This window comes from Larkinella terrae (assembly GCF_009668025.1).
Classification (GTDB): domain Bacteria; phylum Bacteroidota; class Bacteroidia; order Cytophagales; family Spirosomataceae; genus Larkinella; species Larkinella terrae.
The window spans coordinates 1-43,893 of sequence record NZ_WJXZ01000020.1; the positions used below are offsets into that span (position 1 = coordinate 1).

Consider the following 43,893-nt stretch of genomic DNA (forward strand, 5'->3'; position numbering starts at 1 on the left):
GCTTTGAAATGCCGATTAAAGCCCGGCACCGGCCGCCCGGCCTTTAGGGGGTTGGGGGCAAACCGAAGAAAGAAAAAATTATAAAATTTAGACAGCCCCTAAGATATTGGTAGTCAGACCTTTTTCATTGTTCATTCTTAATTAATCTCATTCGCCCAGGTATTTGCCGATCAGCATCTGACTTTCGTGGTTTTCGTGCGAATGACCTTTGCCGAGTCGATCGTTCAGATCCTTCAGCGCTTTCTTCGAGTCATTGCTGCCAATGGCGCCCACCCGCTGAATGGTGTACGGCATGATCTTGGGCAATTTGGCTTTTTCGCCCAGCTGCAAAAACCGCTTCGCATCCAGCACCGACAGCGGTTCGATGGCGTACCACACCATCAGTGGCAGGTTGTGGTCGTCTTTGTCCACCGATTTCTGCACCAGCGCATCCATTACCTCCCAGCGTTGACCCGGTTCCAGCCGCATCATGGCTGAAGTCAGGTAGAGCCGGACGAGCGCCGAGTTGTCGTTTTGCGCCAGGGCCGCCAGCCGCTTCAGCGTTTCGGGCAGGACGGTTTTGTCCTCGGCCAGCAACTGAATCGCCCAGCTACGGACGTATTCGCTTTCATTGCCAAGCAGATCGGTTAACTCTTTCTCCGTCAACCCTTTGGTGACGTGCAAGGCCCAGAGCGCGCGGAGTTTCCGGGTTTCGTCGGGATTGGTGGCCAGCATTTCTTTCAGGGCTTTGTGCACTTTTTTGTTCGGGCCGCGTTCCTGCAAAATCGCCCGGGCCTGCCGCACGTACCATTCGTTAGGATTCAACTGGTATTTCACCAGATCCATGTCCGAAGCTTTCCAGAGATCGACCTGCACCCACTTGTCGTTTTCGTGGGTAATCTTGAAAATCCGGCCCATCGTTTTGTTATGAACGTCCGGGTTCGAGCTGTGGCATTGGTTTTTGTCGTACCAGTCAATCGCGAAAACCGATCCGCTGGGGTCGTATTTCATGTTCAGCCACTGCGACCAGGAGTCATTCATGGTCAGAAAATCCGGCCGGTGCGTCACCTTGTAGCCCGATCCTTCGCGAACCGGGTGGTCGTTGTTCAGCTTGGCACCGTTGATGTTGTTCATGAAAATATCGTTGCGGTATTCTTTCGGCCAGCTGTTGCCGAGGTAAATCATGGCTCCGGCGTGGGCATGTCCACCCCCGGCGGCTGCCGAGCGGAAGTTCCCGGCGTGGGGTCCGCGTTCGCCCAGCCAGTGCACGTGATCGGCGTGGGTTTTAATGTCGTCGTAGGTATACGGATTGAAGTGTTTGCCACCCTGACGCTGGTAGCGCCCGCCCTGAATCATGTGGTACATGTGCGGGATTACGCAGGCCGTAATGAACGCGTGCCCATAGTCGTTGAAATCCAATCCCCAGGGGTTGCTGGTGCCTTCGGCAAAAATCTCAAACTCCTGCGTGGTGGGGTGAAACCGCCAGACGCCCGCGTTGATTTTCTTCCGTTCCGAATCCGGCGCACCCGGTTTTCCGACGTTGGAATGCGTAAACACGCCGTGATTGCCATAGAGCCAGCCGTCGGGTCCCCAGCGGAGGCTGTTCAGCGTTTCGTGCGTATCCTGCGTGCCCCAGCCGTCGAGCAGCTTTTGCGGTGGGCCGGTCGGTTTATCGTTCTTGAAATCGGCGGGAATGAACAGCAGGTACGGGGCCGCGCCGACCCACACCCCACCCATGCCCAGCTCCATGCCACTAACCAGGTTCAGTCCTTCGATGAAGACTTTCTTTTTGTCCAGCGTACCGTCGCCGTTGGTATCTTCAAAAATCAGAATCCGGTCGCGGCCCTGGCCTTCGGGCGCCGGAACCGGGTAGGTGTGCGACTCAACCACCCAAAGCCGTCCCCGCGCATCGAGCGTAAAACAGATGGGCTTGACAATGTCCGGTTCGGCAGCGGCCAGTGTAATTTTAAATCCTTTCGGCAGGGTCATCACCTTCGCGGCTTCCGTACCCGAAAGACCGGCGTGAAGAACCGGGTCGAGTGGCGGCAGCACAATGATGTCCTTCGGTTTCAGCTCGTTCGGAAAATCCGGACGCGTGGGATAGAACAGAAATTCATCAAAATTGATGTGCGCCCACTTGTCGTTCGGAATGTACGGAATCTGCGAAATACCGGTTTCGTTATCGACAATCCGGATGAAGATTTCCTTGTTCAGGTACGGTTGCAGATCGACAACGACCGGTTGCAGCGTGGCACGTCCCTGTCCGGTAATCTGGTAAATCACCTTATTGGTTTCGGCCAGCACAATTTCGACGCGCGTATCGACCAGCGCCCCGCCCGAAACCCGGAAAGCCGCAAACGGCTGCGTGACGGTAAACGGAACGGAAGTCAAGGTGCCGGTTTGTTTGTAATTGACTGTTCCTCCGCTGCTTAAGAAGTATTTTCCGGCAAAACCGATGTTCATTTCCTTTTCGTGAACCGGCGACGGATCGGCGTTGACCAGCGGATTGGCAAACGCATCGCCTTTGGCCGTCCAGTCTTTCAGCGTACCGGTTTCAAAATTGAGGTTCAACGGCTGGCCGTTTTTCATCGGCTGCTGTCCGGCAATGGTCGCGTTCGAAATCGTGCCTTCCACAATTTCAATACTGCCGACCATGCCAGCCGCGCGGTGGCCGGGAACCGAGCAATAATACGTATCGTTCTGCTCCGCCTTGAACGTAATGCTCGTGCTGGAACCCTTTTCCAGAATGGTTTTGCTCTTCAGTTTTAGTTTTTCGAGGGTGATGTCATGCGTCATGACCTCCCCGTTGGTGATCGTAATGCGAACGCGGTCGCCTTTGTTGGCTTTCAGCGTTGGGTTACGCGTGCCATCTTTGGCGAAATAACCGAGCATGGTGGCTTCCAGCGCATAGTCCCGGTCATATTTTGCCGTGTCCGGAGCGACAGCGGTTTTCGCGACCTGACCCGTGTCGTGAATTCCGGGAACGGAAAAAAGGGTAATGAGGAGTGGAATGAGCAAACGGAGTTCGTACATGGTAACAGGTCGTAAGTTGCTTAGGAATATTTAGTTAAAATTAGGAGAAAATCCCTCGCAGTCAAACCGGAATGGTTCAAAATTCGACTCAAAAACCGCCAGAATACGGTTGCAAAGGTTTGCAGAAGTGATTGACGCTGTAATTTTTTGGGATTTAGCGGGAGCCGTTGGAACCCGGTAGACGGTTTTTGAACGGGATACTTTTTAATTTCGTTTCTTTGTATACTTCGTAAATGGCGTGACCAATGGCTTTACAATATTTATCAGATTCCAACGGCAAACCAACCGCCGTCGTGATTCCCATTCAGGATTGGGAAATGCTGAAGAAAAAGCATGAAGATCTTTCGGAATTAGAAGAAATTGTTCCGGCCAAAAAACAAAAACCGTCGGATTTTCGGGGTTCTATTTCCAAAAAAATGGCTCGTGAAATGAACCAATACGTTGAAAAATCCAAACAGGAATGGGATCGAGATATCTTTTAGATTCCAATACCGTCATTGATTATGTAGGAGAGCTGCTTCCAGAACCTGTGGCGATGACCCTTGATTCGATGTTCAATGAGGAACTCAATATCTCGATCGTTGTCTACATCGAAGTGCTGGGATTTAATGGCAGAATCGAATCGATGAAACGTCTTCAGGCTTTTCTGGATATGGGATCGATTTATTATGTCAACAGGATTGTCGCTCTTCAAACCATCGCGATTCGTAAAAAACACAAGATCAAACTTCCGGATGCTATCATTGCCGCTACCGCGATGGTGCATAATTTTACCCTTCTGACCCGGAATACCAGCGATTTTAAAAAGATTGAAGGGCTGCTGATCGCCAATCCGCACGAATTATAAGCCTTCTCGGCTACTTTCTTTCACCCAGCCGACCGGCCAGTTTCTTCTATATTTGTATTTTGTAAATAAAAAATAAAATTCGATTGGGGGATTTCCGGCGCCAACTTGTCTTCGAATTACTAGACCCTTCATTCGATGTCTGCCAACTCGTTTCCATTCCGACGCATTCCCGATCCGGTTTCCATCGGGTTAACGCCCTTGCAGCGGAACGATACCGAAATCCCCGCGACGGCCGATCAGGAATTGTTCATCCGCAATGCGTTTGTTGCGGACCCCAAAATGGGCTGCGAGCTGCTCTTCCGGCAATATTTTGCGCCCCTGTGCAGCCACGCGATCCGGTTTGTTTACGACCGACAGGTGGCCGAAGACGTGGTGGCGGATTTGTTCTATACGTTCTACCAGAAGGAATTATATAAGCAGGTGAAGGGTTCGTACCGCGCTTATCTCTACCAGGCCGTGCGCAACCGGGCCTACAACAGCCTGCGCTGGGAATTGAACCGGCAGGAAACCCTTCCCGACGACCTCGATCAGGCCGATCTGGAAGCTACCCAGCCCGACCGGCTTTTGCAGCAGGACGAACTGTATCGGGCGCTTGAACAGGCCGTGCAGCATCTGTCTCCCCAACGCCAGCGGGTTTTTCTGCTGAGCCGCTTCGAAGGAAAATCGTACAAGGAAATTGCTGCGGAACTGTCGCTTTCTCCCAAAACCGTCGAAAACCACCTGCTGCAGGCCATTTCGACCGTGCGGCAATTTCTCCGACAGCAAAAACTGATTGGCTGGGCCCTGCTGCTGCTGACGGTTTTTCCGTAATCATCAACGACATACTTCCACCTCATGGAACCTACTAAAGAATTGTTATTCACCTACTTTGCCGGTCAGGCCACGTCGGTGCAACAGAAAGTGATCGGTGAATGGCTCAACCGCCCGACCAGCCGGGAAACGTATTTTCAGTGGCTGGATGAATGGGAACGGAGCTTCCCGCAATACGCCCCCGATCTGACCCACCACGTCGATCTATTCCGTCAGCGAATGGAAAATCCGGCGGAAGAACAGCCCCGCGTGGTACGCCGGTTTCCGGAAGAATCCCGCTCGTTTCAAAAACCGTTTCGGTGGTTGGCAGCCGCTTCCGTATCCCTAGCCCTGCTCGCCGGGGGCTGGTTTTTTCAAAAATTGCTCCTGTACAAAACCATCTCAACCGGCTCGCGCCAGCTCCGCTCGCTGAGCCTGCCCGATGGCTCCACGATCGCGCTCAACAGCAATTCGTCCCTGACCATTCCCCGCATCGGCTACGGCTGGCTTTCCCGGCGGGTGGCGCTGACGGGCGATGCGGTTTTCGACGTCAAGCACCTTTCGACCCACCAGCCTTTTGTGGTGCAGGACATGAACGGACTGGATGTGGAAGTGCTGGGAACCGAATTTTCGGTGCGCAGCCGGACGGCCAAGGCAGAGGTGGTTCTGAAACGCGGCAAGGTGAATCTGCGCTATGCCTCCGAGAACCAGCCTCCGCAGAATCTGGTGATGAAACCCGGCGACCGGGTTCTGCTCGACGGTAAAGGCTCGCTTCAGTTACAGCCCAAGGCCGACACCATGCGGTTTGCCAGTTGGCGGTATCGCCTGTTTAGCTTTAACAATACGCCCCTGCGCGAAGTGGCCCGCCAGATTCAGGCGGTTTTTGGGGTCCACGTCCAGCTTTCCGACCCGTCGCTGGCCCGCCGGAAATTGACCGGAACGATCCGCGCCGGATCGTCCGACGAGCTGGCGGAGGCCCTGGCGGAATTGCTCAACCTGCGGCTCAGCCACCACGACCAGCATCTCATTTTTTCAACTGCTTCCGAAAACTCCATTACGCAATGAGAAAATCGTTACCCCTCGCCCTGGCAACCGGGTTATTAATCAGCGTCGGTTACGGCAATACCGTAGCCCAGACGCTCGCCCTGGTCCGGACAACCCAGCAGATCGACGCCCCGCAGTCGGGCAAAACCGCTGCAACGACGGGCGCCAATCTGACGCTCAAGCAAACCTTACTGGAACTGAAGGCGCATTACGGCGTCGATATTTTGTTTGAAGAATCGGTTGTTGGACGAAACCTGAGCCCCGTCGAACCGCTCGATCTGAGTGCCCGGCTGGAAACGAATCTGAATACGGTTTTGAAACGTTACGGCCTACGGTTTAAGAAGTTACGTTCGGGTGCGTACCTGATTTTGCCGCCCAAAAACAGCGACCGGTCCGCCATCAGTTTGCCCCAGCTGACCAACACCTCAACCGCCGGAAATGGCCCTATCCCACTGGCGGGCCTGACCAATATTTCACCGACCCAACTGATCGGCGTGGCCCCGGTGGATGTGCGGGTCAGCGGTCGGGTGACGAGCGAAACCGGCGAAGGACTTCCCGGGGTGAGTGTGGTGGTGAAGGGCTCTCCGCGCGGAACCTCCACCGACGCCGAGGGCCGCTACCAGCTCAGCGTTCCCAACGAGAACGTCACGCTGGTTTTCAGTTTCGTCGGTTACGCGAGTCAGGAACAGGTGGTTGGAAACCGGTCGGCAATTGATATTCAACTGGTTCCGGATACCAAAGCGTTGAACGAAGTGGTGGTGGTCGGCTACGGACAGGTCAAGAAAAGCGATCTGACCGGCGCGGTGGCCACGGTTCCTGTGGAAGAAATTAAGAAAGTAGCCGTTACTTCGCTTGACCAGGCGTTGCAGGGCCGCGCGGCCGGGGTGCAGATTACCCAGAATTCGGGCGCGCCGGGCGGTACGACCAGCATCCGGATTCGGGGCGGCAACTCGATTCAGGGCGATAACGAGCCGCTGTACGTCATCGACGGTATTCCGTTTAAAAACGATGGAGTAAGTAATGGATCGAGTTTCAACGTGTTGAGTACGCTCAACCCCAGCGATATTGAATCAATTTCGGTGCTGAAAGATGCCTCTTCGACCGCCATTTATGGATCGCGCGGAGCGAATGGCGTGGTGATTATCACAACCAAACGCGGCAAAGCCGGGAAGTCGACGATCACCTTCGATACGTATTACGGTGTTCAGAATGTCCGCCGGAAATACCCGGTTTTGAACGCCCGGGAATACGCGCAGTTTGTCAACGACGCCAATACCAACGAAGGCCGTCCGGCGGTTTACACCCAGGCTCAGGTCGACGCCTTTGGCGAGGGCACCGACTGGCAGGACGAGATTTTCCGTCAGGCGCCCATTTCCAATTACCAGCTTTCGTTCAGCGGAGGTGACGAAAAAACGCAGTACGCCATCTCGGGCGGTTATTTCAAACAAAACGGCATCATTGTTAATTCCGATTTCGACCGGTATTCGTTTCGGGTGAATCTGGATCGCAAGCTGACCAGTAAAATCAAGATCGGTAACAGCCTGACGGTCAACCGAACGGTTACCAATCAGGCGCGTTCGGACGGCGATTTGGGCAGTGCCGGACTGGTCACGATTGCCGCGCTCCAGTTTCCGCCCATTCTGCCGGTGGTGACGCCCAACGGTTCTTATTTGCTGACCGATCCCGCGCTGGCTTTTACCGCCGACAATCCGGTGGCGCTGGCCCGCGACAACAAAAACCGCAACACGGCCTACCGGGTTTTTGGTAGTGTTTTCGGTGATTATCAGATTATTGATGGGCTGAACCTACGCGTGTCGCTGGGAATGGATGCGGTTTTGCAAAAACAGGACTCGTATTTGCCGCGATCGGTGGGAAGCGGTTTGGCGCAGGGCGGGGCTGCGGCTATTTTCAATTCGCAGGCGATGACCTGGCTCAACGAAAACCTGTTGACGTACACCCGCACTATTAACACCGTCCACAATATAACGGCCTTAATTGGGTATACACAGCAAGCCAGCCGGACGGAATCCAATCGGGCGCAGGCGCGGAATTTTGTAAACGACAACCTCGGTTCGAGCAATCTGGCGTCGGGTTCGGTGCCACTGACACCTGAATCGGGCATCGGAACCTGGGGCTTGAGGTCGTACCTGGCGCGGATCAACTACGGCTACAAAGACAAATACCTGTTAACTGCCTCATTCCGGACCGACGGTTCTTCCCGGTTTGGGGCCAACAAACGCAACGGCTATTTCCCCTCGGCGGCTCTGGCCTGGCGGGTTTCGGAAGAAACATTCATGAAAAGCAGCCGGGTGGTGAACGATTTGAAAGTTCGGTTGACCTACGGCGCGACCGGTAATCAGGACGGCGTTGGAAACTATCCGGCCTATTCGCTGCTGGGAACCCAGAATTACGTGTTTGGGAACACGGTTTCGACCGGTTTGGGGCCGAATCAGATTGCCAACCCGGATTTATCGTGGGAAACCACCACGCAGGCCGATTTTGGTGTCGACGTCGGTTTCCTGAATAACCGGATCACCCTGACCGCCGATGCGTATCTGAAACGGACGAAAGATCTGTTGCTGAACGTCACCGTTCCGAGTACCTCGGGTTTTTCGAGCGCCATCAAAAATCTCGGAAAAGTGGAGAACAAGGGACTCGAATTCAGTATTTCGTCGCGCAACATCGACGGCGATTTCAAATGGAATACCGACCTGAATTTCGCGCTAAACCGCAACAAGGTACTCGACATCGGCGGAACACCCCAGATTTTTGCCGGAAGTGTCGCCAACATTGGTCAGGGGCTGAATTCCGGGATTATCCGGGTTGGCGAGCCGCTGGGGTCGTTCTTCGGCTACGTGACCAATGGCCTCTACCAGACCACCGACGAGCTGACGGCGCTGGCCGATCCGCAGGCCCGGAAACCGGGTGATCGCAAGTACGCCGATCTGAACGGCGATAAGAAAATCGACGACAACGACCGCACCATAATCGGCCGGGCGCAACCCAAATTCATCGGCGGCATCAGCAATACGTTCTCGTTCAAAGGCATCGAGCTGACGGCTTTCTTTCAGGGCGTTTACGGAAATAACATCCTGAATGCCAACCGGTATGAACTGGAATACCTGAATGCGACCACCAACCAGGACCGGGATATGCTGAACCGCTGGACACCAACCAATACCAACACCGACATTCCGCGGGCTTCGACGACCCGCCCAGCAAACCGCGTTTCGACCCGCCAGATTGAAGACGGTTCCTATCTGCGGCTGAAGAATCTTCAGGTGGCTTACAATCTGCCTTCTTCGGTTATTCAGGCCCTGAAAATTCAGTCGGTGCGCGTTTATGTAACCGCCCAGAACTTCCTGACCTGGACCAACTATTCGGGCTACGATCCGGAAGTAAACCGGTTTGGGCAGGACAGCCGCAGCCAGGGCTTCGACTACGCCAGCTACCCGGCCACGAAAACGCTTTTGTTTGGACTAAACGTAGGATTTTAATCTAATTAACCGCCGGGCGGCCCCGAATGAACAATGAACAGTCCGTATTCCCGAATAGACAACACTCGGTTTTCTATTCATTATTAATTGTTAATTATTCATTTCTAACGACTTAGATCATGAAAAGATACCTCTTCCTCCTCTGTCTCCTGTCGTCCTGCGAAGTGCTGGATCAGAAGCCTGAATCGAGTTTTACGCCGGGTAATTTTTACAAAAATGCCGACGATGCCAAAGCGGCCGTCAGTGCGGTTTATGATCCGCTGAACAGCCAGAATTTATACGGGCAGGTGATGTGGATTTTGCAGGACCAGGCCACCGACGACGCCGAATGGGGCAATGGCCGCTCGACCGCCAATCAACCCAAAAACGACCTCGACAAATATTCGTTTACCCCCGCGACCAACACTTTTCAGGCGATCTGGTCGACGGTGTACGCGGCCATTAACCGGGCGAATACCGTCATCAGCCGGGTTCCCGGAATTCCGATGGACAACGACCTGAAAGCCCGGTACGTGGCCGAAGCCAAGTTCATGCGCGGTTTTTACTATTTCACGCTGGTGCGGTATTTCGGCGGAGTCCCGCTTATTACGACGGAGACGACTTCGCTGAATGATTTAGCCATCGCCCGGGCTTCCGTCGACGATGTTTATAAACTGATTATTCAGGATTTTACCGACGCCGAAACTACGCTGCCGGTGACGTATTCGGCCGCCGACCGGGGCCGGGCAACGAAGGGCGCGGCCAAAGCGTATCTGGCGAAGGTGTATCTAACCCGGCAGGACTGGCCGAAAGCCGCAGCCAAGGCGAAGGAAGTAATCGATCTGGGGCAGTATGATTTGTGGGCCAATTTTGCCGACGCGTTTCTGATTGCCAATAAAAACGGCAAGGAAGCGGTTTTTGAAATGCAGGCGCTGAGCGGTGGTTTTGGCGAAGGAAGCCTGATGCAGGGTTACATGCGCCCCAATTTCGACCGCGTGAATGGCGTTTCCGGTTTCGGCGATGATCCCGCGACCGAAAACCTGTACAAAGCCTACCGCCCGGACGATAAACGCCGGAATGTGACGCTGAAACTCTATTCGACCACCACCATGCCCGCGGCACCGGCCAGCGTGTTGTTTCCCTGTTATGTTTATAAATACCTCGATCCAACGTCGACCGGAACGAGTGATGGTGGCAATAACTACCCGATTATCCGGTATCCCGACGTGCTGCTGATGTACGCGGAAGCGTTGAACGAACAGGCGGCCAACAACACCGACGCCTACGCGACAATCAACCGCATCCGAAACCGGGCGGGTTTGCCAAACCTGACGGCCAACCTGAGTCAGGCGCAGTTCCGCGACAGCCTGCTGCTGGAACGACGGCTGGAGCTGGCTTTCGAAGGGCATCGGTGGTACGATCTGGTGCGCACCAAACGCCTGATCAGCGCGATGAAGGCTCAGAACCCAACCATACCCGTCGCCGAACATCATTATTTGTTTCCCATTCCCCAAACGGAACGGGATGTGAATCCGAAACTGGACCAGAATCCGGGGTATTAATCTGTTGGGTTACGGATTTGAGTGGCAATTGACAATTTTACCGGAGTATAGTCCCGTAGGGACGTAATGTTTGTAGAAAAAAGTGGCTTATCGCGTGTACGAGCGTGCCTTTAGGTACGCAATCTGATAGGCTAATTGCGTACCTAAAGGCACGCCGGGAAACATTGGTGCCTTTTCTACTACAAACATTACATCCCTACGGGACTGAAAATTCTTATCATTTAAATTCCCGGTTAAGTTTGAGAATCATAAGTAGTAAACCGAAGTCTGATCTCAATTTGAAAAATGCAGCGTCGAACGTATTTGCAAAGCACTAATGCCGTTAACCATTTCTCAACTGGCAACTCGTAAGTAATAGTCAGCCGAAAACCGCTGCTCGCCCAAAAAAATGCGATGAATGACGTCATTCGGAAAGTAGCTGCGGATACGCATTCGCCTTTGCTGGATATGCACCCTGTTTTCGAAACCGTGGGTAACATCGGTCTGGACGCGGGCAGAAATTATCCATCCTATCTCCAAAAACTCGTTACGGCCTGATAGCTTTTCTGAACTCATCTATGACTTCTTCCAAACACCCTTTTTCGCTATTTCCGGGCAGATTGGCGACCCAATGGCTGGTTGTTGCCACCCTCATCAGCGTCCTGATTTTCCTGCCGGGCCACCGCACCTCCGTTCGTAAACCAGCGGCAACGCGCAAAGCTGACGTCATCATTTACGGCGGAACGGCGGCTGCGGTTACGGCGGCTGTTCAGGTTACCAAAATGGGCAAATCGGTGATTGTCGTGTCGCCCGATAAACACCTGGGCGGTTTGTCGGCGGGCGGGTTGGGATTTACCGATACGGGCAACAAAGAGGTCATCGGCGGGCTTTCGCGCGAGTTCTACCACCGGCTTTACGAACACTACCAGAAAGATGCTTCGTGGATGTGGCAGAAACGGAGTGAATACGGCAACAAAGGCCAGGGAACGCCCGCGCTCGACGGCAATAACCGGACGATGTGGATTTTTGAACCGCACGCGGCTGAGCAGGTGTTCGAGGATTTTGTGAAGGAAAACAAGCTGACGATTTACCGGAACGAATGGCTCGACCGGTCGGCGAAAGGCATTCAGAAGCAGAATGGCGTGATCAAATCCATTAAAACGCTGTGCGGCACCGTATACGAAGGCAGCATGTTCATCGACGCGACCTACGAAGGCGACCTGATGGCGGCTGCGGGCGTCAAATACCACGTCGGGCGGGAAGCCAACAGCGTTTATAACGAGACGCACAACGGCCTGCAGGTGGGCGTTTTTCAGCACCGGCATTATTTTAGTAAAGATGTCAGCCCGTATAAAATCGCGGGGGATCCGAAGAGTGGTTTGCTGCCCGAAGTGTCGGCCGAAGTACCGGGCGTCAATGGCACGGGCGACAATAAAATTCAGGCGTATTGTTTCCGGATGTGCCTGAGCAATCACCCCGAAAACCGGGTGCCGTTTCCGAAACCGGCGGGCTACAATCCGGCCCGTTACGAGCTGCTGGCGCGCGTGTTTGCCACCGGCTGGCGCGAAACCTTTGACAAATACGACCCGATTCCGAACCGGAAAACCGATACCAACAACCACGGCCCTTTCAGCACCGATTATCTGGGCAAAAACTACGACTACCCCGAAGCGACGTATGAACGCCGGAAAGCGATCATTCGCGACCACGAGCTGTATCAAAAGGGACTGATGTATTATTTGCAGAACGACCCGAAAATTCCGGCCGACGTTCACGAAGCGATGCAGCAGTGGGGTTTGCCGAAGGATGAGTTCAAAGACAACGGCGGCTGGCCGCACCAGTTGTATATCCGCGAAGCCCGGCGCATGATTGGTGAATTTGTGATGAAGGAAGCCGACGCGCTGGGCAAAACCGTTGTGCCGAATCCGGTCGGAATGGGGTCGTACGCGCTGGATGCCCACAATGCGCAGCGGTTTGTTAAAAAAGACGGTTTTGTGCAGAACGAAGGCGATATCGGCGTGCATCCCGACAAACCGTATTCGATTGCTTACGGCGCCATTATTCCCAAAGAAAACCAGTGTAAAAACCTGCTCGTACCGGTTTGCGTGTCGAGTTCGCACATTGCCTATGGATCGATTCGGATGGAACCGGTTTTCATGATTCTGGGGCAATCAGCCGCCACGGCTGCCGTGCTGGCAATTGAAAACAAGACTTCGGTGCAGCAGGTGCCCTACGCCAAACTTCAGGCGGTTTTACTCAAAGACGGGCAACGACTGACGTTGTAATGGTCAAAACAGACGGGCATTTCGGGCCGAAAAAAGACTCGAAAAAATCGAAAATTTTATTTTCCCGGGCCTGATCTACCAGCGCGAATTGGTAACGTAAGCCAACAATCTGTGTAGATTTTTCCACAAAAAAACCGCTCCGGTCAGTGCGACCGGAGCGGTTTTGATTTATGCAAAGAGAAGCTCTCTTAGTTGTCTTTATCCAGTTTGTCACCGGCTTTGTCAAAGGCATCGCCGATGTCATTTCCTGCTCTTTTAAAGCCTTTTTTCACATCCTGCCAGGCCGCTGCGGTAGCATTCTGGGCATTTTCCAGATCCTGCCCCAGCTCCTTGCGGTCTTCCTCCAGCTTGGCCAGTTTTTCTTCGGATTTTGCCTTGGCTTTCACGCTTTCCCGCTTCATATCGGCCTTTAGCTCATCGATTCGGGCGTCCAGCTTACGCTGTTGTTCCTTGATGTTGGCAACGGCTTTATCGCGTTCTTCCCGAAAATCGGCAGCCGCTTCATCGCCTTTTGCCTCCATTTTATCACCCGCTTCTTTGGCGTCGGCCTCCATGGCTTCACCGGTTTTTTCCATGGCGTCTTCGGTGCGGGATTCATTTTTACCGTCATTCTGACAAGACGCCAGCGACAGCGAGCCTACCACTAAAATAGCTCCGGCCAGCATACGAACCTGTTTGAACGTCATCATCACCTTTTTCATAGCAATACTGATTGATTGGTTTGTATCAGGCCATTGGCAAAAGCAATGCCAGAAAGAGAATGAACAATGAATAATGAACAATGAATAATGAACAGGCTGACGCATACACCAACGCATCAACCTCTTCATTATTCATTATTCATTGTTCATTCTTTCTTTTACATGCTTTTCCACTTGATGGCACAGCCGATGGCTTTGGTGTTGGTGGTGACGACGGGGCGGCCCGCCAGCAGGTTATTGACGGCTTCTTCCACGAATCTTCTTTTTACGACAGCCGCAACCTGGGGACTATCGTCGATCATGCCGGTATATTCCATCGTAAACCGGTCGCCGGTACGTTTCAGGACGAACACTTCCGGCGTGCGGGTTGCCCCGAAGGCGTGTGCCACACTCTGGGTTTCGTCCGATAAATACGGGAAGGAGTAATTTTTCTCCTGCGCCCGAATTTTCATGTTCTCAAACGAGTCTTCGCTGTAAGCACCCGGATCGTTGGGCTGAATGGCAATGAGCGGAAAGCTCAGGGGAGCGTATTTGTGGTCGAGGGCAATCATGCGCTCCTCGTAGGCTTTCGAAAACGGGCAGTGGTTGGTCGTAAAGACGATAATCACGCCTTTTCCATTTTTATAATCACTCAGGGAAACCGGACGACCGTCGACATTCTTCAGCTTAAAATCCATGATGACGTCGCCAATGGCGTACACTTTCTCATCCGCGAAAGGGGGCGCCGGAACGAACCTGGCCGCTGTCGCAATCATCAGCACAGCAAGCAGACTTATCCACGCTTTCATATGAATCAGGGTTATAGTCGGAAAAAATCTCTCCGTAGGATCATACACAATCGGAATCCGTCAACCGATTCCGGTAAGGTAACATACGGCTGACCGTTCCTACGTTCTGAGAGCCGTTTTACCCGGTAACTCAACAATGCAAAATCCGTGCTAACTAACAAATAAACAGCGCGTTTCCATCTCTTTTAACATTTCTGACGAATAGAAGGTTCTGGTTTCTTTTTTCAAACAAAAACTCCTATATTTGCACCTCATTTCTGAGAAACAACATTTTCTGTATCAATCATGTATGCAATCGTAGAGATCGCAGGGCAGCAATTTAAAGTTGAGAAGGGCCGTTACGTCTACACCCACCGGTTGGAAGGCGACACGGACGCTGCACTTGTGTTCGACAAGGTTCTTCTTGTCGATAATGGCGGTTCTGTATCGGTAGGCGCCCCGACCGTCGCTGGCGCTCAGGTTTCCGGTAAAATTCTGGAACACCTGAAAGGCGAAAAAGTACTCGTCTTCAAAAAGAAACGCCGGAAAGGCTACCGGAAGAAAAACGGCCACCGTCAGTACCTGACCAAAGTATTAATCGAAGACATAACCGTATAATCGTTTTCGGTTTTCGGTTTTCGGCGAACAGACGCCAGCGCGTGTCGACCAACCGTAAACCATAAACCGTAAACCGTAAACTTTCTAAAAAAATGGCACACAAGAAAGGTGTAGGTAGTTCAAGGAACGGCCGCGACTCGATGAGTAAACGCCTGGGCGTGAAACTTTTCGGTGGTCAGTCAGCCATTGCCGGTAACATCATCGTTCGGCAACGCGGTACCAAGCATCACCCCGATAAAAACGTTGGAATCGGCCGCGATCACACGCTGTTTGCGCTGGTCGACGGGTATGTACACTTCCGCAAAGGCAAGGGAGGTCGTTCATTCGTGAGCATCCTGACGTCAAAACCGGAAGTTGTTGAAGCCGCTCCGGTAGAAGCAACTCCAGCAGTTGCTGCGGAATAAACCGCTACTCCCAACGGATTCGTAAAAGAACTGAAGACCTGTCTGGCCAAAACCGGACAGGTTTTTTGTTGTTGGCAAACTAATCAATCCCGACTGCTGTTTGCCCAGTAACGGTTTTTCCCTCACTGAAACTACAAGAAAATGACCACTACATTATATCCGGCCATCTCGCTGTATACCGAAAGCAGCCCGAACCCCAACTCGATGAAGTTCGTGGTAAACTTTCCGCTGGTGCCGGAAGGACTTTCGTTCGACTACACCGATGCCTCGGAAGCGCTCCTGACGGGCAAGAGTTCGCCCTTGGTGGTGGCGTTGTTTGGCTTCGATTTCGTGAAACGGGTGTTTATTGCCAGCAACTTCATCACGGTTACGAAAGATGACGAAACCGAGTGGGAAGATGTGCTGATCGAGGTGAAGCAATTCATCCGGGCGTATTTCAACGAGCAGAAACCGGTTTTTGCCCAGCAAACGATTGATTCGAACACCACCAAGGTAGAAGCCGATTCGCCGACGATCCAGAAAATCAAGTCGGTGCTCGACCAGTACATTCGCCCGGCGGTAGAATCCGACGGGGGTGCTATCAGCTTCCATTCCTTTGACGATCAGGACGGTACGGTAAAAGTACTGCTGCAGGGTTCGTGCAGCGGCTGCCCCTCTTCCACCCTGACGCTGAAAGCCGGTATCGAAAATCTCCTCACACGATTAGTACCGGAAGTAAAACAAGTCGAAGCCGAAGGCGTTTAAAAGAATGATGAATGAGGAATGATGAACGATGAAGTTCGCGCATTAGCATTCATCGTTCATCATTCATAATCCATCATTATAAGTCCTTGCCTATGCGTTTGCGTCTGACGCGGTTTTTGCTGTTTTTATTCATCACCTCTCCGGTTGTTGCTCAAAATTTTCTGGGGATAGCGCCCAGCCCGTACGGCGGTACGCAGAGCCTGTACCTGAATCCGGCTTTTGCTGTGGATTCGAAATACGGTTTTTACCTGAATATTGGCGCTGGTAATGCGCACCTCGACAACAATTACGTCCGCTACCAGGCTCCGTTTTCGCTCACTTCGCTCGTTCTGAAGCGGGTTCCCGATCAATATAAGTTTGCGGATGGTTCGGTTTTGTTTCGCCCGGATTTCCTGGGTGAAATTGCCAACGGAAAGCCCAAAAGCGGTACCGCCTGGACTGATTTACGCGGTCCTTCGCTCCAGGTTCGGCTGGGCGATCAGGTCGCCCTTGGTTTAACCACGCGGCTGCGGGCGGCAGCTCAGTTCCACAATGCCTCCGAATCACTGCTGTCGGTCGTCCGGGCCGGTCTGGAGGATTCCCGGCTGTACAACATTCCGACCAAAGATAACCAGTTCAGTGTCAATACCAATACCTACGCCGAGATCGGCCTGACGCTGGCTGCGGCCATCATCCAGGACGATTATCAGCAACTTTCGATTGGCGCGACGGTCAAACGACTTCAGGGCATTACCGCCGGTTTTCTAAACAACAACGGTTTATCCTACCGCCTGCTGTCGGACACGGCCAAAGCAAACAATTACTACATGCAGGTCGATCAGGTCAACGCCGAGTTGGGTTACACGACGTATCTGCAGGATCGCGGCCGATCGGTTTCGTTGCGTCAGCTTTTCGACGGCAATAATCCCGGCCGGGGCTGGGGTGCCGACATCGGTTTTTCGTACCAACTGAAAACCGACGACAATCCGGACGATTACGCCCTCCGGCTGGGCGTTGCCATCACGGACATCGGCGCGATTCGGTACCGCGATGATCGGTATGTCCAACGGTATTCGATCAACACCACCAACCAGCAATTCACGACGAAGGATTTTAACGACGCCAGGGGCAGCGAAGGCATTGCCGAAGTGATTCGGGATAAACTCAACCTGACCGAAGCGGCCAATAAAAAGCAGTTTACCTCCGGTTTGCCAACCGCGCTTTCGTTGAATGCCGATATCAATATGGGCAGCGGTTTTTACCTGACCGGTACGTTTCTCCAGAATTTACGGGCGAAAGATGCCATTTCCATCCGACAGCCTACGCTGGTTGCCGTGACGCCCCGACTGGAAAAATCGGCTTTCGGCGTTGCCGTTCCGCTTGTGGTTCTCAACAACGCCTTTATGGCCGGAGCCTCCATCCGAATCGGACCGGTTTTTCTGGGAACCGACAATCTGTTCGGGATGATCGGCAGTAATTCCAATAAATTGCGGCCGCGTGGGGCCGATATCTATGCCGGACTGGCGCTGGCCAGTTTGCGCCGTAAACCGTAGCAACCGAGCGACATGAAGGGTTTTAACGCGATGCTGGTTTCACTGATCCTGACGCTGCAGGCCGTGATTTGCAACGGGCAAACGAATCCGGCTGCGAGCCCGGTCGAGGAATATACCGTTCGGATTGAGACGAAAGACCGCAGCGGCCGGCTCATTCCGGCGACGCTGACCATCACCAACGAAGCGACCAGAAGGGTTCAGCGCGGCACCCAACAATCCGGTTCATATACCGTGGCGCTTCCGGCCGGGAACGTCTACCGACTCGAGGCTAACTACGCCGGATACCGGCCCACCCAAAAAACACTGCGTCTCGACCGCGTTGCCGACCGGCAGCAAACCCAGCAAACCATTATCCTGGAAATGGAGCGCGAAATATCCACCGAATCGCCCGTGAACGTCACGGTTACCGACTACGACACCAAACAGTTGATCCGGCAGAAAATGAACGTTCAGGTGCAGGAATTTGACGGCAAGCGGGTGATTATGACCGGGCCACCGCGCGAAGGCCGGTTTACGTTTCTGGCCGCCTTTGGGCAGCGAATCCGGTTTACCGTTGAAGTGGAAGGTTACGAACCCTACGAATATACGGTTGACGTAAAAGATCAGCACGACATTACCATTCGCCTGCAGCGGGCCAAAAGTCCGGTGGTGGCCGAGGCTCCGCCAACCGCCGAAACCGCTCCGCCCGCCAACGCACCCTTGCCGGCAACGACGACTCCCCCAACGAACGCTCCGCCGGTCGGGATGGAGACCAAACCGGCGACGCCCACGATCGCGCCAAAAGTAGAGAGCGAATCCGTACCCAAAACCGCTCCGCCAACCGTGGCGGAAACCAAACCCGTTGCGCCGGTTCCGGCACCGGCCAATACGGATTTGTCGACCCTGGCAACGGGAAAAACCGTCACGCTCAACAATGTGTATTTCGATCAGAGCAGTTATCTGTTGCGTCCCGAATCGCACGCGCAACTGAATCAGCTGGTTGCGTTATTGAAAAGCCGCCCGGGTTTAAAGATCGAGATTTCGGGTCATACCGACAATGTGGGCGACCCACGGCTGAACCTGGCTCTTTCCGAAAACCGCGCCAGAGTCATTATGTCTTACCTGATTACCAACGGGATTGCCGAAAACCGCCTTCGGTTTAAGGGATATGGTCAGACCCAGCCGGTTGCGGCCAACGATTCGGAAGAGAACAAACGCAAAAACCGGCGGGTCGAAGTGAAATTACTGGATGGATAAGTTATTGGCCGACGAAGCGGAATTAATGGCTAGCCAATGCTGGTAAACCTGACGCATCAACTCTTTAATTTCATCAAAATAGAGCGGTTTACTGATACAAACCGTAGCGCCCAGGTCCAGACAGAGTTCCATTTCGCCCTGATTCTGGGTATTGACGAACAAAACAACCGGGATGCGTTGCCAGGCCGGTTTTTCTTTAATCTGCCGCAGCGTTTCGAATCCGCTCATGCCCGGCATGTATTTATCCAGAATGACAATCCAGGAGTTTAGCGCGGCCGGTAGTGCGGTTGTTTCCTCCTCCAGAAAATCCAACAATCGTTCTCCGCTATCAAATTCCCGAACCGGAGCCGCAATTTCCATCGATTCCAGCGCCATCCGCATCAACATCCGGTCTTCTTCATCGTCATCTACCAGCAGAATAGTTGGCTTATTTTCAGAATTAGTAAACTGTGTTTCCATGCGATCCAATTTTGTTCACAAGAAGGATCAAAAGTCGCAACTTGGCGGCAATGGTCTAGTCCATTCAATCAAATTTTCAAATTTGTTTAAGAAAATATGAACAAATCGGGCCGTTCATTTCGAGTTTTTCTATCTGGCCGCGTTGTCTCCGGTTATTTCAGGTAGAAATCAGCAGAAAAATGGAAACAACAGGTTTCACCGGGTAATCAGCAAACTGCCGCTCCGGTTGGGTTGCGACCCGCCGGGTTTGATCACATACTGGTAAACCGCCGGGGGCAGATCCTGCCCTTCACTTTTTCCGTCCCAGGGCTGCGTGTAGCCCTGCGATACAAATACCGGATTTCCCCAGCGGTTATACACTTCCACTTTACAATCGGGATAATCGCCGATACCGCGAATGACCCAGTTATCATTGACCCCATCGTTGTTGGGTGTAAAGGCATCCGGAATAAAAAGCACGGTAATGACCGATACGGTCAGTTTGGTTGTAAACTCACAGCCTTGTGGCGTCGTAACCCGCACCTGGTAGGTCGTGGTCGTGTCGGGGCTGGCGTACGGTTTGGCGGCCACCGGGCTGCTCAATCCAACCGAAGGCGTCCAGTAATAGCTCAGCGTATCGACACCGTTTTTGTTTAACTGAACCTCACTTCCCCGCCGAACCGACGCGTCAGCCACCGCAATGGACGGCGCGGGCAGCACGGTAACCGTTTGTTGCGTCCGGCCGGGGCAGGTATTCCCGGCCTGGGTCAGCGTGTAGGTAATCACAAATTGGCCGGGACCGGTTTTTGCCGGATCAAACTCCGAAGCCGTCACGGCACTGGCGGCCTGCCCCACACCCGCAAACGTTCCTCCGCCCGGTTCGGCACGCAGGGCCAATCGCGCCGGGGCGTTTTCGCAAATGGCAGGCAAAGGCGTCATCGAAACGGCTGGGGCTGCGTTGAATTGCAACAAAACCTCATCCGAAGTCGATTGGCACTGGCTGGTATCGGTAACGGTGACGACGTAATGCCCGGCCTGGGTCACGGCCAGCGAGCCTTTCACCTCCTGAGCCAGCACATTTCCCGTGTTGAGCCATTGGTAGGTATACAACGGATTCGCAACGGCAATCAGCCGGATGGTATCGCCCGAGCAGGCGGTTTTGCTCACTGGCGGTACGATCGACGCCAGCGGTTTTGGATTCACCTTAACGTTAACACTGTCGGTTACGACGCAGCCGGTGGCGGCACTGACGATCTGGACTTTGTATTCACCGGTTTCGTGCGGCTGGTAATCCGACTCCTTCGCACCGGGCAAGAGCTGATCGTTTTTAAACCAGCTATACGTAAAATTGCCTTTGGGCGCTTTTAGCTGAATGGATTTACCCTCGCAAAACGTCGTTGGGCCACTGGCGGTCAGCTTCACTTGTTCGGCCGTCATCAAATCGACTTTGATGCTGGTTTGCGCGGGACTTGGTTTTCCGCAGGTATTCCGGAATCGTTTGACGACGGTATAATTCCCGGATTCTTTAATAACCAGCGTAGCGGTGGTATCGCCTTTCAGGTCCTGGCCATCGCGTTGCCACTGAAACGACCACTGGTCCGAGTAGTCGGTTTTGAGCGTTACATCCTGACCCTGACAGGCCGATACGCTTGTAATGGCGCCGTTTGCGGTTTTGCCGATCTGGGCATTCTCGGGGGCTTTCGCCAGGGTAATAGCCGGTGCGGGAGGTGTATTGGTGGGGCAGTCGACCACGGCCAGCTGGAAATCCCGCCGGACGGAACCGATCCATTTGCCGTTCCGGAACTCTTCGCATATAACCGCAAATGCAAACAAGCCAACCTGGCTGGCCGTGACGGTCAGTTGACCGGTTTCGCCATCCACTTTCAACGCGGGACTGCCCGGAACCGAATTGGTTGCGCTGAAACCCGGCTTCCAGGACACCATCGGATAAGCGGAACTGGGCTGGTTGTCAAATGCAATGCCCTGACTGGTAAATCCTTTAAACGGCGTTACAATGGCGTAAGTTAGTTGATCACCGTCAGCGTCTGTAGCCTTGAAGCTGAACGTGAAAGGTTGCCCTTTGCAGGCGTATTCGCCCGTCGGAACCGAAAAAGCCGGTGACGAGTTGATCATCGTTTTGGGCGACGGGAACTCCAGATGAAAAACCATACCCGACTCGTCGGCCTGGCTAATGTTGTCGATCGCGCCACTGCGGCAACACACCCCGTGGACAACGTAGTACCCCCCCGGATCGTCGAAACGATCCGCATCCAGTTCAATTTCTTTGCTATAAGTGACCACGCTGAGTTTCAGCGGCCGGAGTTGGGCACAGGCCTGATTGGAAACGGCCAAGGGGTCCTGCCGGAGCAGGGGCAATTCAAACTCGCCCATTTTCAGATTGTCTTTCCGGCGATAAATCGCCAGTTTGACCGTCGGCTTGATATCACCCGTGCGGCTGTTCTGTTCATCGATGAACATATCCAGCGACAATGTATACCGGTTATCTGTCCCCTTTGCAGTGAGTCGAATGTTACCGCCGACGATGTGTGAAGCTGAAACCCGGCACCAAAATCCGAGTAACATGACTAGTAAAAGAAGTGTATTCCGTTGAGCCATAACCACATGCTATCCCGGCATTTTCTTACAAAAAGCAAGCCACTGTGCCCCAAATTACAAGAATAGTTCTATATTTTTTGTTTTTTAGCGATATGATTCTGAATTCAAGCGGCTAACCGGTATCAGGCAATCCGAAAAACAGTATCTTTTACGAAAATTTGTAGTTTTGGTAAATCACAAGGGCCGGGCTACCGAACCCAATCTGCTCTTGCGGGGTTGTTCCACAAACGGAGGGTATGACTGAGCGCGTAACGTTTTTCGACACAAAAATTGAATATTTGAAGGGTGTGGGGCCTCAGCGGGCGGCATTACTCAACACCGAATTAAATATTTTTACGTACCGGGACCTGATTCAGTATTACCCGTTCCGGCACGAAGACCGCACCCGGTTTTACACCATTGACGAACTCTCGGAAGCCCTCCCAGCGGCCCAAATCATCGGCCGCATCCGCGACTGGGCGGTGGTGGGCGAAGGGCCGAAAAAACGCCTGATTGCGGTTTTTACCGACCATACCGGTTCGATGGACCTGGTTTTTTTTCAGGGCATTACGCATTTTGAGAAGTTTCTGCGCCCCGGTGCCGAATACATCGCCTACGGCAAGCCCGTCGCGTTTGGCAACAATTTCAGCATCACGCATCCGGAACTCGACCCCCTGACGGCCGAAAACGAGCATGGAAGCACGTTCCAGCCCATTTACAACCTGACCGAAAAGCTCCGCCGGATGCGGGTCGACAGCAAACTGCTGGCGCGGATGGTGCAACAGTTGCTCGAAACCGCTTACCAGCATATTCACGAAACGCTGCCGAATTCGCTGCTGGAACAATACCGGCTGATCTCGAAAGCCGAGGCCATTGAGAACATTCACCTGCCCAAAAGCCAGGCCTGGCTCAAACAGGCCGAACGGCGACTGAAGTTTGAAGAGCTGTTTTACAACCAGTTACGGCTGATTAAGAATAAGCTCATTCACAAAACGGAATACCCCGGGCAGGTTTTCCGCAGCATGAGCCTGCTGACCCGGTTTTACAAGGAATTCATGCCGTTTCAACTGACCGAAGCCCAGAAACGGGTGCTGCGCGAAATTCACGGTGACCTGATCAGCGGGAAACAGATGAACCGGCTGTTGCAGGGCGATGTGGGCAGCGGCAAAACCATCGTGGCTTTCATTACCATGCTGATGGCCATCGACAACGGCGCGCAGGCCTGCATCATGGCGCCCACCGAAATCCTGGCCGACCAGCATTATTACGGCCTGAAAGTTTTTGCCGACCAACTCGGCCTGACCATCGGCCGGCTGACGGGCTCGACCCGCACCAAAGGCCGCCGGATTATCCACGACCAATTGCAGAGCGGTTTGATGCACATCATCGTCGGGACACACGCGCTGCTGGAAGATGCCGTACAGTTCAAAAATCTGGGGCTGTGCATCATCGACGAGCAGCACCGGTTTGGGGTAGCCCAGCGCGCGCGGCTCTGGAACAAAAACCAGGATATTTACCCGCACATGATGGTGATGACGGCCACGCCCATTCCGAGAACGCTGGCGATGACCCTCTACGGCAACCTCGATCTGTCGGTCATCGATGAACTTCCGGCGGGTCGAAAACCGATCAAAACCGTCCACCGCTACGACACCCACCGGCTGGAGGTGTTTGGATTTATGCGGCAGCAGATCGAGCAGGGGCGGCAGGTGTACGTCGTTTATCCCTTGATTGAAGAGTCGGAAAAACTGGATTTCAAGGATTTGATGGACGGGTACGAAAGCATTACCCGCGCCTTTCCGAACCACCCCATCGGCGTTTTGCACGGGCGCATGACCGGTTACGACAAGGATTTTGAGATGGAGCGGTTTGTGAAAGGCGAAACCAAAATCATGGTGGCTACGACGGTGATCGAGGTCGGCGTCAATGTGCCGAATGCCAGTGTGATGGTGGTCGAAAGTGCCGAGCGGTTTGGACTGGCGCAGCTGCACCAGTTGCGGGGACGCGTCGGGCGGGGCGCCGAGCAGTCGTACTGCATTCTGATGACGGATTACAAGCTCTCGAAGGAAACCCGCACCCGCATCGAAACGCTGGTCAAAACCAACAACGGTTTTGAAATTGCCGACGTCGACCTGCAACTCCGCGGCCCCGGCGACCTCTCCGGCACGCAGCAAAGCGGTATTGCCGACCTCATTCTGGCCGATCTCGCCAAAGACGGTGCCATTCTGGTGGCCGCCCGGGAATCGGCGCAACGAATTCTGGAAGAAGATCCGGGACTGGTTTTACCCCAACATGCCCCGGTTCGGAACCAGGTGGAAATGCAGCGCGAAGGCGAAACGAACTGGAGCCGGATTAGTTAGGGTCCTCTCCAATTGATCAGCAGAAACAATCTTTTCGATCCACATTGGTGGAATAGGAGCCAAAACCGTTACGCACTTCATTTCTTCAAACGCCATGTTCAGGAATCGACCGGTTTCAGCAAAACAGCCTGACAGAGACGGAATCGTCATTCTATCAGGCTGTTGCATTGATTTAATAATTGGTCGGCGAACGGTAAACGATGTAGCGTTGTGATGCAGAAGCCGGAACATCGACGATCTCGACCTGACGAATATACGTCTGTTTGCCGTCACTGACTTCGAGCAGGTATACGCCGGATTTGGACTCTTCAAAATTGAATTTCCGCCGATATGGATTCTTCGATCTTCCCAAAAACTCCTGATGAATAACGTCGTTTCTTGAGTTTTTCAGCGTAACCCGAATGCGCGATCGGTGAATGGCCAGCATCAGATTCACTTTTTTGCTGGCATCCAAAAACATGCTTACGTCGAACGCCCGCCCGTTGGCTACCAGGTCGTCGGAGGCCTGTGCTTTCACGGACAGAATGGTCAGGATCAGGCTGATGAAAACTGTCCTGGCAATTTTTCGTGTGGTGGATTTAAAGGATCTGCCGGTTACTGACTGGCCCGAAAACCGGGTACCGATCACCGTTAAGTAAGTCGTTGTTAAAGCAATTCGTTTCATGGTGTAAGAACATTAATTTCGTGGTGTGTATCAGACTTTTATCGGTGCAAAATTCGCGCTTCGATCCACGCCAAAAAACACTGAAATCCGTGATTTTCTGTCCCCGAATTCGGTGATTTTCAGGACAAAGACCGGCGATTGTACGGACTGAAGGGCTCCTGCGTGTTCAACCTAGGCCATGAAATCGTTGCAAAAATTACTACTGCTGATCGTTTTGCTGGGCGTAAATCGCCCGCTCCGGGCTCAGAGTTACTATACGCCCCCTTTTGATTTCGACCGGAGTATGGACAAGGCGTATGTCGATAGCCTGTTGCGGACCACGCGCATTCGACTGGCTGGTCTGGACCGGATGCGGCCAACGGCGACCGTCGACACCGCCCGCATGGAGTACCTGCATTTCATGGCGTACGTCCATTACAGTGGCATGTCACACCGCGACAGCTCGCTTTTGGTGGCCAACCAGTTGATCCAACTGGCGGAACGCAAAAAAAACATCAAATACCAGATCAAAGGCCTTCTGCTCACCGAACGGTATTACCGGGATTTCAAGGTTAATTATCCCCAGGCCATCAAACTGAATTACCGCCTTTTAGCGCTGATCGAAACAACGCCGACGACCTACGCCATGTATTTCTGGCGTATTTACCGAAACCTCGGCCACATCAGCAGTGCGATCGGCGAGTACAGCGACGCCGTGACGTATCTGCAGAAAAGCATCAGTTGGTTCAACAAAGACAAAAAAATCGACCCCATTCACCTGGCCGATCTGCACCGGTTTCTGGCCAATGCCTACATCGGTCAAAAGCAGTTAAACGAGGCCGAAGCACATTACCTGCTTTCCTGGGATTTTGTGAACCACCTGAGCAAGGTGTCGATTTCCAACAAAGCGTATCTGACCAACGACATTGGTCAATTATATAACCTCCAGGAGAAGTTTACGCAGGCCGTTCCCTTTCTCAAGCAATCCATTGCGTACTGGGGGCAGCTCAACGCGCCCTTTCCCCAGGCCGACGCGCTGGCCGATCTGGCGGTTTCTTACCTCGGTTTGAAACAGTATGAGGCCGCTATTGCCAGCGCCCGGGAAGCGTTGGCTAAAAACCAGAAGGTTCCGGCGCCCATGCTCACGGCTTATTCGGTTTTGATCAGCGCCTACGAACATCGGCAGGACTGGAAAAACGCCTTTGAGTACCAGCGGCTTTTCAACGCCAAAAAAGGGGAAGAACAGCAGGCCATCAACCAGACCGAGAGCCTGCGAAGCAAGGCAAAATTTGAACGGGAGCAGCTTGAGATCGCGCACCGTCAGGAGCGGCTTTTGCAGAACCAGCGCTACCAGATGCTGGCTAAACAGGCCGAAATCGACCGGCTTAACAACACCTTCCGAACCAACGAATTACAACGGCTGGCGCAAACCCGGGATCTGAAATACAGACTCGAAAGCCAGCAGCTCAGAACCGTCGCTACCCAGAAACAGGCCGCGCAGCAAGCCACTATCAAGCAATTAAAAATCAATCAGTTGCATGCGGGATTGGCGGCTCAGAAACAACTTCGCAATCTGCTGCTGATCGGGATCGGAATCATCAGTTCGCTGGGCTTGCTATTGCTGTATTATAACCTCCGCATCCGGCAAACCAACCTGGCTTTGCGGGCCAAAAACCGGGAGATTGAAATGGCCCTGATCAAAGGACAAACCATTGAACGTAAGCGCGTTGCTACCGAACTCCACGACCGGGTGAGTAGTTTGCTCGGCGCCACTAAAATGACATTCCAGACGATGGATGCCGAAATTCTGTCGCCCCGCAACAAGAAATTATACGAAAACAGCCTGAACCTCCTCAACGATGCTGTAACGCAGGTTCGGCAACTGTCGCACAATCTCATTCCCGAACAGTTGCTCCAGCAGGACTTGCTGGTTTCGCTCAAGACGCTGGTCAAAAAGCTGAATCTGACTGAGCAAACGGTTTTTTCGCTGAGCAGTGAGCCCAGCGGCAAACTTCCGCTGACGCAGGAAGCCAAGTTCAATCTGTACGTTATCTGCCTGGAACTCTGCACCAATGTGCTTCGTCACGCCCAGGCAAGCCAGGCCCACATTAAGTTGATCTGGCACGATAACTGGCTGGCCCTACAGGTCATCGATAATGGCGTTGGAATGAAAACCGGGCGGGAAAGTGGAATGGGGCTGGATAACATTCGGAAAAGGGCCGAAACGATTGGTGCCCGGTTCCGGCTCGAATCGGACCCGTACGATGGAACCAAAGCCAGCATTTTGCTGCCGCTTTCTTCCGATAAAGCCTTTAACTGATCCACCATGACTCTGCTCTCCCGTCGCCATTTTCTGCAATCTTCTGCACTCCTGGCAGGTAGCCTGATGACTCCGGCCTGGAAGGCGAATCAAAAACCGCTGCGGCTAGGCGGCCCCATTTTCTTAAAAAGCGACGATCCGGAGGAACTGGCCCGCGAGCACCGGCGTCTGAATTACAGCTCGGCCTACGTTCCGGCGGTCAAAAACGCGGAAACCGAAAAAATTGCGGCCATCCGGAAGGCGTTCGCGGCTCAGAATGTCATCATTGCCGAGGTGGGTGCCTGGGTTAATATGCTGGATCAGGATGCCGAAAAGCGGCAGAAAAATCTGGCGTATGTTACCGAACGTTTAGCCCTGGCCGACGAAATCGGGGCACTGGCCTGCGTCAACATTGCCGGTTCCTACAACCCCAAACAGTGGGATGGTCCGGATGCTCGCAACTTTTCGAAGGACTATTTCGACGCGACGGTGGAAAACTGCCGGAAAGTGATCGACGCCGTTAAACCGAAAAAAGCCCGATTTGCGTTGGAAATGATGGGCTGGAGCCTGCCCGACGGTCCGGATTCGTACCTAAAATTCATCAAAGCCATTGACCGCCCGGCTTTCGGGGCGCACATCGACATCGCCAACATCATCAATACGCCCGAGCGGTTTTACAAAAACACGGAACTCATCAACGAAACGTTCCGCAAACTGGGCCGCTGGATTGTGGCGGTTCATGCCAAAGATGTTCACGGCAAAGACGTCCATTTTGCCGAAACCATGCCGGGGCGCGGGGCGCTTGATTACCAGGCGTATATCCGAAATGTCACGGCTTTACCGCAGGAAACACCCTTTATGCTCGAACACCTGCGCACGCCCGAAGAGTACGATGAAGCCCGGTTATTTGTGATCAAAAAAGCCGCCGAAGCCGGTATTCCGCTGGCTTGAGACGATCAATGGACTTCGTAGTTGATGGTAACGACGTGCCGGGCGGTAGGGCCTGCTTTGCTGATTGAGATTTTTTCAACCTGCGTTCCTTTTTTAGCCAGTACCCGTTTGACGTAACGCACATCATCCGACGGTTTCCCGTTTAAAATGTAAGTGACCGTTCCGGACGGATAATCAAACAAATTGATCGAATCCGTTTCGACGACCCGCGCCTTGCCGTCCCAATTCACATAGTCATACGTATCCCGGTCTTTCTGCCGGATTTGGTCGTAGGTCGGAAACGAATTTCCCACTTTTTGTGACTGGCCGGAAACCGGGTGGTTCAGAAAAAACAACGCCATCATGCCTACCAACAGGAAACCGGTTTTCATTGCCATTCGGATTATAGTTCAACATCACTGCCATCGTAAGACGGTCTCCAAAAACCGCCTTACTTCAATTGCGCCGACAGCCGCTTGGCCAGCGTGTGGTTTTTAAACGACGGGCTCAGCTTGTCGTACATCGCACGGGCCTCGGTTTTCGGAAACTGCGTCCAGTACCAGTTCAGCAGATAAAGGCTCAGCTGCGAGTCGGGATTGGCGTTGATTTGCTCGGCCACTTTCTGGTTTTGCTCCAGCTTCAACCGCTTTTCTTCCCGCGCAACCCGGTTGGCAATGGCCGTATCCTTAGCCGAACGCTGGCGGTCGTTGTACAGATCCATCAGCACGTCGCGGTAGGGCCGGTCGACTTCGTTCTGAAATTTCAGCCAGCTATCGGTCAGCGGAGAGCCTTTCACTTCGGCTTCCCGAAAAGCGTCGCGCGTTCCCTCGAGCGTCAGGTCACCGTCCCAGATGAACTGCACCTGTCCTGGCAAACCGGCGGCTACCACATTATAAAAATCGATTTCGGGAATAGTCCGGCTAAAGGCGAATTTCCCGTCGACTGCCCGGGTCGAATCCACGATCAGCGGTTTGCTGTTGGCGTTATCGGTTTTCTTGAGGTAAACCATCACCGTACCCAGGCCGGTGACATTGCCCTGCAATTTGACGTTTTTCTGCGCCAGAACGGATGGTACAATTCCAAAACTGAGCAGGATAAGAAGATTAAAAAAACGGTTTTTCATAGGTTCGATGGTGAGGCTTTTACGAGTTGCCGAATAATAAAACGTTTTGATACACAGAATGTAACCCGGTATATTACGGATAATTAACAACAAAAATAGCCGTTGTGTCTACGTTTATTTTCCTGATCCGGCGGTAAACTTATTCTCTGGCCTTCGTAAATCAAAACAATTCGTTTAACCTACGCTATTCTGCTGCATGGACGTCTCCGCTCCCTCCACCGTACTGATTGATTCCGGGCTGGCCCGCGAGGGCACCGCCCGGCCCGTTGCCAAAGCCGACCGCATTCAAACCATCGACATCGTTCGGGGGTTTGCGCTGCTCGGTATTCTGATGATGAACATTCCGTATTTTGGCCTGTCCTACACGGCCATTCCCCGGTTTTTCACCGCCCCGGCCAACTCGCCGGATTTCCGCACCCTGGCCGTGGTGTCGGTGGTTTTTGAGGGCACCATGCGCGCCTTGTTTTCCATGCTGTTCGGGGCGGGAATGCTGCTCTTCATGGCCAAAAAAGACAACCTGGCCGACGGCTACGGCATGCCCGATTACTATTATCGTCGGCTTTTCTGGCTCATTCTGTTCGGGGTTTTTAATGCATATATTCTGCTCTGGCCCGGCGACATTCTCTACACCTACGGCGTTTGCGGTCTGTTTCTCTTTCCATTTCGGAAAATGCCCCCCCGAAATTACCTGCTCATCGCTTTTTTCTGCGTGGCGGTTTCGGGCGCAAAGGGTTTTTTTGGCGCGATGGAGACCAAAGAAAAGCGGGAGGGTTACAAACAGGCGATCCAGTTGGAAAAACAAAAAAAACCGCTGACCGACGAGCAGAAAAAAGCCAAAGAAGCCTGGCTAACCTTCGAGAAAAATTTCAAATACGATAAAAAGAAAGAGGAGGAAGTGAATAAAACCATGCTGGGAAGCTACGGCACGGTTTTTACGTACCTCATTCCGCTCAATACCAAATTGGAATCGACCAAGTTTTACCTGAGCTATATCTGGGATGCCTGGTCGCTGATGTTTCTGGGAATGGCGCTGTTCAAATGGGGCTTTTTTTCCAATAAGCTGTCCACCCGAACGTATTTCCTGACGCTGCTGGCCGGTTACGGTTTTGGTCTGACGTTCGGCTGGTTCGGCTTCCGGGACCACGTCGCCTGGTATACCGACCCCGGCAAAGCGTTCGACAGCGACTCGTTTCCGTTTCAGGCTTTTTACCACGTTCGCCGGGCGGCTTCCGCCATTGGTCACGCCAGTTTACTGCTGCTGATTTACCGTTCGGGCGTTGTGTCCTGGCTGATGAAAGCCCTGGCGAACGTCGGGCAGATGGCCTTTACGAACTACCTGATGCAGAGCATTATCTGCACGCTGTTCTTTTACGGATACGGTTTTAGCTACTTCGGTAAACTGTCGTATTACGAACTCTATTTTGTCGTAGCCGCGGTCTGGGTTTTTCAACTCATTTTCTCGGCCATCTGGCTGCAATTTTTCCGCTTTGGCCCGTTCGAATGGCTCTGGCGGTCCCTCACCTACTGGAAGCGGCAACCGATGAAGTTGAATTAAAAGAATTTCAAATGTAAAATGATGAATGTCGAATGTAAAAGTGATTCAAAACCGTGCACTTTTACATTCATCATTCATCATTTATAATTCATCATTCCTTTTATAACACTTCTTCTTCCTTATTCCAGATATCCTCGTAGTCTTTCGGGTGGCGTTTGAATTGGACGTTGACGTACGGGCAGAGTGGAATCACCTTCAAATGGTGTTCACGGGCGTAAGCTGCCATCGTGTCGAGCAGTTGTTTGGCGTAGCCTTTCCCTTCCATGTCCGGGTCAACCTCCGTGTGATAAACCGCCAGATTGCCGTCGGAAACGCTGATCGCCATTTCGCCGATTTTAACGCCCGATTCGTAGAGATTGAAAGCTCCGTGCCCTTTTTGATTCAGTTCTAATTTGATTTCTGACATGATCGTTTTCGTTAATTGAACCATAGTTCAAATTCCCATCGTCTTCAAAATCGCTTCCGTGATTTGCCGACGGGCGGGGACAAATGTATCGGGAACCGGTTTGGAGCTTTCTACATTCGTGGCAAAATAATAGACTTTATCGCCCTTTTCAACATAACCCACAAACCAGCCGATGTCGGGATTGCCACTGGCGGCCCAGCCGGTTTTTCCGTACAGTTTGGCCCCCTGCCGTTCTTCGATGAACATGATCTTTTTCAGGATTTCCAGGTTCTTTTTGGCAAACGGCACATTGCCTTCGTGAATCCGGCGCAGAAAATCGACCTGCTCTTCCTGCGTAATCGTCGATTTTCCCTCCAGCCAGAATGTATCCAGGTTATTGGCATTGATGTCCAGCTTTCCGTAATTGGCCTTCCCGACCCATTCCCGCATTCGTTTCAGGCCAATTTTCCGGGCCAGTTCCTGGTAACAGGGCACGCACGATACTTTAAAAGCGGTTTCGAGCGTATTGTCGCGGTTCCAGGCGTCGACGTCGCGCTTGACGCTATCCCACTTCATGACGGAGTTTTCGTCCTTCAAAATACCGGTTTCCAGGCCAATCAGCGTGTTCAGGATTTTGTACGTGGAAGCGGGCAAAAACCGTTGGCGGGTTCGTTCAAAATTATAAGCCGTGTAATGATCGCGCTGCGGGTCGTACAGCAAAAAAGATCCTTTGAGTTTTTTCTCGGCAAAAAACCGCTCAAAATCCGGCCGCTCCGTAACGGAAGCGGGGCGATAACTCAGCAGAAAAACCGCTGCCAGCGCCATCAGTATTTTCCTCATACAGCTTTGATACTCTTACGGTTTTGACGAAATGTATTGAATCTTGGCGAACTTTCCGGCTCCGCCCTTCTCGCCCAGCGCCGGTTCAAATCCCAGTTGCAGAATGGCGCCGGTCCAGCCTGGCACTTTTGTCATGTCGACTTCGTAAGTCCGGTATTGGCCATCGCCGATAATCGGGAAATCAACCAGGTGCGCCGGTACAAATTCGGGATCGTTCGGGGCTATCCACCGGAGCCGGGCCTGCGTCGCATCGGTTTTGATGGCGGCCCGGATGTAAACCTTCGGCATATCGGCAGCCTGCCACATTTCGTTCGGCCCGGCCATCAGAAAGCTACCGTTGTCGAGCGGAATATCCAGCTCATTTTTGATCGGCCAGCCCCGGTCGAAGCCCTGGTAATACCACCACGACTGCCGGTCGGCCACGAAGCGGTAATCCGGAGCGGTTTTCGGACGCGGTTGCGCGTAAACATACTTCCGAATGTCGTCGATCGACCCAACGATCAAGGCGTAGCTGTATTCGTACTGGATATTCGAGTCAATGATTTCATAGGCGGAAGGGGTAATGTAGCCTGTCGTAAAATCGTATTCGCCCCCCACCGGCGACGTTCCGAAACTACCGCCGATAAAATACTGGTGATTCGGTTTGTAAACCGCCACGCCCCAGTTGGCGTCGTTGACCATCGCCAGCCAGTTTTCGGGTGAGAGCATGGCTTTGCCCCCAAAAATTTCATTGACCGTCTGGCTACCGGTTTTGGTGAGGGCGTCGTTGGTAAACGGTTTGGTACCCGTGTAGGAGACAATATTGCGAAACGGCGCATTCAGAAAAACAGCGGGCAATTCCTGCGGTCGGGCCGAATATTGCTTGGTATCCGACCGGTTATTGTTCAGCTTATGGCGAACTTTAACGGTATTTTTATCGAGCGAAATCCAGGTTTCAATCGTGCATTCGGCCGGTTCGTTATCGTTCGGCCAGATCATCGGCAGCGTTTTGATGTAAATCTGCTGGCCGTCGTTCCGCGTTTCGAGCACTTTGGAGCGGTTGCCGAAAACGTCGCCCGACATGATCGGGTTCCAGCCCAGATCTTTCCAGAGCGGATGAGGCTGTTTGCCATTTGGCGCAAAAGGCGTGGGTCCCGAATAAAACGACGCCTGAATCTGCCGTCCCGAATCCCAGTTATTCACCAGATTCTGCCCGTTGGCCGAGGCTGCGAGGTACGTAATGGCCCCTCCCATGTTCAGATCGACGCTCAACCGGATCGATCCGTTGTCGATATACGACGGTTTGGGCGGAGGCAGGGGCAAGCCGGTGATGGGTGAACTGCCCGGCCCGCTGGCGCCCGGATTGGAAGAACCGGGCGTTCCGGGCGTCGAGGTCGAACCGCCCTGGTTGGAGGGAGTCCGCCAGACGCGCTCTTCGTATTTATAACAGCCTGTAAACGTCAGACCTACCACCCAAATCAGAATCCATGCACGCAGACGTATCATTCCATTCATAAGTACAAGAGCTTTGCTGTTTTTCCGGTCAATAAAATCTGTTTCTCTCAAAACGTCAAATTGGGGATAAGTTTACAAAATAATGGCTTTAATGTTTAACTTGCCTGCTATTTAAACCAAAAGCAATTCCATAATGGGCCTGAAAAGCTTGATTCCCAACTCGATAAAGACTGCGTTAAAAAATGTAATTCCCATTTCGGTGATTGACCAGTTGGAGTTAATTACCGGCGAGCGGGATGCGCTCACTCCACCCTCCCGGATGATTTTTATCGGTGATGGCGATTTTAAGAAAGTGGGTAAACTCACGATCGATCGCATGGGGAAAATCGGCGATCTGCGGCCCACCGACCGCGTTCTGGATGTCGGCAGCGGTATTGGACGGCTGGCGGTTCCGCTCACCGAGTACCTGACGGCCCCCGGTGGTTACGACGGTATCGAGATTGTGAAAGAGGGCGTCGACTGGTGTAACAAGGAAATCCGGAAGCGGTTTCCGAACTTCAATTTTCACCACCTGAACGTCTACAATAAAATGTATAACCCGAAGGGAACGATGCAGGGCCACGAGCTGAAGTTCCCGTTCGAGTCCTCGACCTTCGATTATGTTATTCTGAACTCGGTCTTTACCCACATGCTTGAAGCGGATTTTGAGCGGTATCTGGGTGAAATTTCGCGAACGCTGAAGAAAGGCGCTCGGGGTTACATCACAATGTTTCTGCTCAATGACGAATCCCGCCGGTTGAACGCCGAAGGCAAGAACAAATACGAACGACACCTGACGCCGTTTACCGACAAAACGATGGTCTATCTCCAGGATTTGCCGGAAAGTATGATTGCCTTCGACGAAACGTACGCCCGGGAAGCGTTTGCCAAAGCCGGACTCACCATTCGTGATATTAAATTCGGCAACTGGTGCGGCCGCACGAATACCGTCGATTACCAGGATTTGCTCTTTGTAACCAAAAAATAGCATTTTTGTCGTTGCGCAGCGGAATTCCGGGCGCAACGACAAAAACATTTAAACTTTTTCTTCCTAATTCGTTGCCATCCACTAATTTTGTGGGATTTTTGACCATACCAAAACAGATTGGCTTCGAAAGCCGCCAAACGGTTCGCCCTGTGTCTGCGTTCCGGTCGTTGTGCCAACCTGTTTTCGCTTCGGGCCAATTCGTTTCAGGAGGTCAGGAATAGTGATCGTGCGTTGATTCGTCAACTCACCTTGTTCATCGGTTCGTCGCTTGCGACGGTTCGTCAGATTCATTATTCATTAGTCTCACTGTAATGCCCAAAGACTCTTCAATTCGTTCCATTCTCATTATTGGCTCCGGCCCGATCGTTATTGGCCAGGCGTGTGAATTCGACTACGCTGGTTCGCAGGCCGCCCGCTCGCTGCGCGAAGAAGGCATCGTGGTATCGTTGATCAACTCGAACCCGGCCACGATCATGACCGACCCCATCAACGCCGACTACGTTTACCTGAAACCGCTTGAGAAAAAATCCATCGTGGAGATTCTCAAAGCCCATCAGGAAGCAGGTCATCCGATCGATGCGGTTTTACCCACCATGGGCGGTCAAACGGCGTTGAATCTAGCCATCGAATGCGACGCGGCTGGTATCTGGAAAAAATACGGCGTTCGCATCATCGGCGTTGACATCAAAGCCATCGAAACCACCGAAGACCGTGAGAAATTCCGGCTGAAAATGCTCGAACTGGGCGTCGGGGTTTGCAAGGGACGCACGGCCCGCTCGTTTCTGGAAGGGAAAGAAATTGCGCAGGAAATCGGTTTTCCGCTGGTAATCCGGCCTTCGTTCACACTCGGCGGAACGGGGGGCGGTTTTGTGGATAGACCGGAAGATTTTGATAAAGCGCTGAACAACGGTTTGCACGCTTCGCCGGTTCATGAGGTGCTGGTGGAACAGAGTGTCATGGGCTGGAAAGAATATGAGCTGGAACTGCTGCGCGACGGGGCCGGCAATTTCATCATCATCTGTTCCATCGAAAACTTCGACCCGATGGGTATCCACACGGGCGACAGCATCACCGTGGCCCCGGCCATGACGCTGCCGGATACGCTGTATCAGCAGATGCGCGATCTGGCGATTAAAATGATGGACGGCATCGGGAAATTTGCCGGGGGATGTAACGTTCAGTTCTCCGTCAATCCCGCCGACGATTCCATTATTGCCATTGAAATTAACCCGCGCGTGAGCCGCTCTTCGGCCCTGGCGTCGAAAGCGACCGGCTACCCGATTGCGAAGATTGCCGCCAAAATGGCGATCGGCTATAACCTGGACGAACTGACGAATCCGATTACCGGGTCAACTTCGGCCTTCTTCGAACCCGCTATCGACTACGTGATCGTGAAAGTGCCCCGCTGGAATTTCGACAAATTTCCGGGTTCCGACCGGTCGCTGGGTCTGCAAATGAAATCGGTGGGCGAAGCGATGGGCATTGGCCGCAATTTTCAGGAAGCCCTGCAGAAAGCCTGTCAATCTCTGGAAATCCGGCGCAACGGTCTGGGCGCTGACGGCAAGGAACTGACCGACCAGGAAGCCATCAAATACAGCCTGGCGCACCCGAGCTGGAACCGGATGTTCCATATTTACGACGCGTTCAAGGCCGGTATTTCGTTTAAAACCATCCAGAATCTGACCAAAATCGACAAGTGGTTTTTGTATCAGATCGAAGAACTGGTTGAACTGGAGCGCGAAATCATGCAGTTCGACCTGGAAGATATTTCGCCCGCTCTGATTCTGAAAGCCAAGCAGAAAGGCTACGCCGACCGCCAGCTGGCGCATTTGCTGGGGGTGAAAGAAAGCAAAATCTACGATTTCCGGCAGGAACATAACATTCGGCGCGTCTTCAAGTGCGTGGATACCTGCGCGGCAGAGTTTGAAGCCCGGACGCCCTACTATTATTCGACGTTCAACAGTCCGCAATTGCCGAGCGCGGGGGGTGAATTTCCCGATACCGGGGCGTTGCCGGTTGGCGAGCTGGCCGGTAACGAGTCGATCACCAGCGAACGCAAAAAAGTGGTCATTCTCGGTTCAGGACCCAACCGCATCGGACAGGGAATCGAATTCGACTATTCGTGCGTGCACGGCGTATTGGCCGCCAAAGAGGCTGGCTACGAGACGATTATGATCAACTGTAATCCCGAAACCGTCTCGACCGATCCGGACATTGCCGACAAACTTTACTTCGAACCGGTTTTCTGGGAGCACGTTCACGCGATCATCATGCACGAAAAACCGGTGGGTGTCATCGTGCAGCTGGGCGGACAGACGGCCCTGAAAATGGCCGAAAAACTGACGCGCTACGGGATTAAAATCATTGGTACGGATTACGAATCGCTTGATCTGGCCGAAGACCGGGGCCGGTTCTCGGCGCTGCTGCGCGATTATAACATTCCGTATCCGAAATTCGGGACGGTGCGCGGTTCCGACGAAGCCGTCGAGCTGTCGCGCGAACTCGGTTTTCCGCTGCTGGTGCGGCCCAGCTACGTGTTGGGCGGCCAGAGCATGAAGATCGTTCTGAACGAACAGGAACTGGAGCAGCACGTCGTCAAGATTCTGCACGACATTCCCGACAACAACATCCTGCTCGATCACTTCCTCGAAAACGCCATTGAAGCCGAAGCCGACGCCATTTGCGACGGCGAAGACGTGTATATCATCGGGGTCATGGAGCACATCGAACCGGCCGGTATTCACTCCGGCGACTCCTACGCGCTGCTGCCGACCTTCGACCTGAGCGACAACGTCATTCAGCAGATCGAAGCCCACACGCGCACGATTGCGAAGGCGCTGAAAACCGTTGGCCTGATCAACATACAGTTTGCGGTGAAAGATGAGGTGGTATACATCATCGAAGCCAACCCCCGGGCGTCGCGGACGGTGCCGTTTATCTGCAAGGCTTACCAGGAACCGTACGTTAACTACGCCACGAAGGTGATGCTGGGTGCGAAAAAAGTGAAGGATTTCGACTTTAACCCGGTGAAAAAAGGGTACGCGATCAAAATACCGGTTTTCTCGTTCAGTAAATTCCCGAACGTGAACAAAGAACTGGGGCCGGAAATGAAATCGACCGGTGAAGGCATCTACTTCATCGACGATCTGGAAGACGATTTTTTCCGGAAAGTCTACTCCGAGCGGAATTTGTATCTGAGTCGGTAGTCGGATGCAAATCATAGGACGGTTGGGTGAGCCTTTTCGGGTTCGCCCAACTGTTTTTTTGTTTTTTACGTTATAGAGTCGGATATTTATTAAAAAGAGAAATATGACTGTTCTGACTTTATCCCTTGAAGAATCAGCTTTTAATGACTTGGAGAAAAAGTCAAAGCAACTCAATTTATCGTCAGAGAAACTGGTTCAGAAGATTATTGCGGACTATTTATTTCTGGAGAAAATGAATAAGATTCGCCGGGAAATGAAAGGATTTGCCGAAGAAGCAGGATTTCAATCGGAAGAGGATATTTTCAGGGAAATCTCCTGATTTATCACTGGCGAAATATTTTTGCCTATTTTTACACCTATTGGCTACCGGACGGTCGAGTTCCATATCTTGATTGATCTCTTCCATGGAAACGCGTCCCAGCATATCTGCTTCCACCGTCATTGTTTTCGACACAAACGTATTTATTTCCACTTTTGCTTTTCCAGGGTTCTCTGCTAATGTCCACGATTTCTGCGCGGTCAATTTTCAGTTATTTACCTCAGAATGGGTTCTTAATGAGTTAGACAGGAAATTAGGGCTTCCCAAATTCCGCTGTTCGATCGAACGTCGATCCGCCATTAACGAAACATTACGGATTCGCCACAAAGTAGTTGTTCCTGACAACGAGTTGCCTTCCATTTGTCGAGATGCTGATGATAACCATATCCTGCAGCTAGCGGAGTTTGTAAATGCGGATTTTATCATCACTGGCGATCGAAATCTGCTGGATTTAGTTCAATTTGATTCGACCGAAATTTTATCTCCGCGCGAGTTTTATGATCGGTATATTCAGCAGTAATTGATGTACTCCTCAAATACCTCTATTTTCTCACAAATGAGTGCCCAAAGCAATCATCGCAATTATCCGCCAGTTCCAGTTCTCTAGTTGAAACTTTTCTGATTATGCTGTTATTCCCATTCATTAGGTATAATGGGTAAAAATTGATTGTATCTTTCTTCTGACTTACGAAATTGCTGACAATAATGCCTGGTTCCTTGTCAGTACTGTAAATACTTTTTGCGTTGGTTAATTGATAGCTTCCGGAGTATAATAGATACTGATTGCTATATACTTCAAATACGCCATCCTCTTTGAACCGCAAAATACGTACATCGTTGTTACTGGGTTTTATGTGCAAAGTTGCAATTCCACCGATTGATGAAACCCAACGCCAGTCGCCCACAAGAGGATGTTGGGGTTCATTGGATTGACAGCCCCAGATGGTTAAGAGAAAGGTTAGCAGCGGTAGTATCTTTTTCATAGTGGTTAGGAGAATGGCAGATAGCTGCTATGATTCCTGATAAACCAACTCGTTGCAACGTCGATCAGGAAAATAAATCTACTAATTTGAACACTGACCGGGCCGATTCTCCCATTGCGATGGCGTTATAATCATGATCCGTGTGTTGATTTTCTATTAAAGAAACGAAACGTTTCGACTGGCGATAATTTTAAGGTTTTTATAATTACAGTAGAGCAACTGTTTATTTGGCTTTTGCGTTATATCTTTATCTATAATCCGAACAGCCAGTCGTTCCGCATGATTTTCAAATTCTTATTCGTTCTTCTGCTCCTCATTGCGTTCGTTCCGCCGGTGCGCCGGTTTTTCTTTTGGCTGCTCGTTGGCCGGCAAATCGCGAAAGAGCAGCGGAAAGCTAATGAGCGGTTTAACCAGAAAGGCCGCGAAGGCGAAACCCGTGTCCACTCCACCACGCCCGGCGCGACCGACTCGAAACTGAAAGGGGGCGAGTACGTCAACTACGAGGAAGTCAACTAAGGCTTACGGGCGCACTTCCCGCTCCTTCTGATACTTGACGGCCATGCCCCGCATCGAATACCCATTGACGGTTGCCGTCGTATAATACTGATACCGAACCGCAACCATCGCGTCCGCACCGATTTTTTTGGCCTGCATGGTCAGGCGCGCCAGCAGCAGTTCCTTCTGTTCAATGCTGTTCCCCCGTTTCACCATCCGTCCCTTTTGCGGTTGCTGCTGATCGACCAGCGGAAACTCTTCCTTGTATTCCAGCCACTCCAGTTCCGTGAACGGCCGGTCGGGCTGCTGATTTTCGTAAAACACATCGACCGGATAATGGGGCGACATTGAAATGGGAATCGCCGGCCGAAAACATCCCGCCAGGCTCGTCATCAGGATGATCAACCCCACAAAACCGTACTGCCCCCACTTCGCTGTTCGATATTCGCTAGTCATTAGTCGTTATTTCAGTATTCATTAACACTTTTTCCACAATTTCCGGATAATACCGGTGTTCCAACACCTGCACTTTTCGGGCCACCTCTTCCGGCGTATCCGACGGCTCGAGCGCGCAGGAAGCCTGAAAAATAATGTTGCCCTCGTCGTAGTGCTCGTTTACGTAGTGAATCGTGATGCCGGAAGTTGGCTCCTGGGCCGCTACCACAGCTTCGTGCACAAAATGACCGTACATGCCTTTTCCGCCGTATTTCGGCAGCAAGGCCGGGTGAATGTTGATCATCTTCTGAGGAAACGCTTTCACGAGCGATTCCGGTATAAGCCACATAAAACCGGCCAGTACAATCAGATCAACTTCCTGTTTCTGAAGCAGTTGAATAATGCGCTCGCTCTCGTAAAAGGTTTTCCGATCAAACACCAAAACCGGCACGTGCAGCTTCTGATCGGTACCGAAGCCCCGGCGCGCGCGGTCGATAATCCCGGCCTTCGGGTTGTTGGAAAGAATCAGCGTGACCTCAATGTCGGGATGATCCGTTAAATAACCGGCAATTTTCTCCGCATTTGTTCCGGAGCCGGAGGCAAAAATGGCAATTCGCTTCATGGATTGATCAAAATGGAACGCAATAACGCTACAAACCTACGTATCTTTCGAAAAAATTTGATGATATTAGCCGTATGCTTCAATCGCATCAACTGACCTTCGCTTACTCCCCAACCAGGCGTTTCTCGTTTCCGGACATTCGCTGCAACGATCGCGAAGCGGTTTTGATTCTGGGGAAATCCGGTACGGGTAAAACAACGCTGCTGCATTTGCTGGCGCTGCTCCTGCGGCCCGAAAAAGGCTCGGTTACCATCGACCAAACCGATCTGACGCAACTACCAGCCTCAAAAACCGCCACGTTTCGGGCCGAACATGTGGGCATCATTTACCAGAAACCGCATTTTGTGAGCGCGCTGTCGGTGATGGACAACCTACTGCTGGCCAACTATTTAGCCAAAAACCCGCAGGATAAAAACCGCGCCCGCGAACTGGCTACGCACCTGGGATTTGCCGACCATCTGAACAAGAAAACCCACGAAATGAGCCAGGGCGAACAGCAGCGCGTGAGCATTGCACGGGCCGTCATGAACAAACCGGGCGTCATTCTGGCCGACGAACCCACGTCCAGTCTCGACGACGTCAACTGTGCCCGCGTGGTGGCTTTGCTGCGCGAACAGTCCGAGCAAATCGGAGCCAGCCTGATCGTCGTGACGCACGACCAGCGGTTGAAAGATGAATTTTCGAATCAGGTGAATTTATAAGTTTATCGTTTAAGGTATATGGTTTATAGTTGAAAGTCAGCTTACTACTCTTCATTTTCAATCATAAGCTTTAAACTAAAAACGGACTAACTGGATATGAATCTTTTTAAAATAAGCTGGGCCAATCTGAAAGACAAACCGCTTAGCAGCTTCCTGAGCGGTTTGCTGATGACGTTGGGCATCACAATTATCTCGCTGCTGCTGCTGTTGAACAAGCAACTGGACGAGCAGTTTTCCCGCAATGTCAAGGGCATCGATATGGTTCTGGGCGCGAAAGGCAGCCCGTTGCAACTGATTCTGTCGAGCATTTACCAGATCGACTCTCCGACGGGCAATATTCCGCTCGACGAAGCCGAGCGACTGACCCGCAACCCGATGATCAAAAGCGCCATTCCGTTGTCGATGGGCGATAGTTACAAGACCTTCCGGATTGTCGGTACCAACAAAAAATACGTCGACCATTTTGAAGCGACCGTCGGGCAGGGTGCTTTGTTTCAGAACAACATGGAAGCGACCATCGGCGCCCGCGTCGCTGAAACAACCGGTTTAAAAATCGGCGATACGTTTTCCGGTTCGCACGGTCTGGACGGCAATGGCGAAGAACACGGTGCCACAAAATACAAAGTCGTCGGTATTTTTAACCCAAGCAGCAGCGTCATCGACCAACTGATTCTGACGCCGTTATCAAGTGTCTGGGCGATTCATGAACACCACGAAGAGCACGAAGGTGAGGAGCATGAGGAACACGCCGAAGAAGACCACGATCACGAAGCCGAATCGCCCCGCGAAATCACCAGCATGCTGATCAAGTTCCGGAACCCGCTGGGGATGATGGTCGCCCGGGGCATCAACAACAACTCCAAACTGCAGGCGGCTTTGCCGTCCATCGAAATCAACCGCCTGTTCGATTTGCTGGGCATCGGCGTCGATACGCTGCGCGGATTGGCCGTTGCCATCATGCTCATTGCGGGCATCAGCGTGTTTGTGTCGCTCTATAATTCACTGAAAGAACGCAAGTACGAAATGGCGCTGATGCTCTCGATGGGCGCCGGACGCACGCAACTGTTCGGGATGTTGCTGCTCGAAGGGCTGACGCTGTCGCTGATCGGTTTTCTATTGGGCCTGATCATGAGCCGCATCGGTTTATTGCTGTTTTCAATGCGGGCCGAACGGAATTTCCACTATAGCCTGAACAACCTGAGCATTTTACCCGAAGAATGGCTCGTTCTCGGCGTTGCGGTCTTAATCGGTATCGTAGCCGCTGCTTTACCCGCCCTCGGCGTTTACCGCATGAACATTTCCAAGACGCTGGCGGAGGAATAATTTAACGGTTTTCGGTATTAACGCTTACCCACGGACTGGTAGTCCGTGAGACCTGATTTTTCCAGATGATTTTTACAATATGAGTGTTGAAAATCGCACGGACTACCAGTTCGTGGGTACGTTTTAACTCCCAAAAACCTCCTTCACCTCCTTTAAATCCTGCCGGTGGGCTGTCAGGGCGTCCATCGTGTTGGGCGATTGCTTTTCGATGCACTGCTCCAGCACCAGATGCGGGCGGACTCCGATGGTTTTTAGCTCCTTCGCCAGACGCGGGTAATCGATGTCGCCGGGTCCGAAGGTTTCGCTCCAGATCCCGCCTTTCGACTGACGGAGGTGCAGTTCCGTGATCCGTTTGCCGTAAAGCTTCACAATGTCAAACAGCGCCACCTGCGAATTGCCGGAACCACGGTAAATCCAGTGGACATCCAGGCAAAGCGACACATTTTTGGGGTCGGTCGCCAGCATCATGTGGTGAAACTCGCGGGCGGAATTGCGCATTTCGACGTCGTGGGTGTGATACGACAGCGTCATGCCCCGCTTCCTGAGTTCAGCCCCCAGCCGGTCCAGATTGGCGGCCTGAATGGCCAGATCGGCATCGGTTTTATCCTCCCCACTTCCCCACTTGATCGGGCTTGGATTCGTCACCACAATGCGCAGCCCCAGCGGTCGGGCCGCATCGGCAATGGCCGTCACCGTTGCCAGCGTCTTGTCGGCTTCATCGGCTTTGTGCAGCGTGCTGTTGACGTACAGCGAGTGCATTTCCAGCTTGTGCTTTTTCAGCAAGGGCGCGAGTTTCTGGATCTCGTCCGCCGAATTCACCGACGGTTCGTACCCCACAATGCCCGACTTGGCAAAATCGGCCAGCGACGCATCCAGATCGGCCGCCCAGCTGCGCCCCTGCCGCTGGTAGAACGTGTGCCAGGTATATTGGTTGCAGGCAATCGGCGGCCGCTCGGCCAAACCGGTTTTTGTCTCCGCCAGAGCGGTTTTCGTAAGCGGCATCAGGGCGGCCAAACCCGCCAGCGATTGTAAAAAAGTACGGCGATCAGCAGTCATAAGGTTTAGGGAGTAAACCCTGTCAGCGCCGGGCCGTCGTACGGTCGTAGACCCTGACAGCGGTTTGATTTGGGTTTCCTGAAAAAATCAAATCTTATTGTGCCGCTGTAAGGGTATTCGACCGTACG

The 43,893-nt window shown here is 52.6% G+C and carries 40 protein-coding genes; 25 read left to right on the plus strand and 15 right to left on the minus strand.

Features of this window, described 5'->3' with window-relative positions; genetic code table 11:
• Nucleotides 1-147: 147 nt before the first annotated feature.
• Complete coding sequence (locus GJJ30_RS31200) at nt 148-3,012, minus strand: PVC-type heme-binding CxxCH protein (RefSeq protein ID WP_154179164.1); 2,865 nt, start codon at nt 3,010-3,012, stop codon at nt 148-150.
• A 245-nt stretch (nt 3,013-3,257) separates the two neighbouring features.
• Between GJJ30_RS31200 and GJJ30_RS31205 the strand changes: the two genes are divergently transcribed.
• From GJJ30_RS31205 to GJJ30_RS31240, 8 genes are all read left to right on the plus strand, one after another.
• Entirely contained in the window at nt 3,258-3,494 is a 237-nt protein-coding gene (locus GJJ30_RS31205) for a type II toxin-antitoxin system prevent-host-death family antitoxin (RefSeq protein ID WP_154179165.1), read from the plus strand.
• Nucleotides 3,473-3,859, plus strand: coding sequence for a type II toxin-antitoxin system VapC family toxin (locus GJJ30_RS31210; protein ID WP_154179166.1), 387 nt, complete (start codon nt 3,473-3,475; stop codon nt 3,857-3,859). Before GJJ30_RS31205 ends, GJJ30_RS31210 begins: the two co-directional genes overlap by 22 nt.
• A 135-nt stretch (nt 3,860-3,994) precedes the next feature.
• Complete coding sequence (locus GJJ30_RS31215) at nt 3,995-4,669, plus strand: RNA polymerase sigma-70 factor (protein WP_154179167.1); 675 nt, start codon at nt 3,995-3,997, stop codon at nt 4,667-4,669.
• 24 nt (nt 4,670-4,693) lie between these two features.
• The gene (locus GJJ30_RS31220; protein WP_154179168.1) at nt 4,694-5,713 is read left to right on the plus strand and encodes a FecR family protein; all 1,020 of its coding nucleotides are present in this window, start codon (nt 4,694-4,696) and stop codon (nt 5,711-5,713) included.
• Entirely contained in the window at nt 5,710-9,189 is a 3,480-nt protein-coding gene (locus GJJ30_RS31225; protein ID WP_154179169.1) for a SusC/RagA family TonB-linked outer membrane protein, read from the plus strand. Before GJJ30_RS31220 ends, GJJ30_RS31225 begins: the two co-directional genes overlap by 4 nt.
• A gap of 119 nt (nt 9,190-9,308) precedes the next feature.
• The gene (locus GJJ30_RS31230) at nt 9,309-10,730 is read left to right on the plus strand and encodes a RagB/SusD family nutrient uptake outer membrane protein (RefSeq protein ID WP_154179170.1); all 1,422 of its coding nucleotides are present in this window, start codon (nt 9,309-9,311) and stop codon (nt 10,728-10,730) included.
• Between the two features lie 393 nt (nt 10,731-11,123).
• Nucleotides 11,124-11,267 carry a hypothetical protein gene (locus tag GJJ30_RS31235; protein WP_154179171.1) on the plus strand — a complete coding sequence of 48 codons (144 nt, stop codon included), beginning with the start codon at nt 11,124-11,126 and terminating at the stop codon, nt 11,265-11,267.
• A gap of 20 nt (nt 11,268-11,287) precedes the next feature.
• On the plus strand, nt 11,288-12,994 hold the full coding sequence (locus GJJ30_RS31240; RefSeq protein ID WP_154179172.1) for an FAD-dependent oxidoreductase: 1,707 nt from the start codon (nt 11,288-11,290) through the stop codon (nt 12,992-12,994).
• Between the two features lie 188 nt (nt 12,995-13,182).
• Here GJJ30_RS31240 and GJJ30_RS31245 read toward each other — a convergent pair whose 3' ends face one another.
• Complete coding sequence (locus GJJ30_RS31245; RefSeq protein ID WP_154179173.1) at nt 13,183-13,695, minus strand: sll1863 family stress response protein; 513 nt, start codon at nt 13,693-13,695, stop codon at nt 13,183-13,185.
• A 158-nt stretch (nt 13,696-13,853) separates the two neighbouring features.
• Nucleotides 13,854-14,483 carry a thioredoxin family protein gene (locus GJJ30_RS31250; protein WP_154179174.1) on the minus strand — a complete coding sequence of 210 codons (630 nt, stop codon included), beginning with the start codon at nt 14,481-14,483 and terminating at the stop codon, nt 13,854-13,856.
• 285 nt (nt 14,484-14,768) lie between these two features.
• Between GJJ30_RS31250 and rplU the strand changes: the two genes are divergently transcribed.
• The 5 genes from rplU to GJJ30_RS32495 all read left to right on the plus strand — a co-directional run bounded on the left by rplU (nt 14,769) and on the right by GJJ30_RS32495 (nt 18,996).
• Nucleotides 14,769-15,080 carry a 50S ribosomal protein L21 gene (gene rplU, locus GJJ30_RS31255; protein WP_154179175.1) on the plus strand — a complete coding sequence of 104 codons (312 nt, stop codon included), beginning with the start codon at nt 14,769-14,771 and terminating at the stop codon, nt 15,078-15,080.
• A gap of 92 nt (nt 15,081-15,172) precedes the next feature.
• A complete protein-coding gene (gene rpmA / locus GJJ30_RS31260; protein ID WP_154179176.1) occupies nt 15,173-15,484 on the plus strand; it encodes a 50S ribosomal protein L27 in 312 nt (103 codons plus the stop codon).
• 141 nt (nt 15,485-15,625) lie between these two features.
• Nucleotides 15,626-16,228 (plus strand): NifU family protein, encoded by a 603-nt coding sequence (locus GJJ30_RS31265; protein ID WP_154179177.1) that lies wholly within the window; start codon nt 15,626-15,628, stop codon nt 16,226-16,228.
• A 92-nt stretch (nt 16,229-16,320) separates the two neighbouring features.
• Entirely contained in the window at nt 16,321-17,760 is a 1,440-nt protein-coding gene (locus GJJ30_RS31270; RefSeq protein WP_154179178.1) for a DUF5723 family protein, read from the plus strand.
• A 12-nt stretch (nt 17,761-17,772) separates the two neighbouring features.
• Complete coding sequence (locus tag GJJ30_RS32495) at nt 17,773-18,996, plus strand: OmpA family protein (RefSeq protein WP_229313583.1); 1,224 nt, start codon at nt 17,773-17,775, stop codon at nt 18,994-18,996.
• Here the strand turns inward: GJJ30_RS32495 and GJJ30_RS31280 are convergent.
• The gene (locus GJJ30_RS31280) at nt 18,982-19,455 is read right to left on the minus strand and encodes a response regulator (protein ID WP_154179179.1); all 474 of its coding nucleotides are present in this window, start codon (nt 19,453-19,455) and stop codon (nt 18,982-18,984) included. The two genes, GJJ30_RS32495 and GJJ30_RS31280, sit on opposite strands and share 15 nt — an antisense overlap.
• A gap of 195 nt (nt 19,456-19,650) precedes the next feature.
• Nucleotides 19,651-22,017 (minus strand): T9SS type B sorting domain-containing protein, encoded by a 2,367-nt coding sequence (locus tag GJJ30_RS31285; protein WP_170299318.1) that lies wholly within the window; start codon nt 22,015-22,017, stop codon nt 19,651-19,653.
• Nucleotides 22,018-22,286: 269 nt separating this feature from the next.
• Between GJJ30_RS31285 and recG the strand changes: the two genes are divergently transcribed.
• Nucleotides 22,287-24,389: an ATP-dependent DNA helicase RecG gene (gene recG / locus GJJ30_RS31290; protein ID WP_154179181.1), complete on the plus strand. Its 2,103-nt coding sequence runs from the start codon at nt 22,287-22,289 to the stop codon at nt 24,387-24,389.
• A gap of 172 nt (nt 24,390-24,561) precedes the next feature.
• Here the strand turns inward: recG and GJJ30_RS31295 are convergent, their stop codons facing one another.
• A complete protein-coding gene (locus tag GJJ30_RS31295; RefSeq protein ID WP_154179182.1) occupies nt 24,562-25,053 on the minus strand; it encodes a hypothetical protein in 492 nt (163 codons plus the stop codon).
• A 178-nt stretch (nt 25,054-25,231) separates the two neighbouring features.
• On the opposite strand from GJJ30_RS31295, the gene GJJ30_RS31300 reads away from it, so the two are divergent.
• Entirely contained in the window at nt 25,232-27,352 is a 2,121-nt protein-coding gene (locus GJJ30_RS31300) for a tetratricopeptide repeat-containing sensor histidine kinase (protein WP_154179183.1), read from the plus strand.
• A gap of 6 nt (nt 27,353-27,358) precedes the next feature.
• Nucleotides 27,359-28,282, plus strand: coding sequence for a sugar phosphate isomerase/epimerase family protein (locus tag GJJ30_RS31305; RefSeq protein WP_154179184.1), 924 nt, complete (start codon nt 27,359-27,361; stop codon nt 28,280-28,282).
• A gap of 5 nt (nt 28,283-28,287) precedes the next feature.
• Here the strand turns inward: GJJ30_RS31305 and GJJ30_RS31310 are convergent, their stop codons facing one another.
• Nucleotides 28,288-28,653 carry a hypothetical protein gene (locus GJJ30_RS31310; RefSeq protein ID WP_205880638.1) on the minus strand — a complete coding sequence of 122 codons (366 nt, stop codon included), beginning with the start codon at nt 28,651-28,653 and terminating at the stop codon, nt 28,288-28,290.
• A gap of 59 nt (nt 28,654-28,712) precedes the next feature.
• Entirely contained in the window at nt 28,713-29,384 is a 672-nt protein-coding gene (locus tag GJJ30_RS31315) for a DUF4369 domain-containing protein (protein WP_154179186.1), read from the minus strand.
• A gap of 196 nt (nt 29,385-29,580) precedes the next feature.
• Here GJJ30_RS31315 and GJJ30_RS31320 point away from each other — a divergent pair, with 196 nt between their 5' ends.
• On the plus strand, nt 29,581-30,939 hold the full coding sequence (locus tag GJJ30_RS31320) for a DUF418 domain-containing protein (protein WP_154179187.1): 1,359 nt from the start codon (nt 29,581-29,583) through the stop codon (nt 30,937-30,939).
• A 100-nt stretch (nt 30,940-31,039) separates the two neighbouring features.
• Here GJJ30_RS31320 and GJJ30_RS31325 read toward each other — a convergent pair whose 3' ends face one another.
• Genes GJJ30_RS31325 through GJJ30_RS31335 form a run of 3 tightly spaced genes read right to left on the minus strand, consistent with a single transcriptional unit; the run spans nt 31,040 to nt 33,649 of the window.
• Nucleotides 31,040-31,345 carry a GNAT family N-acetyltransferase gene (locus GJJ30_RS31325; RefSeq protein ID WP_154179188.1) on the minus strand — a complete coding sequence of 102 codons (306 nt, stop codon included), beginning with the start codon at nt 31,343-31,345 and terminating at the stop codon, nt 31,040-31,042.
• 27 nt (nt 31,346-31,372) lie between these two features.
• Complete coding sequence (gene blaOXA, locus GJJ30_RS31330; RefSeq protein WP_154179189.1) at nt 31,373-32,164, minus strand: class D beta-lactamase; 792 nt, start codon at nt 32,162-32,164, stop codon at nt 31,373-31,375.
• Nucleotides 32,165-32,179: 15 nt separating this feature from the next.
• Entirely contained in the window at nt 32,180-33,649 is a 1,470-nt protein-coding gene (locus tag GJJ30_RS31335) for a hypothetical protein (RefSeq protein WP_154179190.1), read from the minus strand.
• 142 nt (nt 33,650-33,791) lie between these two features.
• Between GJJ30_RS31335 and GJJ30_RS31340 the strand changes: the two genes are divergently transcribed.
• The 5 genes from GJJ30_RS31340 to GJJ30_RS31360 all read left to right on the plus strand — a co-directional run bounded on the left by GJJ30_RS31340 (nt 33,792) and on the right by GJJ30_RS31360 (nt 38,670).
• Nucleotides 33,792-34,625, plus strand: a complete 834-nt coding sequence (locus tag GJJ30_RS31340; RefSeq protein WP_154179192.1) for a class I SAM-dependent methyltransferase — start codon at nt 33,792-33,794, stop codon at nt 34,623-34,625.
• A gap of 117 nt (nt 34,626-34,742) precedes the next feature.
• Complete coding sequence (locus GJJ30_RS31345) at nt 34,743-34,937, plus strand: hypothetical protein (RefSeq protein ID WP_154179194.1); 195 nt, start codon at nt 34,743-34,745, stop codon at nt 34,935-34,937.
• Nucleotides 34,937-37,831, plus strand: a complete 2,895-nt coding sequence (gene carB, locus GJJ30_RS31350) for a carbamoyl-phosphate synthase large subunit (protein WP_154179196.1) — start codon at nt 34,937-34,939, stop codon at nt 37,829-37,831. The genes GJJ30_RS31345 and carB overlap by 1 nt, the downstream gene beginning before the upstream one ends.
• Nucleotides 37,832-37,934: 103 nt before the next feature.
• A complete protein-coding gene (locus GJJ30_RS31355) occupies nt 37,935-38,150 on the plus strand; it encodes a hypothetical protein (RefSeq protein ID WP_154179198.1) in 216 nt (71 codons plus the stop codon).
• 85 nt (nt 38,151-38,235) lie between these two features.
• A complete protein-coding gene (locus GJJ30_RS31360) occupies nt 38,236-38,670 on the plus strand; it encodes a putative toxin-antitoxin system toxin component, PIN family (protein WP_154179200.1) in 435 nt (144 codons plus the stop codon).
• Between the two features lie 22 nt (nt 38,671-38,692).
• Here GJJ30_RS31360 and GJJ30_RS31365 read toward each other — a convergent pair whose 3' ends face one another.
• The gene (locus tag GJJ30_RS31365; protein ID WP_154179202.1) at nt 38,693-39,133 is read right to left on the minus strand and encodes a hypothetical protein; all 441 of its coding nucleotides are present in this window, start codon (nt 39,131-39,133) and stop codon (nt 38,693-38,695) included.
• A 279-nt stretch (nt 39,134-39,412) separates the two neighbouring features.
• Between GJJ30_RS31365 and GJJ30_RS31370 the strand changes: the two genes are divergently transcribed.
• Nucleotides 39,413-39,649 (plus strand): DUF4834 domain-containing protein, encoded by a 237-nt coding sequence (locus tag GJJ30_RS31370; RefSeq protein WP_154179217.1) that lies wholly within the window; start codon nt 39,413-39,415, stop codon nt 39,647-39,649.
• Nucleotides 39,650-39,652: 3 nt separating this feature from the next.
• Here GJJ30_RS31370 and GJJ30_RS31375 read toward each other — a convergent pair whose 3' ends face one another.
• Complete coding sequence (locus GJJ30_RS31375; RefSeq protein ID WP_154179204.1) at nt 39,653-40,084, minus strand: YbjQ family protein; 432 nt, start codon at nt 40,082-40,084, stop codon at nt 39,653-39,655.
• Nucleotides 40,077-40,685 (minus strand): phosphoribosylglycinamide formyltransferase, encoded by a 609-nt coding sequence (purN, locus tag GJJ30_RS31380; RefSeq protein ID WP_154179207.1) that lies wholly within the window; start codon nt 40,683-40,685, stop codon nt 40,077-40,079. Before purN ends, GJJ30_RS31375 begins: the two co-directional genes overlap by 8 nt.
• A 74-nt stretch (nt 40,686-40,759) precedes the next feature.
• Here purN and GJJ30_RS31385 point away from each other — a divergent pair, with 74 nt between their 5' ends.
• A complete protein-coding gene (locus GJJ30_RS31385) occupies nt 40,760-41,386 on the plus strand; it encodes an ABC transporter ATP-binding protein (protein ID WP_154179209.1) in 627 nt (208 codons plus the stop codon).
• A 96-nt stretch (nt 41,387-41,482) separates the two neighbouring features.
• Nucleotides 41,483-42,709, plus strand: coding sequence for an ABC transporter permease (locus GJJ30_RS31390; protein ID WP_154179211.1), 1,227 nt, complete (start codon nt 41,483-41,485; stop codon nt 42,707-42,709).
• Nucleotides 42,710-42,832: 123 nt separating this feature from the next.
• Here GJJ30_RS31390 and GJJ30_RS31395 read toward each other — a convergent pair whose 3' ends face one another.
• Entirely contained in the window at nt 42,833-43,765 is a 933-nt protein-coding gene (locus GJJ30_RS31395) for a sugar phosphate isomerase/epimerase family protein (protein WP_154179213.1), read from the minus strand.
• Between the last annotated feature and the right edge of the window lie 128 nt (nt 43,766-43,893).

Excerpts from the sequence above, each read along its gene's own strand:
- GJJ30_RS31200 (WP_154179164.1), bottom strand. The coding sequence starts at position 3,012 with ATGTACGAACTCCGTTTGCTCATTCCACTCCTCATTACCCTTTTTTCC.
- GJJ30_RS31205 (WP_154179165.1), top strand. The coding sequence starts at position 3,258 with ATGGCTTTACAATATTTATCAGATTCCAACGGCAAACCAACCGCCGTC.
- GJJ30_RS31210 (WP_154179166.1), top strand. The coding sequence starts at position 3,473 with ATGGGATCGAGATATCTTTTAGATTCCAATACCGTCATTGATTATGTA.
- GJJ30_RS31215 (WP_154179167.1), top strand. The coding sequence starts at position 3,995 with ATGTCTGCCAACTCGTTTCCATTCCGACGCATTCCCGATCCGGTTTCC.
- GJJ30_RS31220 (WP_154179168.1), top strand. The coding sequence starts at position 4,694 with ATGGAACCTACTAAAGAATTGTTATTCACCTACTTTGCCGGTCAGGCC.
- GJJ30_RS31225 (WP_154179169.1), top strand. The coding sequence starts at position 5,710 with ATGAGAAAATCGTTACCCCTCGCCCTGGCAACCGGGTTATTAATCAGC.
- GJJ30_RS31230 (WP_154179170.1), top strand. The coding sequence starts at position 9,309 with ATGAAAAGATACCTCTTCCTCCTCTGTCTCCTGTCGTCCTGCGAAGTG.
- GJJ30_RS31235 (WP_154179171.1), top strand. The coding sequence starts at position 11,124 with ATGAATGACGTCATTCGGAAAGTAGCTGCGGATACGCATTCGCCTTTG.
- GJJ30_RS31240 (WP_154179172.1), top strand. The coding sequence starts at position 11,288 with ATGACTTCTTCCAAACACCCTTTTTCGCTATTTCCGGGCAGATTGGCG.
- GJJ30_RS31245 (WP_154179173.1), bottom strand. The coding sequence starts at position 13,695 with ATGAAAAAGGTGATGATGACGTTCAAACAGGTTCGTATGCTGGCCGGA.
- GJJ30_RS31250 (WP_154179174.1), bottom strand. The coding sequence starts at position 14,483 with ATGAAAGCGTGGATAAGTCTGCTTGCTGTGCTGATGATTGCGACAGCG.
- rplU (WP_154179175.1), top strand. The coding sequence starts at position 14,769 with ATGTATGCAATCGTAGAGATCGCAGGGCAGCAATTTAAAGTTGAGAAG.
- rpmA (WP_154179176.1), top strand. The coding sequence starts at position 15,173 with ATGGCACACAAGAAAGGTGTAGGTAGTTCAAGGAACGGCCGCGACTCG.
- GJJ30_RS31265 (WP_154179177.1), top strand. The coding sequence starts at position 15,626 with ATGACCACTACATTATATCCGGCCATCTCGCTGTATACCGAAAGCAGC.
- GJJ30_RS31270 (WP_154179178.1), top strand. The coding sequence starts at position 16,321 with ATGCGTTTGCGTCTGACGCGGTTTTTGCTGTTTTTATTCATCACCTCT.
- GJJ30_RS32495 (WP_229313583.1), top strand. The coding sequence starts at position 17,773 with ATGAAGGGTTTTAACGCGATGCTGGTTTCACTGATCCTGACGCTGCAG.
- GJJ30_RS31280 (WP_154179179.1), bottom strand. The coding sequence starts at position 19,455 with ATGGAAACACAGTTTACTAATTCTGAAAATAAGCCAACTATTCTGCTG.
- GJJ30_RS31285 (WP_170299318.1), bottom strand. The coding sequence starts at position 22,017 with ATGTTACTCGGATTTTGGTGCCGGGTTTCAGCTTCACACATCGTCGGC.
- recG (WP_154179181.1), top strand. The coding sequence starts at position 22,287 with ATGACTGAGCGCGTAACGTTTTTCGACACAAAAATTGAATATTTGAAG.
- GJJ30_RS31295 (WP_154179182.1), bottom strand. The coding sequence starts at position 25,053 with ATGAAACGAATTGCTTTAACAACGACTTACTTAACGGTGATCGGTACC.
- GJJ30_RS31300 (WP_154179183.1), top strand. The coding sequence starts at position 25,232 with ATGAAATCGTTGCAAAAATTACTACTGCTGATCGTTTTGCTGGGCGTA.
- GJJ30_RS31305 (WP_154179184.1), top strand. The coding sequence starts at position 27,359 with ATGACTCTGCTCTCCCGTCGCCATTTTCTGCAATCTTCTGCACTCCTG.
- GJJ30_RS31310 (WP_205880638.1), bottom strand. The coding sequence starts at position 28,653 with ATGAAAACCGGTTTCCTGTTGGTAGGCATGATGGCGTTGTTTTTTCTG.
- GJJ30_RS31315 (WP_154179186.1), bottom strand. The coding sequence starts at position 29,384 with ATGAAAAACCGTTTTTTTAATCTTCTTATCCTGCTCAGTTTTGGAATT.
- GJJ30_RS31320 (WP_154179187.1), top strand. The coding sequence starts at position 29,581 with ATGGACGTCTCCGCTCCCTCCACCGTACTGATTGATTCCGGGCTGGCC.
- GJJ30_RS31325 (WP_154179188.1), bottom strand. The coding sequence starts at position 31,345 with ATGTCAGAAATCAAATTAGAACTGAATCAAAAAGGGCACGGAGCTTTC.
- blaOXA (WP_154179189.1), bottom strand. The coding sequence starts at position 32,164 with ATGAGGAAAATACTGATGGCGCTGGCAGCGGTTTTTCTGCTGAGTTAT.
- GJJ30_RS31335 (WP_154179190.1), bottom strand. The coding sequence starts at position 33,649 with ATGATACGTCTGCGTGCATGGATTCTGATTTGGGTGGTAGGTCTGACG.
- GJJ30_RS31340 (WP_154179192.1), top strand. The coding sequence starts at position 33,792 with ATGGGCCTGAAAAGCTTGATTCCCAACTCGATAAAGACTGCGTTAAAA.
- carB (WP_154179196.1), top strand. The coding sequence starts at position 34,937 with ATGCCCAAAGACTCTTCAATTCGTTCCATTCTCATTATTGGCTCCGGC.
- GJJ30_RS31355 (WP_154179198.1), top strand. The coding sequence starts at position 37,935 with ATGACTGTTCTGACTTTATCCCTTGAAGAATCAGCTTTTAATGACTTG.
- GJJ30_RS31360 (WP_154179200.1), top strand. The coding sequence starts at position 38,236 with ATGGAAACGCGTCCCAGCATATCTGCTTCCACCGTCATTGTTTTCGAC.
- GJJ30_RS31365 (WP_154179202.1), bottom strand. The coding sequence starts at position 39,133 with ATGAAAAAGATACTACCGCTGCTAACCTTTCTCTTAACCATCTGGGGC.
- GJJ30_RS31370 (WP_154179217.1), top strand. The coding sequence starts at position 39,413 with ATGATTTTCAAATTCTTATTCGTTCTTCTGCTCCTCATTGCGTTCGTT.
- GJJ30_RS31375 (WP_154179204.1), bottom strand. The coding sequence starts at position 40,084 with ATGACTAGCGAATATCGAACAGCGAAGTGGGGGCAGTACGGTTTTGTG.
- purN (WP_154179207.1), bottom strand. The coding sequence starts at position 40,685 with ATGAAGCGAATTGCCATTTTTGCCTCCGGCTCCGGAACAAATGCGGAG.
- GJJ30_RS31385 (WP_154179209.1), top strand. The coding sequence starts at position 40,760 with ATGCTTCAATCGCATCAACTGACCTTCGCTTACTCCCCAACCAGGCGT.
- GJJ30_RS31390 (WP_154179211.1), top strand. The coding sequence starts at position 41,483 with ATGAATCTTTTTAAAATAAGCTGGGCCAATCTGAAAGACAAACCGCTT.
- GJJ30_RS31395 (WP_154179213.1), bottom strand. The coding sequence starts at position 43,765 with ATGACTGCTGATCGCCGTACTTTTTTACAATCGCTGGCGGGTTTGGCC.